The 57671-nt window shown below is 60.0% G+C and carries 44 protein-coding genes and 5 tRNA genes (1 of these 49 running past the window's edge); 20 read left to right on the top strand and 29 right to left on the bottom strand.

Features of this window, described 5'->3' with window-relative positions; translation table 11 throughout:
- Together FGA82_RS26970 and FGA82_RS26965 are read left to right on the top strand one after the other, a co-directional pair.
- Window positions 1–1781, top strand: the 3' portion of a protein-coding gene (locus FGA82_RS26970) for a sensor domain-containing protein (protein WP_141129448.1). Its footprint begins 1498 nt before the window's first position; the window shows 1781 of its 3279 coding nt (coding positions 1499–3279); its start codon lies beyond the left edge, outside the window; the stop codon is at window positions 1779–1781.
- Window positions 1782–1867: 86 nt separating this feature from the next.
- The gene (locus FGA82_RS26965) at window positions 1868–3559 is read left to right on the top strand and encodes a molecular chaperone HscC (protein ID WP_141129447.1); all 1692 of its coding nucleotides are present in this window, start codon (window positions 1868–1870) and stop codon (window positions 3557–3559) included.
- Here the strand turns inward: FGA82_RS26965 and FGA82_RS26960 are convergent.
- The 12 genes from FGA82_RS26960 to gltX all read right to left on the bottom strand — a co-directional run bounded on the left by FGA82_RS26960 (window position 3556) and on the right by gltX (window position 13108).
- Window positions 3556–6258, bottom strand: coding sequence for a DUF805 domain-containing protein (locus FGA82_RS26960; RefSeq protein ID WP_141129446.1), 2703 nt, complete (start codon window positions 6256–6258; stop codon window positions 3556–3558). The genes FGA82_RS26965 and FGA82_RS26960 overlap by 4 nt on opposite strands.
- Entirely contained in the window at window positions 6255–6950 is a 696-nt protein-coding gene (locus FGA82_RS26955; protein ID WP_141129445.1) for a DUF1266 domain-containing protein, read from the bottom strand. The genes FGA82_RS26960 and FGA82_RS26955 overlap by 4 nt, the downstream gene beginning before the upstream one ends.
- Window positions 6951–7138: 188 nt before the next feature.
- Window positions 7139–7585: an Hsp20 family protein gene (locus FGA82_RS26950; RefSeq protein WP_141129444.1), complete on the bottom strand. Its 447-nt coding sequence runs from the start codon at window positions 7583–7585 to the stop codon at window positions 7139–7141.
- Between the two features lie 121 nt (window positions 7586–7706).
- Window positions 7707–8666, bottom strand: a complete 960-nt coding sequence (locus FGA82_RS26945; RefSeq protein ID WP_116031011.1) for a tRNA dihydrouridine synthase — start codon at window positions 8664–8666, stop codon at window positions 7707–7709.
- Between the two features lie 174 nt (window positions 8667–8840).
- Complete coding sequence (locus FGA82_RS26940; RefSeq protein ID WP_141129443.1) at window positions 8841–9278, bottom strand: acyl-CoA thioesterase; 438 nt, start codon at window positions 9276–9278, stop codon at window positions 8841–8843.
- Window positions 9279–9323: 45 nt separating this feature from the next.
- Complete coding sequence (locus FGA82_RS26935) at window positions 9324–10157, bottom strand: alpha/beta fold hydrolase (RefSeq protein ID WP_141129442.1); 834 nt, start codon at window positions 10155–10157, stop codon at window positions 9324–9326.
- A gap of 30 nt (window positions 10158–10187) precedes the next feature.
- Window positions 10188–10727 (bottom strand): TetR/AcrR family transcriptional regulator, encoded by a 540-nt coding sequence (locus tag FGA82_RS26930; RefSeq protein WP_045122549.1) that lies wholly within the window; start codon window positions 10725–10727, stop codon window positions 10188–10190.
- Window positions 10728–10909: 182 nt separating this feature from the next.
- A tRNA-Glu gene (locus FGA82_RS26925) sits at window positions 10910–10985 on the bottom strand.
- Window positions 10986–11064: 79 nt separating this feature from the next.
- A tRNA-Ala gene (locus FGA82_RS26920) sits at window positions 11065–11140 on the bottom strand.
- 53 nt (window positions 11141–11193) lie between these two features.
- A tRNA-Glu gene (locus FGA82_RS26915) sits at window positions 11194–11269 on the bottom strand.
- 79 nt (window positions 11270–11348) lie between these two features.
- Window positions 11349–11424, bottom strand: a tRNA-Ala gene (locus tag FGA82_RS26910).
- Window positions 11425–11626: 202 nt separating this feature from the next.
- Window positions 11627–13108 (bottom strand): glutamate--tRNA ligase, encoded by a 1482-nt coding sequence (gltX, locus tag FGA82_RS26905; RefSeq protein WP_141129441.1) that lies wholly within the window; start codon window positions 13106–13108, stop codon window positions 11627–11629.
- Between the two features lie 228 nt (window positions 13109–13336).
- On the opposite strand from gltX, the gene FGA82_RS26900 reads away from it, so the two are divergent.
- Both FGA82_RS26900 and FGA82_RS26895 read left to right on the top strand, forming a co-directional pair.
- Window positions 13337–14386, top strand: a complete 1050-nt coding sequence (locus tag FGA82_RS26900; RefSeq protein ID WP_141129440.1) for an HlyD family secretion protein — start codon at window positions 13337–13339, stop codon at window positions 14384–14386.
- A 49-nt stretch (window positions 14387–14435) separates the two neighbouring features.
- Window positions 14436–15926: an MDR family MFS transporter gene (locus tag FGA82_RS26895; protein ID WP_171057366.1), complete on the top strand. Its 1491-nt coding sequence runs from the start codon at window positions 14436–14438 to the stop codon at window positions 15924–15926.
- Window positions 15927–16042: 116 nt separating this feature from the next.
- On the opposite strand, the gene uvrB is transcribed toward FGA82_RS26895, so the two are convergent.
- Window positions 16043–18058, bottom strand: coding sequence for an excinuclease ABC subunit UvrB (gene uvrB / locus FGA82_RS26885; RefSeq protein WP_064116827.1), 2016 nt, complete (start codon window positions 18056–18058; stop codon window positions 16043–16045).
- A gap of 337 nt (window positions 18059–18395) precedes the next feature.
- Between uvrB and FGA82_RS26880 the strand changes: the two genes are divergently transcribed.
- Window positions 18396–19592: an amino acid aminotransferase gene (locus tag FGA82_RS26880; protein ID WP_141129439.1), complete on the top strand. Its 1197-nt coding sequence runs from the start codon at window positions 18396–18398 to the stop codon at window positions 19590–19592.
- Window positions 19593–19752: 160 nt separating this feature from the next.
- Window positions 19753–19953 (top strand): hypothetical protein, encoded by a 201-nt coding sequence (locus tag FGA82_RS26875; protein WP_141129438.1) that lies wholly within the window; start codon window positions 19753–19755, stop codon window positions 19951–19953.
- Here the strand turns inward: FGA82_RS26875 and FGA82_RS26870 are convergent.
- Window positions 19950–20180 carry a hypothetical protein gene (locus FGA82_RS26870; protein ID WP_034152784.1) on the bottom strand — a complete coding sequence of 77 codons (231 nt, stop codon included), beginning with the start codon at window positions 20178–20180 and terminating at the stop codon, window positions 19950–19952. The two genes, FGA82_RS26875 and FGA82_RS26870, sit on opposite strands and share 4 nt — an antisense overlap.
- A gap of 219 nt (window positions 20181–20399) precedes the next feature.
- Between FGA82_RS26870 and FGA82_RS26865 the strand changes: the two genes are divergently transcribed.
- Window positions 20400–20475 (top strand) — tRNA-Asn (locus FGA82_RS26865).
- 201 nt (window positions 20476–20676) lie between these two features.
- On the opposite strand, the gene FGA82_RS26860 is transcribed toward FGA82_RS26865, so the two are convergent.
- On the bottom strand, window positions 20677–22200 hold the full coding sequence (locus FGA82_RS26860) for a nucleobase:cation symporter-2 family protein (protein ID WP_103304845.1): 1524 nt from the start codon (window positions 22198–22200) through the stop codon (window positions 20677–20679).
- A 254-nt stretch (window positions 22201–22454) separates the two neighbouring features.
- Between FGA82_RS26860 and FGA82_RS26855 the strand changes: the two genes are divergently transcribed.
- Window positions 22455–22739 carry a BrnT family toxin gene (locus FGA82_RS26855; RefSeq protein WP_116255282.1) on the top strand — a complete coding sequence of 95 codons (285 nt, stop codon included), beginning with the start codon at window positions 22455–22457 and terminating at the stop codon, window positions 22737–22739.
- A gap of 3 nt (window positions 22740–22742) precedes the next feature.
- Window positions 22743–23069 (top strand): BrnA antitoxin family protein, encoded by a 327-nt coding sequence (locus tag FGA82_RS26850; RefSeq protein WP_141129437.1) that lies wholly within the window; start codon window positions 22743–22745, stop codon window positions 23067–23069.
- Here FGA82_RS26850 and FGA82_RS26845 read toward each other — a convergent pair.
- Both FGA82_RS26845 and xth read right to left on the bottom strand, forming a co-directional pair.
- A complete protein-coding gene (locus tag FGA82_RS26845; protein WP_141129436.1) occupies window positions 23066–23899 on the bottom strand; it encodes an arylamine N-acetyltransferase family protein in 834 nt (277 codons plus the stop codon). The two genes, FGA82_RS26850 and FGA82_RS26845, sit on opposite strands and share 4 nt — an antisense overlap.
- Window positions 23900–24000: 101 nt before the next feature.
- Window positions 24001–24795 carry an exodeoxyribonuclease III gene (gene xth, locus FGA82_RS26840; RefSeq protein WP_141129435.1) on the bottom strand — a complete coding sequence of 265 codons (795 nt, stop codon included), beginning with the start codon at window positions 24793–24795 and terminating at the stop codon, window positions 24001–24003.
- A gap of 129 nt (window positions 24796–24924) precedes the next feature.
- Between xth and FGA82_RS26835 the strand changes: the two genes are divergently transcribed.
- Window positions 24925–25506 (top strand): GNAT family N-acetyltransferase, encoded by a 582-nt coding sequence (locus tag FGA82_RS26835; protein WP_141129434.1) that lies wholly within the window; start codon window positions 24925–24927, stop codon window positions 25504–25506.
- Between the two features lie 2 nt (window positions 25507–25508).
- Here the strand turns inward: FGA82_RS26835 and FGA82_RS26830 are convergent, their stop codons facing one another.
- The 4 genes from FGA82_RS26830 to FGA82_RS26815 form a co-directional block, all read right to left on the bottom strand.
- Window positions 25509–26951: a mechanosensitive ion channel domain-containing protein gene (locus tag FGA82_RS26830; protein WP_141129433.1), complete on the bottom strand. Its 1443-nt coding sequence runs from the start codon at window positions 26949–26951 to the stop codon at window positions 25509–25511.
- A gap of 209 nt (window positions 26952–27160) precedes the next feature.
- Window positions 27161–27787 carry an isochorismate family cysteine hydrolase YcaC gene (gene ycaC / locus FGA82_RS26825; RefSeq protein ID WP_108226668.1) on the bottom strand — a complete coding sequence of 209 codons (627 nt, stop codon included), beginning with the start codon at window positions 27785–27787 and terminating at the stop codon, window positions 27161–27163.
- Between the two features lie 55 nt (window positions 27788–27842).
- Entirely contained in the window at window positions 27843–28526 is a 684-nt protein-coding gene (locus FGA82_RS26820) for an isochorismatase family protein (protein ID WP_064116839.1), read from the bottom strand.
- 86 nt (window positions 28527–28612) lie between these two features.
- Window positions 28613–29479, bottom strand: a complete 867-nt coding sequence (locus FGA82_RS26815) for a pirin family protein (RefSeq protein WP_141129432.1) — start codon at window positions 29477–29479, stop codon at window positions 28613–28615.
- 105 nt (window positions 29480–29584) lie between these two features.
- On the opposite strand from FGA82_RS26815, the gene FGA82_RS26810 reads away from it, so the two are divergent.
- A complete protein-coding gene (locus tag FGA82_RS26810; protein ID WP_141129431.1) occupies window positions 29585–30493 on the top strand; it encodes a LysR substrate-binding domain-containing protein in 909 nt (302 codons plus the stop codon).
- A gap of 218 nt (window positions 30494–30711) precedes the next feature.
- Window positions 30712–31515, top strand: a complete 804-nt coding sequence (gene dkgB, locus FGA82_RS26805; RefSeq protein ID WP_141129430.1) for a 2,5-didehydrogluconate reductase DkgB — start codon at window positions 30712–30714, stop codon at window positions 31513–31515.
- Between the two features lie 11 nt (window positions 31516–31526).
- Here dkgB and FGA82_RS26800 read toward each other — a convergent pair whose 3' ends face one another.
- From FGA82_RS26800 to FGA82_RS26770, 7 genes are all read right to left on the bottom strand, one after another.
- Entirely contained in the window at window positions 31527–34757 is a 3231-nt protein-coding gene (locus FGA82_RS26800; protein WP_141129429.1) for a transporter substrate-binding domain-containing protein, read from the bottom strand.
- 10 nt (window positions 34758–34767) lie between these two features.
- Window positions 34768–35394, bottom strand: coding sequence for a response regulator transcription factor (locus tag FGA82_RS26795; RefSeq protein WP_141129428.1), 627 nt, complete (start codon window positions 35392–35394; stop codon window positions 34768–34770).
- Between the two features lie 135 nt (window positions 35395–35529).
- Window positions 35530–35973, bottom strand: a complete 444-nt coding sequence (locus FGA82_RS26790; protein WP_141129427.1) for a chemotaxis protein CheY — start codon at window positions 35971–35973, stop codon at window positions 35530–35532.
- Between the two features lie 186 nt (window positions 35974–36159).
- On the bottom strand, window positions 36160–36876 hold the full coding sequence (locus FGA82_RS26785) for an MgtC/SapB family protein (RefSeq protein WP_141129426.1): 717 nt from the start codon (window positions 36874–36876) through the stop codon (window positions 36160–36162).
- 135 nt (window positions 36877–37011) lie between these two features.
- Window positions 37012–39711, bottom strand: coding sequence for a magnesium-translocating P-type ATPase (mgtA, locus tag FGA82_RS26780; RefSeq protein WP_141129425.1), 2700 nt, complete (start codon window positions 39709–39711; stop codon window positions 37012–37014).
- Window positions 39712–40287: 576 nt separating this feature from the next.
- Window positions 40288–41622 carry a lysine N(6)-hydroxylase/L-ornithine N(5)-oxygenase family protein gene (locus tag FGA82_RS26775; protein WP_141129424.1) on the bottom strand — a complete coding sequence of 445 codons (1335 nt, stop codon included), beginning with the start codon at window positions 41620–41622 and terminating at the stop codon, window positions 40288–40290.
- Between the two features lie 131 nt (window positions 41623–41753).
- Window positions 41754–42236: a sigma-70 family RNA polymerase sigma factor gene (locus FGA82_RS26770; protein WP_042704912.1), complete on the bottom strand. Its 483-nt coding sequence runs from the start codon at window positions 42234–42236 to the stop codon at window positions 41754–41756.
- A gap of 321 nt (window positions 42237–42557) precedes the next feature.
- Between FGA82_RS26770 and FGA82_RS26765 the strand changes: the two genes are divergently transcribed.
- The 3 genes from FGA82_RS26765 to FGA82_RS26755 are packed head-to-tail and all read left to right on the top strand — an operon-like array spanning window position 42558 to window position 47097.
- Window positions 42558–43721, top strand: coding sequence for an efflux RND transporter periplasmic adaptor subunit (locus FGA82_RS26765; RefSeq protein WP_141129423.1), 1164 nt, complete (start codon window positions 42558–42560; stop codon window positions 43719–43721).
- A complete protein-coding gene (locus tag FGA82_RS26760; protein WP_141129422.1) occupies window positions 43722–45695 on the top strand; it encodes a MacB family efflux pump subunit in 1974 nt (657 codons plus the stop codon). It begins immediately after the preceding gene.
- 7 nt (window positions 45696–45702) lie between these two features.
- Window positions 45703–47097 (top strand): efflux transporter outer membrane subunit, encoded by a 1395-nt coding sequence (locus tag FGA82_RS26755; RefSeq protein WP_141129421.1) that lies wholly within the window; start codon window positions 45703–45705, stop codon window positions 47095–47097.
- A 180-nt stretch (window positions 47098–47277) separates the two neighbouring features.
- Here FGA82_RS26755 and FGA82_RS26750 read toward each other — a convergent pair whose 3' ends face one another.
- Entirely contained in the window at window positions 47278–48903 is a 1626-nt protein-coding gene (locus FGA82_RS26750) for a pyoverdine maturation tyrosinase PvdP (protein ID WP_141129420.1), read from the bottom strand.
- A 207-nt stretch (window positions 48904–49110) separates the two neighbouring features.
- Here FGA82_RS26750 and pvdM point away from each other — a divergent pair, with 207 nt between their 5' ends.
- From pvdM to FGA82_RS26725, 5 genes are all read left to right on the top strand, one after another.
- Complete coding sequence (gene pvdM, locus FGA82_RS26745) at window positions 49111–50481, top strand: pyoverdine-tailoring dipeptidase-like protein PvdM (protein WP_141129419.1); 1371 nt, start codon at window positions 49111–49113, stop codon at window positions 50479–50481.
- Entirely contained in the window at window positions 50478–51764 is a 1287-nt protein-coding gene (locus FGA82_RS26740) for an aminotransferase class V-fold PLP-dependent enzyme (RefSeq protein ID WP_141129418.1), read from the top strand. Before pvdM ends, FGA82_RS26740 begins: the two co-directional genes overlap by 4 nt.
- A gap of 37 nt (window positions 51765–51801) precedes the next feature.
- The gene (locus FGA82_RS26735; RefSeq protein WP_141129417.1) at window positions 51802–52689 is read left to right on the top strand and encodes a dihydropyoverdine dehydrogenase; all 888 of its coding nucleotides are present in this window, start codon (window positions 51802–51804) and stop codon (window positions 52687–52689) included.
- A gap of 109 nt (window positions 52690–52798) precedes the next feature.
- Window positions 52799–54448 carry a cyclic peptide export ABC transporter gene (locus FGA82_RS26730; protein WP_095047693.1) on the top strand — a complete coding sequence of 550 codons (1650 nt, stop codon included), beginning with the start codon at window positions 52799–52801 and terminating at the stop codon, window positions 54446–54448.
- Window positions 54449–54562: 114 nt separating this feature from the next.
- Complete coding sequence (locus FGA82_RS26725; protein ID WP_171057365.1) at window positions 54563–57043, top strand: TonB-dependent siderophore receptor; 2481 nt, start codon at window positions 54563–54565, stop codon at window positions 57041–57043.
- Window positions 57044–57671: the final 628 nt, after the last annotated feature.

The raw sequence follows: 57671 nt of genomic DNA, 5'->3' as shown, positions 1-57671 counted from the left end.
GCGTGATTTCCAGTCGGCAGATCAGCGTCGGCGATCAACCCTGCATCGTCACCACTCTGCGCGACATTACCCAGCAGCAGCGCTCGGAAGCGGCGCTGAAAGCCAGTGAAGAGAAATTCGCCAAGGCGTTCCACTCCAGCCCCGACGCGATCACCATCACCGAGCGCGACACCGGACGTTATCTTGAGGTCAACGACGGTTTCTGCCGTCTCACTGGCTACCGCGCTGAAGAGGTCGTGGGCAAAACGGTTTATCAGGTCGGTATCTGGGCCGAGGAAAAACAACGTTCGGCGCTACTGGCCGAACTGCAGATCAAGGGCCGCGTGCACCATCAGGAAATGCTCGGGCGCAACAAGCGCGGGGAGATGCTGACGGTGGAAGTCTCGGTCGAGCCGATCACGCTCAATGAAACCGCGTGCCTGCTGCTGACCGCGCGGGACGTCAGCCTGCTGAAAAACGCCGAAGCGCAGATTCGCCATCTGGCCTACCACGACCCATTGACCAACCTGCCTAACCGCGCCTTGCTGATGGATCGTCTGAGCCAGCAGATCGCCCTGCTCAAGCGCCACAATCTGCGCGGCGCCTTGCTGTTTCTCGATCTCGATCACTTCAAGCACATCAACGACTCGCTCGGGCATCCGGTCGGGGACACGGTGCTGAAGATCATCACCGCGCGGCTCGAAGCCAGCGTGCGCATGGAAGACACGGTCGCGCGCCTCGGTGGCGATGAGTTTGTGGTATTGCTCAGCGGGCTCGAAGGTTCGCGTAACGAAGTCAGCGTGCAGGTGCGCAATCTGGCCGACACCCTGCGCGAATTGCTCTCGGAACCAATGTTCCTCGACGGCCAGCGTCTGCAAGTGACCCCGAGTATTGGTGTGGCACTGATTCCCGATCACGGCTCGACCCCGACTGACCTGCTCAAGCGCGCCGACATTGCCCTGTACCGGGCCAAGGATTCCGGGCGCAACACCACGCAGATGTATCACAACACCATGCAGAAAGCCGCCAGCGAACGTTTGCGCATGGAGACCGACTTGCGCCTGGCGCTGTCGCGCGGTGAATTCAACGTGCACTTTCAGCCGCAGGTGGATGCCCGCGACAATCGCATCATCGGTGCCGAAGCGCTGGTGCGCTGGAATCACCCGGAGCTGGGCGCGCAGTCGCCTACCGAGTTCATCAAAGTGCTGGAGGACAGCGGCCTGATTCTCGAAGTCGGCACTTGGATCCTCGACGAAGCCTGCAATGCCTTCAAACAACTGATCGCGCAGAAACGGGTCGACCCGCTGAATTTCAGCCTGTGCGTGAACATCAGCCCGCGACAGTTCCGCCAGAACGATTTCGTCGAGCGCATCGAGCACAGCATGAGCAGCCATGGCCTGCCCTGCTCGCTGCTGAAACTGGAAATCACCGAAGGCATCGTGATCCAGAATCTGGAAGACACCATCAGCAAAATGCGCCGCCTGAAAAAGCTCGGCGTGAGCTTTGCAATGGATGACTTCGGCACCGGTTATTCGTCACTGACTTATCTCAAGCGGCTGCCGGTGGACACGCTGAAAATCGATCAGTCGTTTATTCGTGATGCGACGACCGACCCGAACGATGCCGAGATCATTCGCGCGATTGTCGCCATGGCGCGCAGTCTTGAGCTGGAGGTGATTGCCGAAGGTGTGGAAACCCCCGAACAACTGGCGTTCCTGCAAGGTTTGGGCTGCCATTTGTATCAGGGTTATCTGCACAGTCGACCGGTTGCGCTGGAGGATCTGAAAAAGCTCCTGCCCTAACCGCTGCACGTTGCAACAGAAGCGCAATTGCCACGGTTTGCGGCAACCTGTAGGGTCGCGGTTTTTGCGCCGTTTCGAGATCTGTCATGCAGGATGCATCCCTCCCCCGCCCGGCTCTGCTGGGCATCGACCTTGGCACCACCAACAGTCTGATCGCCGTCTGGCAGGACGGTCAGGCCCGCCTGATTCCCAACGCTCTGGGCGATGTGCTGACGCCATCGGTGATCAGCCTCGATGAAGACGACACGATTCTGGTCGGCAAAGCCGCCCGCGCCCGCCTCACTACGCACCCGGAACGCAGCGCTGCAGCGTTCAAGCGCTTCATGGGCAGCGATAAACAAGTTCAGCTCGGTGCACGTCAGTTCAGTCCGGAAGAATTGTCAGCGCTGGTGCTCGGCTCACTCAAGCAGGACGCCGAGGCCTTTCTCGGCTACCCGGTGTCGGAGGCGGTGATTTCCGTGCCGGCGTATTTCAGTGACGAACAACGCAAACGCACGCTGTTTGCCGCCGAACTGGCCGGGCTCTCGGTGACACGCCTGATCAACGAGCCGACCGCTGCCGCCATGGCTTACGGGCTGCATGAGCAGAAATTCGAACGCACGCTGATCTTCGATCTCGGCGGCGGCACCTTCGACGTTACGGTGCTGGAATACGCTTTGCCGCTGATCGAAGTGCACGCCTCCACCGGCGACAACTTTCTCGGCGGCGAAGACTTCACGGCCGCACTGTTGCACGCCTGCCTGAAGCACTGGCAACTGACCCCGGCCATGGTCGATGCGCAAAGCATGGCCAGCCTCGGCGACGCGCTGGAGCAACTGAAATGCAAACTCGCTGAAGGTGTTCAGCCTCTGAGCTGGAGCCATGGCGACAAGACGCTCGAATGGTCGCTGGACGAAACGGCTGCGGTGAAAATCTGGGAGCCGCTGCTGGCCCGTTTGCGCGCGCCGATCGAACAAGCCCTGCGCGACGCTCGCCTCAAACCTCGCGACCTCGACAGCCTGGTGCTGGTCGGCGGCGCCACGCGCATGCCGGCGGTGCAGCAGATGGTCGCGACGCTGTTCGGGCGCCTGCCTTACCGGCATCTTGATCCGGATACCATTGTTGCGCTGGGGGCGGCGACGCAAGCGGCGTGCAAAGCACGTGACGGGGCGGTTGAGGAGTTGATTCTGACGGATGTCTGCCCGTACACGCTGGGTATCGAGACCATCCGCGGCAAAGACATCGACGGAGCGTTTTCGCCGATCATCGAACGTAACACCATCATCCCGACGTCACGGGTGGAACGCTATTACACCACCCATCCTCAGCAGGCGCTGCTGCGCATCGCGGTCTATCAGGGTGAGCGGCCGTGGGTGTGCGACAACATTCTGATTGATGCTTTCGATGTCACCTTGACGCCCACCGCGCACATCCAGGCGCTGGATGTACGCTTCAGTTATGACATCAACGGTTTGCTCGAGGTGGACGTCACCCTGCTCGAAACCGGCGAGCGCCACAGTCACAGCATCGACCGCAGCCCCACGGGTTTGGATGAGCAAGCGCGCCGCGACAGCCATAACCGGCTGTCGACGCTGAAGGTCCATCCACGCGACGCACTGCCCAACCGCACATTGCTGGCTCGTCTGGAGCGGGCATGGATGCAGAGCCTCGGCACGCAACGCGAGCACATTGCCGAGTGGCTGCACAACTTCACTACCGTGCTCGCCGGCCAGCAACCCTCGGAGATTGCCAGCCATCGCTCAGAGCTGAACAAGGCGCTGGATCAACTGCGCCTCTAGCCGTTGAGTCGCCGCAATGCAGCCTGCAGGCCGCCCGACAGCATCTCGGTATCGCCGCTGTCCGGCGGCACACCATAGCGGTTGGGCAACTTGTCACCGGCAAGCCCGAACAACACCAACGGCAGGAATGGCAAAAACGGCGTCAGCGCCATGAAGATCAACAACGTCGGAATGCCTCTGCCCATGTCGTGCAATCGACGCAGAATGGCGCCGAACACCAGCAGCACGCCCAATAGCAGGATAAGAATGCCTGCGCCCGTGGTGCCACTGATCAACCCTGCCACTGGCGCAATCACCACACACCCCAAGACCTGAGCGATAAAAGCCTTGCGCCCCAACCGCGATCCCAAGCGCCAGATCGCTGTCGCCGGTACCGGCTGAACATCGCTTTTCGCCAGCAGTAATCGTTCCGACCAGGACAATAACGCGCACAAGGCCAGGCGCAGGCCGACGCTGTTCTGCAAATCGTCCTTGCCCTGTTGCAACTGCCGCAGGACCCGGGTTTTCGGCACGCCGGCAGCGCCATAACGAATCAAGCCCTTGAGCGCATCCAGCGCTTCATACGCCAGCAGTTTGTCGACGCCAAAATCCGTCAGCACTTTGCGCGGCGGCCACACCGGTTCGCCTTTGATCAAACCGTCGCGGAAGCCTTCGAACCAGTCGTCTTCACAACTGATCGCCGCGATCGATTGCAGCAATGCGCGATGCTGCTCGGCACTCAGGCTCGGGTCGTGATAGAGCACGCCCCAGAACATCATCAAACCCAGCAAATCGTCGCCACATGCCGCTCGATCACTTTCGAGGCAGGTGTAAAGCAGGGTATTGGCCGGCAACCGGACACTGTCGAGTGCCTGTTGTACGCTGAACAATTGCTGCACCAACAAGCCGTGCACCGGGTCATTGCCTTGCAGCCATCCGAGCAAACCGTTGCAATTGCCTTGCTCGCGCAACAAGCGCCGCAGCAGTGGCTGCAGTCGACTCAAAGGATGAGCCGGATTGAATGGCAGGCGTTCAAGGCACTGCACATCAATCATTTGCAGCCAGCGTTCGGGCTGGTCCAGCAACGCCAGCAAAAACAAGGTCTGAGCGTGCCACTCCCAGGTGGCCTCACCCAGCCCGACCGGTGGCAACTGAATACCGCGCCGGCTCAACTGCAGAATCAAATCGAGTTCGGACAAGTCGCAGTCGTCTTTGAGCGCAGCCAACTTGAACGCTTCGGCGATTCGTTCCAGCGCAGCGTCGTTGTAAGGCCGCAAGCGACGCAGCCACAGCCGACAGACCTTGTGCGGCTCGCCGTCGGTCAGCACCTGCGGCAATGGCCGTGCACCTGAATCCGCTTCGCTGAAAGCACTCATGGCCAGCGCAATCGGTGCCTCGCCCAGCCAGCGCAGGTGTTGCCTAGCCTGATATTTGAACCCGCTCATCACCAGGCTTTCGAGGGCATCGATCGGCAGCGGTGCATCCACAATCTGCTGCAACAACGCTGTATCACCGCGATGCAGCGCCCAGGCGTGGCGGTACAGATGCAGTAATCGGCTGTCGGCATTTTCGCCCAGCAATTGCGCAAGCAATGGCAGCTCATCACCGCTCATGCGCCAATCGACAAAGCTTTGCGCAAGACCCTCAAGCTTTAACCGCCCAACACCCAGCCAACGATTCAGCGTCTCGGGATGTTGTGACGGACGGCCATACACTTGGCAGTCATCGGCAAGATCGTCTGACCACCCAGAGATGCCCTGCAGGCGATCGAACGCCTGAATCAACAGCGGCAGAAAAGTCGGTTGGCGCTTGGCGCACAGCTCCAGCAGACGACTTTCCGCCATCGGATGGCGATGCTCGTTCCACAGCCGGATCCAGCAAGGAAATGCCTGATCGTCCCGCCCGAGCAGACTGCTCTGACAGGCCAACAGGTAAAGCCAGTCGACATCATCCGGTGCTGCAAGCTGCTGCTCGACGCAGCCCTGCAAAAATGTCGGCACGCCGATGCCTGCCTGAGTGAACTGCACCAGCAGCCGCTTGAGGAACGCGGCATCATTTGGCAATGGCAGGCACGTGTGCTGACTGGCGAAGTCGGCGAACTCATGGAGTGGACGCTGGTTGAAGATGAAGTCGAGGCTACGGGCGTACCACAGCGATTCAGTCTGGGCGGCCTCTGACCATGCGCTCATCAGATCCGTATCGAACGGATCCGGCGATTCGATTCGCTGGAGAAAGAAGCCCACCTGATGCGCATCGTCGAAACCCAGATCCAGCAACTGTTGATCCCAGGCCATACGCTTGGCCAACAGATTCGCGCAGCGGTACGACAACGGACCGGCGTCGGCCATCCGGTGGTACAGCGGCCAGCTGAGTTCATCGAGCACGTCCAGCGACAGCTCATCCAGCCCTCGAACAAAGGCCTGCCACGCGGCGAAATTGAACCGGCGCGCGGGATCATCCAGCAGCTCGCAAAAATCGCCGAACACTGGAGGGACCTCAACGACAGTCTGTTCTGAGGCTTGAAACTCGTACTCGTCCTCGGGCTCTTCTTCCTCGTCCTCACGCGCCAGACGCAGGGCGTTTTCGTACGCCGCGCGCAGCGCCTGGAAGCCTTGCGGGTCGGTCTCCGGGTGATGCGCTGGCAAACGTGCGCGGTAAGCATTGCGAATCAGGGTTTCGTCGTTAGTAGGCTCGATGCCCAGGCGGATCCAGCAACTCATGACCAGTCGAACTCCTTGAGCGATGCAGGGCGTGACGGCAAATCGATTTCCATGTGCCACGGCAAATCAGCAAGGAACTGAGGAATGTTCTCGGCAAGCCCACGGGCAATCCGCAGGTTAAGGGGGTTGGCGCCTTGTCGGTCCAGCTCACGCGCAAGCTCATCGTCGCTGGCGCTCAGGCAGGACCAGAAGGTCCGGCCCACCACAAAGCCATCGAAATACGCCATCCAGCTACCGTAGTGAAATTGCGCTCTGAGGGCCAATCGGCTGTGCAGCCAATTGCTTTCGTCCAGGTCGATCCACTGATTGCGCACCGCGCAACGCAAGAGAAAGCCCATGCGGCCATAGTCCCAGGACAATATCCCGCCCGGCCCGCAACTGCCGAACGTGCGGCAGGCAAACTCATGCAGGACCCGTTCACGGGGGGAGAGATCTTCAAGCAAGGCCTGCCATTCAGTCGGCAGACAACGTTGCCACGCCAGATAGGCCGCGCTGAGGTGTTTGGCATGGCCGTCGTCGGTCATCCGTTCGAGCATGTCGAACAATTGCCCACGATCATCGATACCCCAACTGTCCTGCAGATCGATGTAGCGATCGTTGCAGAAGGCCGGGTCGTCGTAGCTGGCGCCGGTATTGATCGCCGCCATTGGCGCAGACAGGGCGCACAGCCAGCGCTGTTGAATCTCGTCCATGAAAAAAGGCTCCAGGCCGACCGGTGAGGAATGGGGGTCGGCAAAACTGCCGCGGATTGTAGAGAAACCGCCGCCAGCGGCAAAGCCGAACAACGGTTTTCTTGCGCGCACAAAAAAGGCCCCGACGTATCGGGGCCTTCATTCAGCGGCTCATCGTCTGTTCAGACGATTGTGTTGCGGCACATGACTCAGTGCTGCAACGCCGGCTTCTGCACCCCATTGATCGGGATGCGTTTGGCTTTCGCTTCTTCCGGGATCACACGCAACAGGTCGATGCTCAGCAGACCGTTTTTCAGATCGGCGGCCTTGATCTCGATGTGATCGGCCAGACGGAAGGACAGCTTGAACGCACGCTGGGCGATGCCCTGGTGCAGGAAGGTCACGCCTTCGTTGGCATCACGCTTGCCGCCACTGATGGTCAGTACACCTTTTTCGACTTGCAGCTCCAGGTCATCTTCCTGGAAACCGGCGGCGGCAACGACGATACGGTACTGGTCATCACCGTGCTTTTCGACGTTGTAAGGTGGGTAGCTGCTGCCTGGCTCGTTGCGCAGGGCAGTTTCGAACAGGTCGTTGAAACGGTCGAAACCTACCGAGGAACGGAACAGTGGCGCGAGGGAAAATGCAGTACTCATGGTTCAAATCTCCTGAAAACAATCAGCAAGGTTTTTTAACTCCGCGACCCGAATTCGGCATCGCGTAACCCTTAGATAGGGACCGCTGAAATGATTTCAAGAGACTATTTGCAGATTTTTTTCAGGCAGCTTCGGCGACCGGCAGACCGAGCAAACGCGAGACGTGATCCGGCTCGGTCTCACGGCGCAGGACGGTAAACAGCTCGGTGGCCTCGGGATAATTGCGCGTCAGCATCGCCAGCCATTGCTTCAAACGGCCCGGCGATTGGCGCGCAGTCATTTGCGCTTTGGCTTGCAGCCAGAAGTCCTGGATCAGCGGCATCAGCTCGGCCCACGTCATCTCGACCACTTCTTCGCCAGCGCGGGCGGCAGCGATCTGCTTGGCCAGATCCGGGCGCGACACCAGACCGCGACCGAGCATGATGTCTTCGACGCCACTGATTTCGCGGCAACGCCGCCAGTCTTCAACACTCCAGATATCGCCGTTGGCGAACACAGGGACCTTGACCACGTCCTGCACGCGCGGGATCCACTCCCAGTGTGCTGGCGGTTTGTAGCCGTCCATCTTGGTTCGGGCGTGAACCACGATGTGCTCGGCGCCACCTTCAGCCAGCGCTGTGGCGCAGACCAGTGAACCGTCCGGGCTGTCGAAACCGAGGCGCATTTTTGCGGTGACAGGAATGTGTGCCGGTACTGCGCGGCGCACGTGCTCGACGATCTGGTTGAGCAGTTCCGGCTCTTTGAGCAGAACCGCACCACCACGGGATTTGTTGACGGTCTTGGCCGGGCAGCCGAAGTTGAGGTCGATCACTTCGGAGCCGAGTTCGCAGGCCAGGGCAGCGTTTTCCGCCAGGCATACCGGGTCGGAACCGAGCAATTGCACGCGCAATGGCACGCCGGACGCGGTACGGGCGCCGTTGAGCAGTTCGGGGCCGAACTTGTGGAAGTACGCCGGGGTGAGCAACTGATCGTTGACCCGAATGAATTCGGTCACGCACCAGTCGATGCCGCCAACGCGGGTCAGCACGTCGCGGAGGATGTCGTCGACCAATCCCTCCATGGGCGCCAGAGCAATTTGCATGGGAAAACACTACTTGAAGAAAAACGTGCGGCAGTTTACTGGATATCGCAAACATCCGCAGATCCCTTGTAGGAGCTGCCGAAGGCTGCGATCTTTTGATCTTGATCTTGATCTTGATCTGCAAACAGCAAAATCAAAAGATCGCAGCCTTCGGCAGTTCCTACAGGGATCGGGTTAGGCTGTGGCAAGGATCGCGGGACCATAACCTTCGATGAACTCGGCCGGCATGCGCTTCGGCTTGCCCGTGGACAGCTCAATGCAGACAAACGTGGTTTGCGCGCGCAGCAGCGTGGTGTTGTCGCTCGGGCGCTTGAGCTGGAAATGCCGGGTCATTTTCAGGCGCTGATCCCAATCAACGATCCAGGTCGCCAATTGCAGCTCGTCGCCTTCATAGGCCGCCGCCAGATAATCGATCTCGTGGCGCACTACCGCCATCGCCCGATCCAGTCGCCGATACTCGACCAGATCCAGGCCCAGACGCTGCGAGTGGCGCCAGGCGCAGCGCTCGAGCCAGGTCACGTACACCGCGTTGTTCGCGTGGCCCAACCCGTCGATGTCCTCGGCGCCTACTTGCAGATCAATGGTAAACGGCGTTGCCCGATCCCAGCCCATGCCCCACTCCCGGTCAATGATTCAACCCGGGCAGTGTAACGGAGCTCACGCCGATTGGCGCGCCTGAAGGCTGCGGCCGGCCAGCAGTGATAACACACCATCAACCACGCGCGGGTCGGCCAGCACACGCTGATGCCCGCCGCCTTCAAGGCGCAACAAGCGGCTGTCGAACCAGGATTCGTGGATCAGTTGCGATTCCTTGACCGAGACAAAGTTGTCGTCCTCGGCATGCACGATCAGGCCGGGCATATCCAGTTGATAATGGGCAACGTCGAGCGTGGCGGCGCGCATCCCGACATCTTGTTCGACCTGACGAATAAAGGCCGAACGAGCCCGGGGTGGCATGCCGACGTAGCGAGCAAAACCGCGCAGTACACCAAGAATTCGCGCAGGCGCGGCGATGCTGACAAGGGTTTCGGTGCGCAGCCCCAGTTGCACGGCGAGCATGGCGCTGGCGCCGCCCATGGAATGACCGATGACCGCTTGCAATGGTGGCAGCTCGGCGGCCGCTTCGAGCATCGCCCGAGCGAACAATACGACATTGGCTTCACGCCCGGGCGAACGCCCGTGGGCCGGACCATCGAGCGCGACAACGGTATAACCGGCATCGACCAGTCCCGTGATTAGCGCGGCGAACTGGGTTGGCCGCCCTTCCCAGCCGTGCATCAGCAGCACTGTCGGGCCTTGGCCCCAGCGCAGCGCCGAGAGACCGAAGCGCAAAGTGATGCGTTCGGAGCTGGCCAGCAGCGGCAGCTCCCAATCGCGCAGCGGCAGCGACCGTGGCGTCATGAACGCCAGACGCATTTTGCTTGCCACCCGTTGCGGTGCAATCCAGCCCAAGGTGCCATTAACGCCACGAACCCACTTCAACGTGTTCATCGCTCTCTCCTCAGGCGTGTTGCCTTCAGGTCAACGCACCGCCGACTTGGCAGCGCGCAGCAATCGATCAGATAAATCTCCCGGGCCGAGCGCTCTTGCGAGGGCCAGACCACCCACCATCAAGGCCACATCGGCTAAAGCTTTGTCGGTGTCCTCGGGGCTGGACGCCAACTGCGCAATCATCAACTCCAGGTGTTCGTTCAGCGCTATGCGGAACGATTCCGGCAAACGACCCAATTCGCCAATCGAAGCGGGAATCGGGCATGCCGCGTCACTGGAATCACGATGCTTGCGCGACAGGTAAAACGCAGCGACCAGGGCGCGGCGCTCTTCACCGGTCAGTTCGCTATCCATGTCGGCAATCAGGTCGCGGCGGCGACCGAGAAGCTGCTTGAACGCTTCGAGCATCATCGCGTCCTTGCTTTCGAAGTGTGCATAGAAGCCGCCAACCGTCAGGCCGGCTGCGCCCATCACTTCGCCCACGCTCGGGTCAGCCGGACCACGCTGGATCAGTGCGGCGCTGGCAGCCTTGAGGATGCGTTCGCGGGTTTGAGCTTTTTTATCGTTCATCGTTGCCTCCGAATATTACGACTAGAATATTATTCGCATAATAATATTCTGCAAGTCAAGGATATGACCGCTGGTCTGAAGCACAGTGTAAGGAAAAAGGAGAATTGGCCAAACGCCAGACAAACAAAAGGGCCATTCAATAATTGAATGACCCTTATAAAATCCCGCAGAGCGGGTAATCGTGGCGTCCCCTAGGGGACTCGAACCCCTGTTACCGCCGTGAAAGGGCGGTGTCCTAGGCCACTAGACGAAGGGGACACAAACCTTCTGTACAACTGATCAGTGCTGAGATCTGATCGATTCAAGGCCGGTGTGGCCAGACCTTGAACTTGTAAATTGGTGGAGCTTAGCGGGATCGAACCGCTGACCTCCTGCATGCCATGCAGGCGCTCTCCCAGCTGAGCTAAAGCCCCGGATTTTTCGCCTCTCGGCGGAGCGACATTTTGCAACATCGCTTCTGTAAAACTGGCGTCCCCTAGGGGACTCGAACCCCTGTTACCGCCGTGAAAGGGCGGTGTCCTAGGCCACTAGACGAAGGGGACGCAAACCCTTCTATACAACTGATCAACGCTGAGTGTTGATCGCTTCGGAGCCGGTGTGGCCAGGCTTCGAAGTGTAAATTGGTGGAGCTAAACGGGATCGAACCGTTGACCTCTTGCATGCCATGCAAGCGCTCTCCCAGCTGAGCTATAGCCCCTCATCGTTGATGTCATCGCTGAGGACGGGGCGAATCTTAAGGGCGTATCGAAAGCCTGTCAAACTTATTTTTGAAATTTTTCAAAGTTTTTCGTCGGCATAACAATCACTTACCGCCCTCCCCCCGTAAATTCGGGAGAAGCGCCGAAGGCAGGATCAAAAGATCGCAGCCTTCGGCAGCTCCTATAGAGAAGCAAAAGCAATCAGGCGATCGCGCCCAGCAGCTTTTCCCACTCTTTGTTTTCTTTCTTCGACACGCCGCCCAGCAGGTCGATCGCCTGACGCAGACGATAACGGGTCAGGTCCGGGCCAATGATTTCCATGGCATCGAGCACCGACACCGAACTCGCCTGCCCGGTGATCGCAGCAAACATCAGCGGCATCGCATCGCGCAGTTTCAACTCCAGCGATTCGACCACCGCCTGAATCGTCGCGGTGATGTTGTCCTTCTCCCACTGACGCAGGCTTTCCAGCTTCCACAGGATCAACTGCATCAACTGCCGAACCTGATCACCCGAAAGCTTTTTCGATTCAAACAGCTTGGCATCCGGATTGACGCCACCAGCGAAGAAGAACCCGCCCAGCGGTGCGACCTGGCTGAAGGTTTCAACGCGGCCCTGCACCAGCGGTGCAATCTTCATCATGTATTCCGGGTTCAGCGCCCAGGTCTGCAGGCGGCTGGCGAACTCTTCCACCGGCAGATCACGCAGCCACTGGCCGTTGAGCCACGACAGCTTCTCGATGTCGAAGATCGGCCCGCCCAGCGAGACACGCTTGAGGTCGAAGTTGTCGACCATTTCCTGCAGCGAGAACTTCTCGCGCTCGTCCGGCATCGACCAGCCCATGCGACCGAGGTAGTTGAGCATCGCTTCCGGCATGAAACCCATGCGCTCGTAGAACGTCACGGAGGTCGGGTTCTTGCGCTTGGACAGCTTGCTCTTGTCCGGGTTACGCAGCAGCGGCATGTAGCACAGCTCTGGTTGCTCCCAGCCGAAGTACTCGTACAGCAGAATCAGTTTCGGCGCCGATGGCAGCCATTCTTCGCCGCGCAGCACGTGGGTGATACCCATCAAATGGTCATCGACAACGTTGGCGAGGAAGTACGTCGGCAGGCCGTCGGTCTTCATCAGCACTTGCATGTCCATGCGATCCCACGGGATCTCGACATCACCACGGAGCATGTCCGGCACCACGCAAACGCCTTCGCTCGGCACTTTCATGCGGATTACGTGCGGTTCGCCGGCAGCCAGACGGGCGGCGACTTCTTCTTTCGACAACAGCAGCGCGCGGCCGTCGTAGCGTGGGGTTTCGCCGCGGGCCATTTGCTCGGCGCGCATCTGATCGAGTTCTTCAGCAGTGCAGAAGCATGGGAACGCGTGGCCCATTTCAACCAGTTGCTGGCAGTACTTCTGGTAAATGTCGCCGCGCTCGCTCTGGCGATACGGGCCGTGCGGGCCGCCAACGTCCGGGCCTTCGCTCCAGTCAATACCCAACCAGCGCAGGGCATCGAAGATCTGCTGTTCGGACTCGCGGGTCGAACGCAACTGGTCGGTGTCTTCGATCCGCAGGATGAACTCACCGCCATGCTGCTTGGCAAAGCAGTAGTTGAACAATGCGATGTAAGCGGTACCTACGTGGGGATCCCCGGTAGGCGATGGCGCGATGCGAGTGCGGACGGTGGTCATGGCATGTCTCGAAAAGAATGAAAAGCAAAACAATCAAGCGGCGAATGGTAACAGGCGACACCCGCCCCGCTCCAGCGGGCAGGGCATTTAAGCCAAGTTTGCCTCTGGAACGCCCGTAAGCCGTGGTGAATGGGCAAATATCAACGGATGGCATTTACCGTTTATCGGCTATATGCCAGATTCGCCTGCTGATAACTTTCCTTACAATTCCTCGACTACAGTTTGCCCATGCCTGCCCAACTCAAGCGTCGCCTGTTGATATTCCTGCTGCTCGTCCTGCTGATCGCCGGGGGCTTTTTCGCCCATTGGTTTTTCAAGGGGCGCTTTTATGAAAGCACCGACAACGCTTATGTCCAGGGCGAAATCACCCGTGTATCGAGCCAGTTGAGCGCGCGCATCGACGAAGTGCTGGTGCAGGACAATCAGCACGTGGAAAAAGGCCAGTTGCTGGTGCGCCTGGAACCGAATGATTTCCGCCTGGCCATCGACCGTGCCAATGCCGCCCTCGCCACCCGTGAAGCCGAACGCCTGCAAGCGCAGAGCAAACTGACTCAGCAATCGAGCTTGATCGCCGCCAGCGACGCACAAGTGGCGACCACCCAAGCGACGCTCGGCCGTTCGCAAATGGATTTGTCACGGGCAGAAACCCTGCGCAAACCCGGTTACGTTTCCGAAGAGCGGGTGACCACCCTCTCCGCCGACGCCCACATTGCTCGTTCACAAGTGGCCAAGGCGCAGGCCGACGCGCAAGGCCAGCGCCAGCAGGTCAACGCCCTGAACGCGGAAATCAAACGCCTCGACGCCCAGATCGCCAACGCCCGCGCCGATCTCGCGCAAGCCGAACTCAACCTGACCCGCAGCGAAATACACGCGCCGATCAGCGGCCTGGTCGGCCAGCGCGCTGCCCGGAGCGGCCAAGTGGTGCAAGCCGGCGCTTACTTGCTGTCGATCGTCCCGGACGAAGACATCTGGGTGCAGGCCAACTTCAAGGAAACCCAGATCGGCCGTATGCAGCCCGGCCAAAAAGCCGAGCTGACCTTCGATGCGTACGGGGACACGCCGATCGAAGCGCGAGTCGACAGTCTGTTCGCCGCGTCCGGCGCGCAGTTCAGCCTGCTGCCGCCGGACAACGCCACCGGCAACTTCACCAAAGTCGTACAGCGGATTCCGGTGAAACTGACCTTCAAGGCCGACAACCCGCTGCACGGCAAGATCCGTCCGGGCATGTCCGTCACCGCCACCGTGAACATCAAAGACGCCCCGGACAATGGCCGGTGATTCGCTGATCCGCCCGGTCGGCGAACCGACCCGGCGCGATTGGATTGCGGTGATGAGCGTGATGCTCGGCGCCTTTATGGCCGTGCTCGATATCCAGATCACCAACTCTTCTTTGAAAGATATTCAGGGCGCCTTGTCGGCGACGCTGGAAGAAGGCTCGTGGATTTCCACCTCCTATCTGGTCGCGGAAATCATCATGATCCCGCTGACCGCGTGGCTGGTGCAGCTGCTGTCGGCGCGACGTCTGGCGGTGTGGGTGTCGCTGGGCTTTCTGGTTTCCTCGCTGCTGTGCTCGATGGCCTGGAGCTTGGAGAGCATGATCGTCTTTCGTGCCATGCAGGGCTTTACCGGCGGCGCGCTGATCCCGTTGGCGTTCACCCTGACCCTGATCAAACTCCCCGAACACCACCGCGCCAAGGGCATGGCGATGTTCGCCATGACCGCCACGTTCGCCCCGTCCATCGGCCCGACGCTGGGCGGCTGGCTCACGGAAAACTGGGGTTGGGAATACATCTTCTACATCAACATCCCGCCGGGCCTGATCATGATCGCCGGGTTGATGTACGGACTGGAGAAGAAAGAAGCGCACTGGGAACTGCTGAAAAGCACCGACTACACCGGCATCCTCACGCTCGGCATTGGTCTTGGTTGCTTGCAGGTTTTTCTTGAGGAAGGCCATCGCAAGGACTGGCTGGAATCGAGCCTGATCGTGACGTTGGGCAGTATTGCTCTAGTGAGTTTGATCACCTTTGTGATCGTGCAGATCTCCAAACCGAATCCGCTGATCAACCTCGGCATCCTGCGCAACCGCAACTTTGGTTTATCGAGTATTTCCAGCCTGGGCATGGGTGTCGGGTTGTACGGCTCGATTTATCTGTTGCCGCTGTACCTGGCGCAGATCCAGAACTACAACGCCCTGCAGATCGGCGAAGTGATCATGTGGATGGGCGTGCCGCAGCTGTTTTTGATTCCGCTGGTGCCGAAACTGATGAAGTTCATTTCGCCAAAATGGCTGTGCACGCTCGGGTTTGGCTTGTTTGGTCTGGCAAGTTTTTCGTCGGGGGTGCTCAACCCGGATTTCGCCGGGCCGCAGTTCAATCAGATTCAGATCATTCGCGCGCTGGGGCAGCCGTTGATCATGGTGACCATTTCCCTGATTGCCACGGCGTACATCCTGCCGCAGGACGCGGGGTCGGCGTCGAGTCTGTTCAACATTCTGCGTAACCTTGGCGGTGCGATCGGCATTGCTCTGCTGGCAACGCTGCTGGACGCGCGCACCAAGACTTACTTCGATTATTTACGCGAGGCGGTGGTGCCGACCAATCCGCAGGTGGCCGAGCGCCTGGCATCGATGACGGACCGGTTTGGCAGTGATACGGCGGCGCTGGGCAAGCTGAGTGAGATCGTCCATCAGCAGGCGGCGATCATGGCTTACAACGATGCGTTTCACTTTGTCGGGATTGCGTTGGGGATCAGCATGTTGGCGATCTTGTTGACCAAGAAATTGCCACAAGGATTGAAGGCTGGGGAATCCCACTAACTGTAACTGATCGTTCCCATGCTCCGCGTGGGAATGACTCCGGTGACGCTCTGCGTCACAGCGGACGCGGAGCGTCCGGGGCTGCATTCCCACGCAGAGCGTGGGAACGATCCTCCTTACACAGCCAAAAGCCGCTCGCGCAGTTTGGCAATCTCGTCGCGCATCTGCGCCGCCGCTTCAAACTCCAGATCCCGCGCCAGCTGATACATCTTCTCTTCCAGCGCGCGAATGCGTTTGGTGATCTCGCTCGGCGAGCGCAGTTCGGCTTCGTACTTGGCGTTTTCTTCGGCGGCTTTGGCCATGCCTTTGCGCTTCTTGCTGCGCGAGCCCGGCACAGTGGCGCCTTCCATGATGTCGGCGACATCCTTGATCACACCGCGCGGGGTGATGCCGTTTTCCAGGTTGAACGCTATCTGCTTGTCACGACGACGCTCGGTCTCGCCAATCGCGCGCTCCATCGAACCGGTCATGCGATCGGCGTAGAGAATCGCCCGACCATTGAGGTTCCGCGCCGCCCGGCCAATGGTCTGGATCAGCGAGCGCTCGGAACGCAGGAAGCCTTCCTTGTCTGCGTCGAGAATTGCCACCAGCGACACTTCCGGCATGTCCAGACCTTCTCGCAGAAGGTTGATCCCCACCAGCACGTCAAAGGTGCCGAGGCGCAGGTCACGGATGATTTCCACGCGCTCGACGGTGTCGATGTCCGAGTGCAAATAACGTACGCGCACACCGTGGTCGGCGAGGTAATCGGTAAGGTCTTCGGCCATGCGCTTGGTCAGCGTGGTGACCAGCACCCGTTCCTCGACCGCCACACGTTTGCCGATTTCCGAGAGCAGATCGTCGACCTGAGTCAACGCCGGACGCACTTCAACCTGCGGGTCGACCAGACCAGTCGGCCGCACCACTTGCTCGACCACCCTTCCGGCGTGTTCGGCTTCGTAATTGCCCGGGGTCGCCGAGACAAAAATGGTCTGCGGGCTGACCCCTTCCCACTCGTCAAAACGCATTGGCCGATTGTCCAGCGCGGAAGGCAAACGGAAGCCGTATTCGACGAGGGTTTCCTTACGCGAACGGTCGCCCTTATACATCGCGCCGACCTGCGGCACGCTGACGTGGGATTCGTCGATCACCAGCAAGGCATCGGCCGGCAGGTAATCGTAGAGCGTCGGCGGTGCAGCGCCGGCCGGACGCCCGGACAGATAGCGCGAGTAGTTTTCGATGCCGTTGCAGTAGCCCAACTCGAGAATCATTTCCAGGTCGAAACGGGTGCGCTGCTCCAGCCGCTGGGCTTCGACCAGTTTGTTGTTGCTGCGCAGGTATTCCAGACGCTCCTGCAATTCGACCTTGATGTGTTCGATAGCGTCGAGCAGGGTTTCCCGTGGCGTCACATAGTGGCTCTTCGGGTAGAACGTGAAGCGCGGCATCTTGCGGATGACTTCGCCGGTCAGCGGGTCGAATGCGGAAATGCTTTCGACTTCGTCGTCGAACAGCTCGATGCGGATCGCTTCCAGGTCGGATTCCGCCGGGTAAATGTCAATGACATCGCCACGCACACGGAACGTCGCACGGGCAAAATCCATGTCATTGCGGGTGTATTGCAGATCGGCCAAACGCCGCAGCAGCGCACGCTGATCGAGTTTGTCGCCGCGATCGACGTGCAAGACCATCTTCAGATAGGTTTCCGGGCTACCCAGACCGTAGATGCACGACACCGTGGTAACGATGATCGCGTCTTTTCGCTCGAGCAGCGCTTTGGTCGCGGACAGGCGCATCTGCTCGATGTGGTCGTTGATCGATGCATCCTTCTCGATGAAGGTGTCGGACGACGGCACATAGGCTTCGGGCTGATAGTAGTCGTAGTAGGAAACGAAATACTCGACCGCGTTATTCGGGAAGAACGCCTTGAACTCGCCGTAAAGCTGCGCGGCGAGGGTCTTGTTCGGCGCCAGCACCAGCGTCGGGCGCTGAATCTGCGAGATGACATTGGCGATGCTGAAGGTCTTGCCCGAGCCGGTCACACCGAGCAGCGTCTGGTGCGCCAGCCCGGCTTCGATACCCTCGACCAATTGGCGAATGGCTTCCGGCTGATCGCCGGCGGGCTCGAAGCGGGTGACGAGCTGGAATTCGGACATATACACCTCTGGGATCGTGGCTTTCCGAGCAAAGCGGAGCACCACGGGGACGACCGCAAACGACCGGTGTCGCGCAAGAAAAAAGCTGGATTGTGCTCAATGTGGTGGCGATTGCCTCACCTTTCAAGGCAAACGTCCTACATCCGGTAAAGACTCTGACACGGGCAGTCGACTAACGGTCAAGAAATAATCGGAAAAACTTACCGTAAAAGCCGAATCGCCTGTCGCCATTGTTCAGTAATGGCCTCTATACTAGCTCCCCGTTTGTGCACCGCTCTAGTGCATCCGGCTGGAGCGCGACACGTCCCTCCATTCTCCATTCAGAGCCGCCGCAATAATGAGCCTGTTCTCCGCTGTCGAAATGGCACCCCGCGATCCAATCCTGGGCCTCAACGAAGCATTCAACGCCGATACCCGGACCACCAAGGTCAACCTGGGCGTGGGTGTGTATTGCAACGAAGAGGGGCGAATTCCACTTCTGCGCGCCGTGATCGAAGCCGAAACCGTTCGCGCTGCTCAACACGCGTCGCGCGGTTACCTGCCGATCGATGGCATCGCCGCCTACGACCAGGCCGTGCAAAAGCTGCTGTTCGGCAACGACTCGCCGCTGATCAGCGCCGGTCGCGTGATCACCACTCAGGCCGTCGGCGGTACTGGCGCCCTGAAAATCGGTGCCGACTTCCTCAAGCAACTGCTGCCGAACGCCGTTGTGGCGATCAGCGACCCGAGCTGGGAAAACCACCGCGCGCTGTTCGAAACCGCCGGTTTCCCGGTGCAGAACTACCGTTACTACGACGCTGCCACCCACGACGTTAACCGTGCCGGCATGCTCGAAGACCTCAACGCTCTGCCGAACGGCTCGATCATCATCCTCCACGCTTGCTGCCACAACCCGACCGGCGTCGACCTGACCCCGGCGGACTGGAACAACGTGCTGGAAGTGGTTAAAGCCAAAGGTCACGTGCCGTTCCTCGACATGGCTTACCAGGGTTTCGGCGACGGCATCGATGAAGACGCCGCTGCCGTGCGTCTGTTCGCTGAATCCGGCCTGACTTTCTTCGTGTCGAGTTCGTTCTCCAAGTCGTTCTCGCTGTACGGCGAGCGCGTTGGCGCCCTGTCGATCATCAGCGAGTCGAAAGAAGAAAGCGCGCGCGTACTGTCGCAAGTCAAACGCGTTATCCGTACCAACTACTCCAACCCGCCGACCCACGGTGCGAGCATCGTCGCCGCTGTGTTGAACAGCCCGGAACTGCGTGCGCAGTGGGAAGCCGAGCTGGCCGAAATGCGCCTGCGCATTCGCGGCATGCGCACACAGATGGTTGATATGCTGGCCGAGAAAGCCCCGGGCCGCGATTTCAGCTTCGTTGGTCGTCAGCGCGGCATGTTCTCCTACTCCGGCCTGACCACTGAGCAAGTGCATCGCCTGCGTAACGAGTTCGGCATCTACGCGTTGGACACCGGCCGCATCTGCGTGGCTGCACTGAACCAGAGCAACATCAAGGCTGTGACGGATGCGATCGTTCAGGTCATCTGATTTCGCCGCGTGATGAAAAACGGGAAGCCTTTGGGCTTCCCGTTTTTATTTGTCCGAAGGAATGCAACATTCCCTCTAAACTGCACACAGATTTAATTGTGGGAGCGAGCCTGCTCCCACATTAGTGATGAGTTAACCCAAGAATTCTGCGAGAACCCTAATGAAAAACGACAACCTGCGCGCCGACCGTGACGATCTGGATGATTTTATCCCTCGCACATCGGCCAAACGCGAAAAAAGCCTGGTGCTGCAAGTCGCCGCCGGGGTGTTCCTGGGTGGCCTGGTGCTGTGGCTGGTGCAACTGGCGGCCACTGCGGCCTACGCCAAACTGATGCTGGGCACTATCACCTTCGGCAGTTAAGCCAATTCAGTCGCGCGCTGAGTCGCGGCATCGTCATAGACGACGTACAGCGATTCGGCGATCTGGCTTTTGATTGCCTTGGTACTTTCCAGACCGAGGACAAACCCTTCGGCCTTGCCGCCGGCACGGTTCAGTTCTTCAGCGGTGCTGGCCTGGGTAATTGCGTCGAAGAGTTTTTCGGCGTGTGGGCCTACCCCTTTAGGCAGGCTGATTTGCGCGATGCTCATGCGAGCACCTCGTTGTTGCGGTTTGAATGATTCATGGCGCGTACCTTTTCGGCGAATGGCCGGTAGCGCGTGTGACCACTTCCGGGCGGCCATGGTAGACCTCTGCTACGGTTCTGGTAACCGCCAATCGCTGACAAACCACCGTCCATCCTGATGAATCGCAGTTTTTTACATCTCACGCTTGACTTCTCTTTTTGAATCAGTAACATACGCACCAATTCCGCAATAGCTCAGTTGGTAGAGCAAATGACTGTTAATCATTGGGTCCCTGGTTCGAGTCCAGGTTGTGGAGCCAAATAGCAAAGCCCCTGAATCGCAAGGTTCAGGGGCTTTTTTGTGGGCGCTTGAAAAGATCAAAAGATCGCAGCCTTCGGCAGCTCCTACAGGGATTGGTGTTCTCATGTAGGAGCTGCCGCAGGCTGCGATCTTTTGATCTACCAACGAAAAGGGCCGACCTGCGCTGACAGATCGGCCCTTTTCTATTCAGCTACAGCGGTCAGACATGCTCGCTGCTTTTCACCTGCGCTTTCGGCGCGCCATGTCCGTGATCGTGATCATCCGGCTCGATCACTGGCACTTCCTTGCCATCGCAGTCGTGCAATTTGCCGTCGCTGAAGTAATCGCCTTCACGCAGCGCCGCCAGATCGCGATAGCGCAGGGTCCGCTCTTCCGCCGCCGCAAACACCGATTGCTGATCCGAGTTACCGGCGGTGAAGTGGTTGAACGCCAGGTTGAGCAGAATCGCCATGATCGCCGACGAGCTGATGCCCGAGTGGAAAATGGTCGCGAACCAGCTAGGGAAGTGATCGTAGAAGTTCGGCGCGGCAATCGGGATCATGCCGAAACCGATCGAGGTGGCAACAATGATCAGGTTGACGTTGTTGCGGTAATCAACCTTCGACAGCGTGCGGATACCACTCGCCGCCACCGTACCGAACAGCACAATACCGGCGCCGCCGAGTACCGAAGTCGGCACTGCAGCAATGACCCGCCCCATGAACGGCAGCAGGCCAAGGATCACCAGGAAGATACCGCCAGTAGCCACCACGTAACGGCTCTTGATCCCGGTGACCGCCACCAGCCCGACGTTCTGGGCGAAGGCACTCTGGGTGAACGAACCGAAAATCGGCGCAAACATGCTCGACAGCATGTCCGCGCGCAGACCATTGCCCAGGCGCTTGGAATCGACCTTGGTGCCGATGATTTCACCGACCGCCAGAATGTCTGCCGAAGTCTCTACCAGCGTCACCATGACCACGATGCACATCGACAGGATCGCGGCGAAGTGGAAGGTCGGCATACCGAAATGGAACGGCGTCGGGAAGCCGAACATCGGCCCGGTGGTGACGCTGGAGAAATCCGCCATGCCAAGGAACACCGCCAGCACCGTGCCGATCACCATGGCCAACAGAATCGACAGACGCGAGATGGTCGAGCTGCCGACCTTGCTCAGCAGCAACACCAGCACCAGCGTGACCGCCGCCAGACCAATGTTCTGCATGCTGCCGAAGTCCGGCGCGTGGCTGTTGCCGCCCATCGCCCAGCGTGCGGCCACCGGCATCAGCGTCAGGCCGATGGTGGTGATCACGATGCCGGTGACCAGCGGCGGAAAGAACTTGGTGATACGGGAGAATACCGGTGTGATCAGCAACCCGATCAAAGAGGCGGCAATCACCGCGCCGAGCACCGACTGGAAGCCGCCCTCCCCGCCGCTGCTGACGATCGCGACCATGGTCGCCACGCCGGAGAACGACACGCCCTGAACCAGCGGCAACTGACAGCCAAAAAACGGCAGACCCAGGGTTTGCAGCAGTGTCGCCAGCCCCCCCGCAAACAATGAAGCAGCAATCAGCAAACCAATGTCCGCCGGCGACAGGCCGGCCGCCTGGCCGATGATCAGTGGCACCGCAACGATACCGCCGTACATGGTCAGAACATGTTGCAGGCCGTAAGCCATATTCGCGCCGACCCCGAGATTTTCATCCTCGGGCCGTTGGTGTGAAACATGGGGCGTTTTCATGGTGGGGGGTTCCCTGGTTTTTGTTATGCGCACACTGTATTCAATACTCGTGACAAATGTCCATAGAGTTGTATACAACTTATCAGTCACAAAATGGATAGGTAGCCACCCAAGCTTCTATCCCGCCGCTTGCATCCCCCACAAATCCGGCAACACATGCGCTTCTGTGTCTGCGCCAACGCCCACTAGGCTGAAGTGTTCATGGCGACCGACGGCGCGGTCGCACTCTTTTTTATACATATAAAGTATGCATAATTAAGTCATTCACTATTCAGTACGACAAAAGCAAGAACGCAGCCAACAAACTCAAGCACAAAGGCGTCAGCCTCGCCGAAACTGAACCGGTCTTCCACGACGAACGAGCACTGACGGTCGAGGACAACGACCATGACGAACAGCGCTGGATCACTATTGGCCTCAACGGCAAAGGGCGCTTGTTGGTCGTTGCTTACAGTTACCGGGATGCGAATGTCGTTCGAATCATTTCTGCACGTGTCGCCACACCGAGCGAACGTAGCGCTTATTTTCTGGAGGCTTGATCGATGCAAGACGAATATGACTTTTCTCAGGGCAAACGCGGTGCATTGGCTTCAAACAAGGGCAAAACCCGCATCACCATCATGCTTGATGACGCCGTCATCGAAGCGGCGCGTACGGCCGCGGAGAGCGAAGGGTTCGGTTATCAGACGGTGATCAATAACACCTTGCGTCATACGCTGCTGGATGCCGTTGCAAAACCGGAGCCTGTCGAATCAAGCGGGCAATTCAAGAAGGGCATCACCGCCGCTGACCTCAAGAGCCTCGAGAAAAAGCTGTCGGCAGCGGTTGGGGAAATCCGTCGAGTGCTGGAGCCCGACGTCAAACCCTAGACGGAGACCGGCGCGATTATCCGCGCCAAAGACTGGCGATTGTGGGGCAGATCCGGCAGATGCAGAGCAAACTCGCGCGCCAGTAATTCAATCAACTCACCGACTTCCGCCACCTCGCGCCGCTCACTGCTGGCACCCATGCGATGGATGGCGAAACTGCCGTTGTTCAGCGTCTTGCGCCAGCCCTCCCCGGTGCGCGCGACCATCAGGCGCTGACTGAACGGTGACTCAGGATGGGTCGAGACGTACCAGTTGCCAATGGTGTAATCGATGTCTTCCTGGCGTTGCAGATCGAACAGGTACATCGATCGCCATTCCCCCGCCACCTTGGCACGCAGCATGTAGCCGTCGGGCTGTTTTTCAATGCGATAAGGTTCATGAGGGGTCGCTTGCTCCGCTTCGGTGTCGAGCAGCAGCGGCGCAGTCGGCACCATGCCACCAAAGCCGACATCGGTGATGTAGCGCACATCGTCGATGGTCACCAGGCTCAAGCGGTGCGTGCGCGCCGTCCAGCTGCCTTCTGGCTGATTCATCACCACCCGCCCGCTGATAGCACGTGCGTCGAAGCCCAGTTCAAGCAACAACGCAAAAAACAGATTGTTCAGCTCATAGCAGTAGCCACCGCGACCACCGAGCAGAACCTTCTCTTCAATGGACGGCAAGTCGATCAGTACCGGCGCCCCGGTGATCGTCGCCAGGTTCTCGAAAGCAAACACGCCGGTGTGGCGCAGTTGCAACAATCGCAAGCTCTCCAGCGTGGGCGCCGGCGGGGCATCAAACCCGAGACGTTGCAGGTACAGCTTCAGATTCTTCAGGCGTGGCTCACTCATTGCTCGATCCTTATGCATGGGGCCGCAGTTCACTGCGTTGATGTTCGCCATGTATACGGGATCGGGCAGTGTTTTCGACAATTGATTTCGCCAATCGCCCGCTAGCGTTTCTTGCGTGAGCCGATACGAATCCACGTCGGCGCATGGTCGCTGGCATGCGGCTCGTTGCGCACCCAGGCGTCGACCCCGGCCTCATGCAGATACGGACTCAGCGCCGGGTTGAGCAGCAGATGATCTATGCGCAGTCCGGAGTTGGTTTGCCAGTGCTGGCGGAAGTAATCCCAGAAGGTGTAGAGACGATCCTCGGGATACAGATACCGCAGCGAATCGGTCCAGCCCTGATCGAGCAAACGCTGATAACACTCGCGGCTCTCCGGCTGCAGCAACGCGTCCTTGAGCCACGAGCGGGTGTTGTAGATGTCCATGTCGGTGGGCACAACGTTGTAGTCACCGGCCAACACCACCGGGTGATCGCTGCTTTGCAGATCCTTCGCATAGCCGATCAACCGTTCGAACCACGCCAGTTTGTAATCGAACTTCGGCCCTGGTTGCGGGTTACCGTTGGGCAGGTACAGGCATCCGACCAGCACCCCGTGCACCGCCGCTTCCAGGTAGCGACTGTGCTTGTCATCGGGATCGCCCGGCAGACCACGCCGACTTTCCAGCGGTTGCGCGTCACGGGCGAGAATCGCCACGCCGTTCCACGAAGCCTGGCCTTGCCAGATCGCGCCGTAACCGGCGGCTTCCAGCTCGGCGGCGGGGAATGCCGAATCGACCGATTTGAGTTCTTGCAGGCAGGCGATGTCCGGTTGCTCGCGTTTGAGCCAATCCAGCAAATTCGGCAACCGCGCGCGCAGGCCGTTGACGTTGTAGGTGGCGATCCGCAGGTTTTTCATCGGCTGAGGCTCCTGCCCATGGGCTGTGAAAATTGTGACCTCGAGAACATCGTCACGGTTGCATCGGATCCACCCACTGCGGCGTAATAGGCACTCGCCATTCGCCCGCTCCGCCGAGACCTGAATCCCATGCCAACCACGCTGCAAGGTCAGCGCATCCTCTTGCGCCCGCTCCAGTATTCAGATGCCGCTGCCCTGCTCCACGCTGCCGCTGATGGCGAATTGTGGAACCTCACCGTCACCGTTGTGCCCTCAGCAAGCACAGTCGACAGCTATCTGAGAAAGGCCATCGATGGCCGTGACGCCGGCACGGTGCTGCCGTTTGTCATTGTCTTGAAAGACACCGGGGAAGTGATCGGTTCAACCCGCTTCTGGAAGATCGACCCGCTCAACCGCAAGCTGGAAATCGGCAGCAGCTGGATCTCGGCGAGCTGGCAGAAATCCTTCGTCAATACCGAAGCCAAGTACCTCATGCTGCGCCACGCCTTCGACGTGCTCGATTGCGTGCGCGTGCAGTTCACCACCGACGAGAACAACCAGAAGTCGCGTAACGCGATTCTGCGCCTTGGCGCGCAACAGGAAGGCATCGTCCGCCATGAGCGGATCATGCCGGACGGGCGCAAGCGCAACTCGGTGCGTTTCAGCATCATCGACGACGAGTGGCCGCAGGTGCGCTTGCACCTGGAACAGAAACTCGCCGCCTACGCATAACTTCAAGCGCGACTGCGCAGCCATTGCAGGAAGCCTTTTTTCGCCACCACCACCGGCGCTTCCTCGGTCAGCGATTGCGCCTTGTGCAAGCGGTAATCGAGCAAGGTTTTCATGGCATCGCTGATATCGTGGCGAGCGTCCAGACACGGCTTCAGGTAAGTCTTCTCGATGCGGTACAGGGCGCAGAAGGTTTTCGCGGCAAACCTGGCCGGCACAGAAGAATCGGAAAGTATGCCGGCCTCGCCGATCACTTCGCCGGGGCCCATGCGCCCGGACTCGAACGGCGAGCCATGGCGAGTCAGGGTCACGGTAACCACGCCCGACTCGATAATGAACAAGTGATCGCTGACCTCCCCCGCCTCAAGGATCGTCTCGCCGGCACGGAAGGTTTGCAGGGTCATGTTCTGGCTGAAGGTGTCTTTTTCTTCCTGACGCAGGGTCGAAAATATTGGCGAACTGTCGAGCAACGCCCGTGGCCGCGACAGGTTGGTCGGCGCAGCACTTTCATCGCTCGACAGCAGATTGACCCCGGACGCCTGCAAGTGCCGATAGGCCAGATCGAACAATTGATTGCGCACCACGCGCTTCTCGCCCATCGAGGCGACGAAACCGCTGATCTCATATTCCGCGCCGCTGCTGCCGGAGCTTTTCAGCGCCACGCTTGGCGCTGGTGTATCGAGCAACTGACGACAGCCCTGCATCGCCCGCTCCAGCGCATCGATCACTGAGTTGGGCCGCGCGTGCGGGCTGACCTGCACGCTGACCGCGACGCCGAACATATTGCTCGGTCGACTGAAGTTGATGATCTTGGCCTTGGCCGCCAGCGAGTTGGGAATCACCGCCATGCTGCCCTGACTGGTCTGCAGGCGCGTGGCGCGCCAGTCGATGTCGGTGACCCGCCCTTCGGTGCCGTCGATGGAGATCCAGTCATCCAGTTGATACGGCTTGGTGGTGTTGAGGACGATCCCGGAGAACACGTCGCTGAGCGTGCTCTGCAAGGCCAGACCGACGATGATCGCCAACGCGCCAGACGTCGCCAGCACGCCTTTGACCGGCAGATCCAGCACGTAAGCCAGCGCGGCAATGATCGCAATAAGGAAAATCACCGCGCCGAGCAGATCCTGCAACAGCCGCCCGGTGTGGCCGACCCGCTGCATCATCACCGCACCGATCAACACCGTCAGAGTCCGCGCGCCGAACAGCCACCAGCCAATCTGCAACCCGGTCGCCGCCAGGTGCAGCGGCACGTTGTCGGCCCATGGCGCCGGTTCCATCGGGTTGAGGCCTTCGTTGAACAGCAGCACGCTGAACAAGGTGAAAATCAGCACCCGCACCAGCAGTTTCCACTCACTCCCATGGGAGCTGATCAAGCGCCATAACCCAAGATCGAGGAGGATCAGGATCAGCGCGCAAAACAACGGATGTTCGGTGAGCAGAGACAGCATCAAACAACTCCGACGAAGGCCAATCGCGAGAAGATCGCACAGATTGAGCAAGTGTAGGAGCAATTGATTTCAGAGGATGAACGCCCGCGCAAAAACACCGCAAAACCCCTGTAGGAGCTGCCGCAGGCTGCGATCTTTTGATCTTTAAAAAACAACATCAAAAGATCGCAGCCTGCGGCAGCTCCTGCACAGGTTTACGGGGTGACAGATTACTTACCGTTGGTCAGGCTGTTGTAGCTGGTGAACAGGTTGCGGTAGTCCGGGATGTGGTTGGAGAACAGCGTGCCCAGCCCTTCAATGTCGTTGCGCCAGTCGCGATGCAGCTCGCAGGCCAGACCGAACCAGGTCATCAATTGCGCGCCGGCAGTGGACATGCGGTTCCACGCCGATTCGCGAGTCAGCTCGTTGAACGTGCCTGAGGCATCGGTCACCACGAACACGTCGAAGCCCTCTTCCAGCGCCGACAGTGCCGGGAACGCCACGCAAACTTCCGTCACCACACCAGCAATGATCAACTGCTTCTTGCCAGTCGCCTTGATCGCCTTGACGAAATCTTCGTTGTCCCAGGCGTTGATCTGGCCAGGGCGGGCGATGTACGGCGCATCCGGAAACAGTGCTTTCAGCTCAGGCACCAGCGGGCCATTGGGGCCGGTTTCGAAACTGGTGGTGAGAATTGTCGGCAGTTTGAAGTACTTGGCCAGATCGGCCAGCGCCAACACGTTGTTCTTGAATTTGTCCGGCTCAATGTCGCGCACCAGCGACAGCAGCCCGGCCTGATGGTCGACCAGCAACACCGCAGCGTTGTTCTTGTCCAGACGTTTGTATTGAGTGGTCATAGCAGTAATCCTCGCGGGTGGTAGAGGCCGACGGGGTCGGCCTCAGGTGACTCGATCAGCGCTGGGAATCCAGCACTTCGTGTTCGTTCGCGACTTGCTGGGCCTTGAGGTAGCTTTCGATCAGCAATTGATAATGCGGCATGGCCTGGGCGTAAACGGCCGCCCACTGCTCGGCATCGGGACGGTTCCACGAGCCTTGCAGCTCGGAAAGCGTAGCCATGATGTCGATCGGCACCACCCCGGCCTGAGCCAAACGGGCAACTGTCAGATCAGTGGCCAGTTTCGAGTGATTACCGGACGCATCGACCACGGCAAATACCTTGTAGCCTTCGTGCACGGCGGCGATGGACGGGAACGCCAGGCAGACGCTGGTCAGGGTTCCGGCGATCACCAAGGTCTTCTTGCCGGTAGCTTTGACCGCTGCGTGAAATTCCGGATTGTCCCAGGCATTGATTTCGCCTTTGCGCGCCACGTATTGCGCATGCGGCGCTGCTTCGTGAATCTCCGGGATCAACGGCCCGTTCGGCCCTTGCGGCACGGAGGCGGTGGTGATCACCGGCATCTTCAACAGGGTCGCGGCTTTGGCCAGTGCGATGGCATTGGCGCGCAGTTGCGGCACGTCCATGTCCTTGACGATCTGGAACAGACCGCTCTGGTGGTCGATCAGCAGCATCGCTGCGTCGCTGGCATCGATGGTCGGTTTCTGGCCGTCGAAGTTCGCTGCATTGACAGTGTTCATGTGCGTTTCCTCTTTTCTATAGGCAACAGCCATCCCTGGCCTGCGAACCGGCCTACGCGTCCTATGTAGAGCGGAGTGGTGGTGCGTTAAGCGTGCATCTGGCCGAAACGGCCGGACTGGAAGTCGGCGAAGGCCTGGTGGATTTCCTGCTCGGTGTTCATCACGAACGGGCCGTGACCGACGATAGGTTCGTCGATCGGCTCGCCGCTGAGCAGCAACACCACCGCGTCCTGGCTGGCTTCGAGCGTCATCTGATGGCCGTCACGTTCGAACAGCGCCAACTGCCCTTCGCGCACCGACTCCAGACCGTTGACCTGCACCGAGCCTTTCAACACCACCAGTGCGGTGTTGCGGCCTTCGTGCAGATCCAGCGTCAGCAACTTGCCGGCGTTCAGGCGCAAGTCCCACACGTCGATCGGTGTGAAAGTGCGCGACGGGCCGGTATGGCCATCGAACTCACCGGCGATCAGACGCAGGTTGCCGGCATTGTCCTTGAGCGCGATGCTCGGGATATCGCGGTCGAGAATGGTCTGGTAGCCCGGCGCGGCCATTTTGTCCTTGGCCGGCAGGTTGACCCACAACTGGACCATTTCCAGTTTGCCGCCGGTTTTGGCGAAGTTTTCCGAGTGAAACTCCTCGTGGAGAATCCCGGACGCGGCCGTCATCCATTGCACATCGCCCGGGCCGATCACGCCGCCGCTACCGGTCGAGTCGCGGTGCTGAACCTCGCCTTCATAAACGATAGTCACGGTTTCGAACCCGCGGTGCGGATGCTGACCAACGCCACGCTGTTCGGTGGTTGGGGTGAATTCGGCGGGACCGGCATGATCGAGCAGCAGGAACGGGCTGATGTGTTTGCCCAGGTTGTCGTAGGAAAACAGCGTGCGCACCGGGAAACCATCGCCGACCCAATGGCCGCGCGGGCTGGTGTAGATACCGATGATGTTTTTCATGGTTGTCTCCAATTGGGGTGAGTGATGCGATGGATTAAGCTTAAATCCATGACCATTAATGCACTAGACTGCAAAAATCAGCCTTAGCGTTCTATATGGAGAACGATGGTGGAAGACCTCAACACCCTCTACTACTTCACTCAAGTGGTCGAACATCATGGTTTCGCTGCCGCCGGGCGCGCACTGGACATGCCGAAATCGAAGCTCAGCCGACGTATTTCCGAACTGGAAGAACGCCTCGGTGTGCGCTTGCTGCACCGCACCAGCCGCCATTGCTCGCTGACCGAAATCGGTCAGGCCTATTACCAGCGCTGCCTGGCCATGCGCGTCGAAGCCGAAAGCGCCGCCGAGCTGATCGAGCGCAACCGCTCGGAACCGCAAGGCCTGGTTCGCCTGAGTTGCCCGACGGCGCTGCTCAACTCTTGGGTCGGGCCGATGCTCACCCGCTACATGCTCAAATATCCGTTGGTGGAGTTGTTTATCGAGAGCACCAATCGCCGCGTCGACCTGATTCACGAGGGTTTCGACATCGCGCTGCGAGTGCGTTTTCCGCCGCTGGAAAACACCGACATGGTCATGAAGGTGCTCGGCAACAGCATGCAATCAGTGGTCGGCAGCCCGGTATTTGTCGAACGTCTGTCGTCACCGCCCTCGCCCGCTGACCTCAATGGCTTGCCGAGTCTGCATTGGGGGGCGGCGCAGCGCGAATATCAGTGGGAACTGCTCGGGCCGAATGACAACACGGCGCTGATTCGGCATACGCCGCGCATGGTCACCGATGACTTGATTGCCTTGCGTCAGGCGGTGATTGCCGGCGTTGGCGTGGCGCATTTGCCGAGTGTGGTGGTGCGTGAGGACATTGCCGCCGGACGCGTCGTGGAATTGATTCCGGGCTGGGCGCCGAAGTGCGGAGTGGTGCATGCGATCTTTCCGTCGCGACGCGGGTTGTTGCCGTCGGTGCGCACGCTGATTGATTTTCTCGGAGAGGAGTTTGCGCAGAGCGATATAGCCTGAGACCGAGTCGCGGCCATCGCGAGCAGGCTCACTCCTACAGGAGACCGCGTTCCAATGTAGGAGTGAGCCTGCTCGCGATAGGGCCAGCCCAGGCAACAAAAATCACTGAGTGGATTCATGACTTCTGATCAACAGTGCTTTGCCCCACCAGCGGTTTTTCTCAACGATGCAGACGCGGATACTCCTGCGCATTACCACTGCAACCCTTGGAGTCCTGCATGTCTGTTCCCGCTTTCGGCCTTGGCACGTTTCGCCTGCAAGGCCAGGTCGTCATTGACTCAGTGAGCACTGCCCTCGAACTCGGCTACCGGGTCATCGACACCGCGCAAATCTACGAAAACGAAGCCGATGTCGGCCAAGCCATCGCAGCCAGCGGCATCCCGCGTGAAGAGCTGTTCATCACCAGCAAGATCTGGGTCGCCAACTTCGCCAAAGATCGCTTGATCGGCAGCCTCAAGGAAAGCCTGCAGAAATTGCAGACCGACTACCTTGACCTGACCCTGATTCACTGGCCATCGCCGGAAAACCAGGTCCCGGTCGAAGAATTCATGGGCGCCCTGCTGGAGGCGAAGCGCCTGGGCCTGACCCGGCAGATCGGTGTGTCCAACTTCACCATCGATTTGATGAAGCAGGCGATTGCTGCGGTCGGTGCAGAAAACATCGCGACCAACCAGATCGAACTGCACCCGTATCTGCAAAACCGCAAAGTCGTCGAGTTTGCCCAGCGCCAGGGCATCCACATCACTTCGTACATGACTCTCGCCTACGGTGAAGTGCTGAAAGATCCGCTGATCCAGCAGATCGCCGAACGCCTGCAAGCCACCCCGGCGCAAGTCACCCTCGCCTGGGCGATGCAGTCGGGCTACGCGGTGATCCCGTCGTCGACCAAACGCGCCAACCTGCAAAGCAACCTTGCCGCCACGGCGCTGACCTTGAGCGATGCCGACATGGCGCTGATTGCCACACTCGATCGCGACCATCGCCTGACCAGCCCGAAAGGCATCGCGCCTGACTGGGACTGACCCGACACGCGTCAGCTTTGCAGACGTTGCGCGAGGCCGGCCATGGCCTCGCGCAACGTATCGCTTGCCATGCCCAACGGCGCCGCGTGCGCTTCGCGACACGCCTGTTCAAGCTCGATACACGCCGCCACCACCCGCGCGGCCCCGACCATCTGCGCCCCACCCTTGATGTGATGAGCCAGTTCGCGAAGCCCCGCGCGATCCTGCTTTTGCTGCAACATATCCAGACGTTGCAGATCGAGGTGCAAGCTGTTCAGCACCTCCTTGCGTAAATGCTCGATCAAGCCACGATCATTCCCGGCCATTTGCTCCAGGGTGCTCAGATCGATCTCCGCCAATGCTGGCATCGCGCTGGAGGCCGCCGCGATGTCGCAATGACTGGCCGCCGTCAATGCCTGCGCCAGATCGTGCAAGCGGATCGGTTTGAACAGGCACTCGTCCATGCCGGCCTTCAGGCACCGCGTCCTTTCCTCGGCCTGCGCGTTGGCGGTAAAGCCAAGAATCAGGCAAGGCTTGCGCCCGGCAATCGCTTCTTCTTCACGAATGGCCTGCGCCAGCTGATAACCGTTGCGCCTCGGCATATTGCAATCGGTGATCACCACATCGAACGCTTGCGTGCGCCAGCGCTCCAGGCCTTCATCTCCGTTCTCGGTGTCGACCGTACGATGGCCGAGTTCACTCAACTGCCAGCACAACAGCAAACGGTTCACCGGGTGATCATCCACCACCAGAACACTCAGTGAACACGTAGCGGCGGTCAGTGTGTCGGAGGGCGCCGGGGGCGGAGCGAGGGCATCCAGCAGCGGCAGTTCGAGGCTGACTTCGACCTGCGTTCCTTCACCCGGAGTACTGTCGAGTCGCAGCGTGCCGCCCATCATTTCGCAGAGGCTGCGACTGATCACCAGACCCAGTCCGGAGCCGCTGCGGGCCGCTTGCGAATCAGCGCCCGCCTGCACGAACGGGCTGAACAGCCGTCGCCGATCGTCGTCGCTGATCCCCACCCCACTGTCTTCAATCAGTACTTTCACCGCCAGGTGTTCGGCGGCCATTGCGGTCACCACAAGCCGCAGACTGACCTCGCCCTCCTCGGTGAACTTGATCGCATTGCTCAGCAGATTCGACAGCACCTGTTTGAAGCGCGTCGGATCAATCAGCACGTCAACATCGCTGCGGGGATCCAGTTCGATGTGCCACAGCAAGCGCTTCTGCCGCGCCAGCCCTTCAAACACCCGACACACTGACACCACCAGTTCGCGCAGGTTGGCGCGTTCGGGCGCGAGGGACAAATGCCCGGTCTCGATCCGCGCGATGTCGAGAATGTCGCCGATCAGCGCCAGCAATTGTTGCCCGGCATTGGACGCTACCTGAATGGCCAAACGATCGGTCACGCCCTCTTCTGCGCGCTTGAGGGCCAGTTCGAGCATACCGATCAAGGCATTCATCGGTGTGCGGATTTCGTGGCTCATGGTCGCCAGAAACGTGGTTTTCGCCCGATTGGCATCGTCTGCTGCGTCCTTGGCTTCCTGCAATTGCTGCAACCATTGCTGGCGCCGGCGAATCTGTTGGCGCTGAAAAACGATCCAGGCCAGTGCAAGTGCCAGCAACACCGCCGCGCCGGCAAAACCGAGGAGAATTTCGCGACGATGCTGTAACCAATAACTGCCTTCCACCACCACATCGTGGCTCCAGCGCTCAACCAGTTCGTCCATCTGTTGCGGGGCAATGCTCAACAGCGCCTTGTTCAGGATCGAGTGCAGGGCCGGCATCTGCGGGGCCGTCGCCAACGCAATGCGCGCCGGTTGATCGCCGATAGTGCCGGTAACGCGCAGGCGCTCGCGGTAGTGACGTGCGATCAGAAAGCGCGCCACCAGCAACGAACTCACCGTGGCGTCGACTTGGCCTTTGGTAATCAACGCCATGCCTTCGGCGGGGCTTTTGACTTCGATCAGACGGATGCCCGGCACCCGTTCCAATAGATATCCGCGCAACGGGTGGCCGCGATAAATCGCCAGCCGTTTACCGGCCAGGTCATCAAGGTGGAGCGGCCCCTGCGTGGTGATTGCACTGACCAGCACAAATGGATTGTTCAGATAGGCGCGGGTAAATTGCAGTTCGATTTCACGCTCGCTACTCGGCGTCACCACTGGCAACACATCCAGTTCCCCGGCCTTGAGCTGTTCGATCTGACGATCCAGCGACGCCCCGCGCACAATCTCGAAGCTCAACCCGCTGCGCTGGCTGATCAAACTCAGCAATTGCGCCGTCAACCCACTGAAACGGCCATCGGCATCGAAAAACGTCAGCGGTGCGAAATCTTCGATGGCACCTACGCGGACCACGGGATGCTGGTCAAGCCACGCCTGCTCACTGGCACTGAGCTGCACCCGCGACTGCTCAGCCATCTCGGCAAGGCCAGCGCTCCAGCGCTGTTCGATCCGTTGGCGACGCTCCATGGGAATGGCCGCCAACGCCTGGTCGACGATGCGTTTGAGGCGCACATCGCTGCGCAGCAGGGCGAACGCGAACGCGTTGGCATCCAGCCCCGCCGGGCCGGACATTTGCAGATCGTTACGATAATTGGTGTTGATCAAGTAGTTGGCACTGATGAAGTCGCCCAGATACACATCATCCGCGCCGAACGCTACTGCCCCGAGCGCATCCATTGCCGAGGGATAACGCCGCACGCTGGCCTGGGGATAGAACGCTTGTACGCTCGCCAGTGGCAGATAGTCCTCGACCATGGCCAGGCGCTTGCCCGCCAGATCGGTCGGCAACGGCTCTTCGAGTCGAGTCACCAGCATCGGTTGGTCTTCGGCGTAGGCACGGGACAGGATAAAGTCCGGGTCGGCGGCTTCAAAACTGTTGGAGGTCCCCAGCAGATCGAGATCGCCGTGCTTGAGTGCCGCCATCACCGCATCGCGGTTGGCAAAACGCTGCACTTCGATGCGCACGCCGAGCAACTGCGCCAGCAGATCGGCGTAATCCGCGGTGAGCCCTTCAAGTTCATGCTGATTGCGAGTGATCTCGAACGGTGGGTAATCCGGACCGGAAACGCCCATGCGCAACACCGGGTGCTGACGCAGCCATTGCCGGTCCTGTTCGTCCAGGCGCAACCGGGCGTTTTCCGGCCCGCTGCGGGTCAGCACCTGCAGCACCTGCGGTGCGTCACTCGCCCAGCAGGTGGCGATCAGACTCAGCCACAGCCACAGCCACAGCCAGAAAACCTGCCATCCCTGCTTCATGTGCGGTCGCTCAGATCACATGATTGCGCTTGGCGAAATCGCGCAAGTGCACCGCTGAACCGACCCCGAGTTTTTTCATCAGCCGGGTTTTATAGGTGCTGACGGTTTTGTGGCTCAGGTGCATGTCCGCTGCAATCGCCTTGTTGGAATTGCCCTGCCCCAATTGCTGGAAAATGCTCAACTCACGGTCGGAAAGCTGATCGATCATCTGTTTTTCGGTGGTTTGCACGGCATTCAGCGTGCTGAAACTTTCCGGGAGCGAGGAAAAATAGGTATGGCCCGACATCACCGCCCGAATGGCGTTGCGCAGTTGCTCCAGTTGATTGGTTTTGGTTACGTAAGCCATGGCCCCGGCACGCACGCAGCGATCTTGATAGAACATCGGTTCGTGTGTACTGAACACCAGCACGCGGCAAGCAAAACCATTGGCCTTGATCCGGGCAAGAGCCTCCAGCCCGCCGAGTGCCGGTAAATTGAGATCGAGTATCACCAATCGAGGCTGGTGTTCCCGAATGAGCGACACCACCTCGTTGCCTTGGGACGCCTCGTGGATCTGCTTGAATCCCAAGGCTTGCAACACGATCCGGATGGCGGCGCGCACCACTGGATGATCGTCGACGATCAGCGCTGACTTCATGGCCACTCCCGGTGCAAAGTCTGACGAACAGGCCACCGATGGGGGCTGTTCCAGACTCAGTGGCTGCGCAGGGACTGTTACATGGAACGGCGGGCAAATCACCTGTCAGACCTGACAGTTGCAGCCAGTGTTTTTTTATGCATGAGCAGCGAATTTTACCGTTGAGTGTGGCAGGCAGGCTGACAAAAGTTGCCGCCTCGCGGGTGTATCGACCAACGCCATCAACTGACTGATCGATTGTTTTGAGGGCAGTGTCAAATGGCTGACTTGCACATTTTCCTGGGCGAAACCCGAGGCCTGTTGTAACGGCGCCGTGGATTCGTTGTAGACCAGCGCCTGACGAACCTGCGGGTTATCCAGGAAAAAACCCAGCAGATCCAGCGAGCCTGCGGCCAGTTCGGCATTGATGACCACCGCATCGAACGGCTCGCAACCGTAGTCCACCAGCGTCAGCAATTCGGTGAGGCTCTGTGCCGGAGCCACGCGGTAGTAATCGAGGCTGTTGAACAGGCGCTCGATTTTCATTCGGTGGAAATGCTGCGTGTCGGCGATCAGGATGCGCAGGGCTTTATTGATCATGGTCAGTCTCCCGGGGTCACGGCTTCTGGGTGCGGCAAGACTACGCAAGCTCCATGGTGGGTTCTGTAGGAATATTCCGAAAAACACTGTTATTGATCGCAGGCCCACCGAGCCTGACCATCACTCGACGCTTTAATAACCGTCTGAACCCCTGGAAGATGAAGCGCGGTTTATTCAGTAGTACTTTTATTCAGTAGTGCTAGGACTCCAGAACGCCTGCACTACCAGCGCTGATGTGGAAATCCGCGCCACCAGTGCGTCGAGTTCATCACCATCGACCGAGGTTGTGGCCAGCGTCGCTTCGATTTCGATTTCATCGGCGCCGAAAGCGTGCACATCGACATCGCTGGCCGGGTAGTTGCTGCGCTCCAGCTCGGCTTCGAGCAAGGCAAACACGGCGGTTTGCTGTGAGCGCCGGGCGATGACGTAGACGATGTTGGTGACTTCCGCAGAGACCACGTCCAGTGGCTGGCGGTTGATGTTGTTGACGATCGGCCGCAGCAAGGTATTGGCGGCGAGAATGAACAGCGTACCAAGTACCGCTTCGGCGAGCAGATCGGCGCCGGCACAGGCGCCGACCGCTGCAGACGTCCACAGGGTCGCGGCGGTGTTGAGACCGCGCACATTGCCTTCTTCGCGCATGATCACCCCGGCGCCGAGAAAACCGATGCCGGAGACCACATAGGCGACCACGCGTACCGCACCTTCTGCGCCCGCGAGACGGTTGGCCATGTCGACAAAAATCGCCGCACCGACGGCGACCAGCACGTTGGTGCGCAGGCCCGCAGTGCGTTGCCGGTACTGGCGCTCGAAGCCGATCAGACCGCCGAGGATGAACGCGGCGCTGAGGCTGACGAGGGTGTCGAGCAGTGAATCGAGTTTGAGGTTGTTGATGGCTTGCATAGTAATTTCCCTGAATACACACAAATCCCCCTGCAGGAGCTGCCGCAGGCTGCGATCTTTTGATTTTGTTTTTAAAAGACAAGATCAAAAGATCGCAGCCTGCGGCAGCTCCTACAGGGGAGAGCAATCCTGCGGTTATTGCCAGCCGAACCGGCGGATGTAGAAACCTTTGACTGCCTGGGTCAGCGCCATGTACGCCAGCAGAATCACCGGCAGGAACACGAAATACAGCGACGGCAGCGCCTGCAATTTGAAGTAGTGCGCCAGCGGCCCCATTGGCAGGAAGATGCCGACCGCCATGATGATCCCGGTCATCACCAGCAGCGGCATGGCTGCGCGGCTTTGCAGGAAGGGAATTTTCGGCGTGCGGATCATGTGCACGATCAGCGTCTGGGTCAGCAACCCGACCACGAACCAGCCGGACTGAAACAGCGTCTGGTGATCCGGGGTGTTGGCATCGAATACGTACCACATCAAGGCGAACGTGGTGATGTCGAAGATCGAACTGATCGGGCCAAAGAACAGCATGAAGCGCCCGACGTCACCCGGCTGCCAGCGTTGTGGTTTTTTCAGCATTTCCTCATCGACGTTATCGAATGGAATCGCAATCTGCGAAATGTCGTAGAGCAGGTTCTGCACCAGCAGATGCATGGGCAGCATCGGCAGGAACGGAATGAACGCGCTCGCCACCAGCACCGAGAACACGTTGCCGAAGTTGGAGCTGGCGGTCATCTTGATGTACTTGAGCATGTTGGCGAAGGTGCGCCGCCCTTCGAGCACGCCCTCCTCCAGCACCATCAGGCTCTTTTCCAGGAGGATGATGTCGGCCGCTTCCTTGGCGATGTCCACCGCACTGTCCACGGAAATACCGATGTCGGCGGTGCGCAGCGCGGGTGCGTCGTTGATGCCGTCACCCATGAAACCGACCACGTGACCGTTGCCCTTAAGAATGCGCACGATGCGCTCCTTGTGCGACGGCGTCAGTTTGGCGAAGACATTGGTGGTCTCTACGGCCACCGCCAGTTCGGCATCGCTCATGCGCTCGACGTCGTTGCCCAGCAGCAAACCTTGTTGCGCGAGGCCGACTTCACGGCAGATCTTCGCGGTCACCAGTTCGTTGTCGCCGGTCAGCACCTTCACTGCCACACCGTGTTCGGCCAAGGCTTTCAGCGCGGGCGCAGTGCTTTCTTTCGGTGGATCGAGGAACGCCACGTAACCAATCAGCGTCAGTTCCTGTTCATCGGCCAGGCTGTAAATTTCGCGACCTTCGGGCATCGAGCGAGCGGCCACGGCCACCACGCGCAAGCCTTCAGCGTTGAATGCTGCGGTGACCTGACGAATCCGGGTCAGCAATTCATCGCTCAAGGCTTCATCGACCTCACCGTGACGCACGCGGCTGCACACTGCCAACACTTCTTCGACCGCACCTTTGCAGATCAACTGATGTGGCTGGCCACGCCCTTCGACCACCACCGACATGCGCCGACGGTTGAAGTCGAACGGGATCTCATCGACCTTGCGAAACGCCGTGCCGACTTTCAGTTCACGGTGGATTTCCACGTGTTCCAGCACCGCGACATCCAGCAGGTTTTTCAGCCCGGTCTGGTAGTAGCTGTTGAGGTAAGCCATTTCCAGCACGTCATCGGAATCTGCGCCCCAGACATCGACATTGCGCGCGAGGAAGATCTTGTCCTGGGTCAACGTGCCGGTCTTGTCGGTGCACAGCACGTCCATGGCGCCGAAATTCTGGATCGCATCAAGACGTTTAACGATGACTTTTTTGCGCGACAGAAACACCGCGCCTTTGGCCAGCGTCGAGGTGACGATCATCGGCAGCATTTCCGGGGTCAGGCCGACGGCAATCGACAGTGCAAACAGCAGTGCTTCAGTCCAGTCGCCCTTGGTGAAACCGTTGATGAACAGCACCAGCGGCGCCATGACGAACATGAAACGGATCAACAGCCAGCTGACTTTGTTCACGCCCTGCTGGAACGACGTCACCGCGCGATCGGTTGCGCCAACACGCTGGGCCAGCGCACCGAAATAGGTGCTGTTGCCGGTGGTGAGAATCACTGCCACCGCTGTGCCGGAGACGACGTTGGTGCCCATGAACAGGATGTTGTCCAGCTCCAGCGGATTGCGTGTATCGCGATCAGCCTGACGTGGAAACTTTTCTACCGGCATAGATTCACCGGTCATCGCCGCTTGGCTGACGAACAGATCCTTGGCGCTGAGTACCCGGCAATCGGCGGGAATCATGTCGCCGGCCGAGAGCACGATCAGATCGCCCGGCACCAGTTGCTTGATCGGCAATTCGCTGCGTGGCGCATCACGGCGCATCACCGTGGCGGTGTTGCTGACCATGGCTTTCAGCGCGTCGGCGGCCTGGTTGGATTTACTTTCCTGCCAGAAACGCAGCAGCGTCGACAGCACCACCATGGAGAAAATCACCACGGCGGCTTTGAGGTCTTCGGTCAGCCACGAGATCACCGCCAACAACGTCAGCAGCAGGTTGAACGGGTTTTTGTAGCAGTGCCACAGGTGAATCCACCAGGGCAGCGGCTGCTCGTGTTCGACCTCGTTGAGGCCGTATTGCGCACGCAGCGCATCGACTTCGAAATCGGTCAGGCCATCGGAGTGCGTGCCGAGTGAAGACAGCAATACGCCGCTGTCGCAATGCGCGGCATCGACCAGGGTGTTGGCCAGCGTGGGTGGGACTTCACGGCTGACCGTGGTGTCGTTGATTGATTCCAGCAGCGCCAGGCGACGGAAGTGCCGGGCGATGTGGCGGGTCCGCAGAAAACCTGCGAAGAATTCCTTGAGCGTAAGTTTCATGGCTGTTGCCCCTATGGTCAGCCGGGAAACCGTCAAGCAGGTACGGCCGCGCCTCGTCCGCCGGAAAAACCGGCACGGCAAGGCTTGGCGCGCCGGTCAGAAAAGACAGGCGTGTCGATAGGGCTGCGATCACGACTGTGCAGTCGAAATCACGCTCTGTTCAGCGTCGATGAGAAGGACGTCTAGACATGACCACGGACGGGCCATGCACGGGATGCCGCTGCTCGCTTTTACGGCGAGACAACGACAGAGAAAGTCTGCGCGTTATCTTGCCGAGAATCTGCCGGTTACCGAGACCGGCCGACAACTGTCACTCGAACAAGTACCCACTGTGGGTCTCCGCTATTGATGAAAACGCGCGAAGCTTACGCCCCGATGTCTGGAGAGTAAACCGGCAAAAGGAAGTGTGTCGGGGAATGTGGGGGATGTTCAGGAAGGGTTCAGGATGATCGTTCCCACGCTCTGCGTGGGAATGCCTCAACGGACGCTCCGCGTTCGGCCTTCGATAGGGACGCGGAGCGTCCCGGGCTGCATTCCCACGCAGAGCGTGGGAACGATCTGGCCTGGAAATCGGCGTTAGCTGGCAGTTGCTAACAACAGATCTGCCATCGAACGATGCCCGCGGTTCTTGCCATGCTCATACAGCGAGCCGGCAATCTCGTCCGCACGAATCGGCAACACCGACAGCAGTGTATCGCTCAGACCATGGCTGGCCTGGCAGAAGCCCTGCATGTAGATACCGGCCTTGCAGCGTTCGTCGGTGATCAATTTGTAGTTACGATCAACCTCGAAGTCACCCAGGTACTCTTCCAGCGGTGCCAGCAGTTTGCGGTGCATCTGCCGTTCGTAACCGGTGGCCAAAACAACAGCGTCGTAATTGCGCACGGTGACTTCGCCGGTGGCGTTGTTGCGCACGGCCAGTTCAATTCCGTTTTCGGTCGCGGTAGCGCTCTCGACAGTGGTCAACGTACGGAACGCATGACGGGCAACCCCGGACACCTTTTGACGATAGAAGATGCCGTAGATGCGCTCGATCAGGTCGATGTCGACTACCGAATAGTTGGTGTTGTGGTACTCGTTGACCAGACGCTCACGCTCGGCGCTGTTCTGCTGGAACACCAGGTCGGTGAACTCCGGCGAGAACACTTCGTTGACAAACGGGCTGTCGTCCGCAGGTTTCAGGGCCGAACCGCGCAGGATCATGTCGACCTGTACCGACGGGAACGAATCATTCAGGTCAATGAACGCTTCCGCCGCGCTCTGCCCGCCACCGATGATCGCGATGCTCATCGGCTGATTGTTCACGCATGGCTGCTTGGCCATTTGCGACAAATACTGCGAATGGTGGAACACGCGGGTGTCGCCCTTCAGCGCCTTGAACGCCTCCGGAATGCGCGGCGTGCCGCCGGCGCTGACCACCACCGAACGGGTGGTCCGCACATGCTGCTGGCCATCGCTGCCACGGGAAATCACCCGCAGTGCTTCAACCTGATGGTTGTGCAGCACCGGCTCGATGGTCAGCACTTCTTCGCCGTAACGGCTCTGCTCGGTGAACTGTCCGGCGACCCAGCGCAGGTAGTCGTTGTACTCCATGCGGCACGGGTAAAAGGTGCCGAGGTTGATGAAGTCGACCAGACGACCGTGATACTTGAGGTAATTGACGAAGGAGTACGGGCTGGTCGGATTGCGCAGGGTCACCAGATCCTTGAGGAAGGAAATCTGCAACTCGCTTTGCGTCGACAGGGTGTTGCCGTGCCAGCTGTAGTTGGCCTGCTTGTCGAGGAACAGCACATCCAGCTCGCCGTGGGTCGGGCCACGCTCTTGCAGAGCGATGGCCAGCGCCAGGTTCGAAGGGCCGAAACCGACGCCGATCAGGTCGTGAACGATGGGCGATGCAATTGCCTGTGTCATTTCCAGTGTCCTCTGGATGAACCCCTCAACGCGGGGATAAAGCCTGGGTGGCCTGACCGGCCTGAATCAGGTCAGCAGGTCGTCTGTTGAGTAGGAACGAGGACGATGAACAGAAATTTAACCAGCAAGGATCAATGTGCGTCCCATTGTTTGATCCGCAAGCGGCAATGTTTCATGGCGTTGACGATGTGTTTTTCTACCAACGCCTTGGAAATTCCGAGGTGCTCGGCAATTTCCGGGTGGGACAGGCCTTCGATCTTGCGCAGCAGAAAACTTTCCCGGCAACGCGGCGGCAACTCGGCCAGTGCGCGCTGGAGCATTTCCAGGCGTTGACCATGATCGAGAGTGCCATGGGGCGACGGGGTGAAATAGCGTTCTTCGCTGTCCAGCACATCAAGCGATTCGACCTGGCGCAGGGCGTTGCGCCGATGATCGTCGATGACCAGATTCAATGCGGTGCGATAAAGGAAAGCTCGCGGTTGCTCGATCGGCGTGTCGCTGGAACGCTCCAGCACCCGCACATAAGCGTCATGCACCACATCTTCGGCCACCTGACGGTTGCCCAGCTTGGCGTTCAGGAAACACACCAGCTCGCGATAGTAGTTTTCCAACATGACTCCCGACCGCATCGATGCAGTTCCTGTCCTTGAGCACACTGAACCGGCCACGGAATACGCAGTAGCAAGATAGTGGCAACTTGAGGTGCGTAATTTATAGTAATTCTCATATAGATTTAAAGAGCTGATTCCACATCCCGACCAAATAGTCCTGTCCGGACACCTGTTACATGATGTGTGAGCGCTTAAATTCCCTTGTGCATTCATCGTTTACAGGACAGCTCCCCGTATCTGTCGTGCCATGCGACAGCGTTCAGCGCCCCTGCACGCCTGTGCAATAGCCGAATGACGGGCCGAACCCACTGGCCGGAACCCTGCATGAAACGTCCCCGCCCCGCCCGACGCGCCCTGTTCGCCGCCCTTTGTCTGATTCCCGTGATCGCCGTTGCCGCGTGGCAAGTCCTGCCGCCCGGGCGAGATACCCTCGCCACCGTGCAAGTGACCCGCAGCAGTATCGAAAACAGCGTGACCGCACTGGGCACGTTGCAGCCACGTCGTTATGTGGATGTCGGTGCGCAGGCATCCGGGCAGATTCAGAAGATTCATGTCGAGGCTGGCGACACAGTCAAGGAAGGCCAGTTACTGGTAGAGATCGATCCGTCCACGCAAAAAGCCAAACTGGATGCCGGGCGATTTTCCATCGAAAACCTCAAGGCGCAGTTGCAGGAGCAAAGCGCCCAGCACGACCTCGCGCAACAGAAATATCAGCGCCAGCAGAAGCTCGCGGCCGGTGGCGCCACCCGCGAGGAAGACGTGCAGACGGCCCGCGCCGAAGTCCGCGCGACACAGGCACGCATCGACATGTTCCAGGCGCAGATCCGTCAGGCTCAGGCCAGCCTGCGCAGTGACGAAGCGGAGCTCGGCTACACGCGCATTTATGCACCGATGAGCGGCACGGTTGTCGCCGTCGGCGCCCGCGAAGGCCAGACGCTCAATGCGCAACAGCAAACCCCGCTGATCCTGCGCATCGCCCGGCTCTCGCCAATGACCGTATGGGCCGAGGTTTCCGAAGCGGATATCGGCCACGTCAAACCCGGCATGACCGCCTACTTCACCACACTCAGCGGCGGCAGCCGGCGCTGGAGTAGCACCGTACGGCAGATTCTGCCGGTGCCGCCGCGCCCGCTTGAACAGAATCAGGGTGGCAGCCCCACCAGCGGTCGCAGCGGCAGCGAACGCGTGGTGCTCTACACCGTGTTGCTCGACGTCGACAACGCCGACAACAGCCTGATGACCGACATGACCGCGCAGGTGTTTTTTGTTGCGCAACAAGCGCAGGACACCCTCACCGTACCCACCGCCGCCCTGCAACCCGGCTCACGGCCGCAATGGCAACGGGCGCAGATCGTCGCCGCCAACGGCGAAATCCAGGCGCGTGAAGTGCGCACCGGCATCAGCGACCGCTTGCGCACACAAGTGCTTGAAGGCCTGGTCGAAGGCGATCACATCCTCAGCGCGCCGGCCACCGGCAGCGGAGGCTGAATGCAAACCCCACTGATTGACCTGCGGCAGATCCGCAAATCCTACGGCGGCAATGACAGCCCGCTGGTAGAAGTGTTGCGCGGCATTGATCTGTCGATTCATGCCGGCGAGTTCGTTGCCATCGTCGGCGCGTCCGGCTCCGGCAAGTCGACATTGATGAATATCCTCGGCTGCCTCGACCGCCCTACCAGCGGCGAATACCGTTTTGCCGGTGAAGACGTCGCCCAGCTCGACACGGATGAACTGGCCTGGCTGCGCCGCGAAGCGTTCGGGTTTGTGTTCCAGGGTTATCACCTGATTCCGTCCGGCTCTGCCCAGGAAAACGTCGAGATGCCGGCCATCTACGCCGGTACTCCGGCCGCCGAACGGCACGCCCGGGCCAGCGCCTTGCTAGAGCGGCTCGGCCTGGGCAGCCGCACCGGCAACCGCCCGCATCAGCTTTCCGGCGGTCAGCAACAGCGGGTGTCGATTGCCCGGGCCTTGATGAACGGCGGCCACATCATTCTCGCCGACGAACCCACCGGCGCCCTCGACAGCCACAGCGGCGCCGAGGTCATGACCCTGCTCGACGAACTCGCCAGTCAGGGCCATGTGGTGATTCTCATCACCCACGACCGCGAAGTCGCGCAGCGCGCCAAACGCATCATCGAGATTCGTGACGGGCTGATCATCAGCGACACCGCCGAACACCCATCAGCCCCGCCCCGCAGCGCCAACCCCGGCGCACTGCAAGCGGTGGATCTGCGCCAGCGCCTGAGCACTGGCAGCACCCAGACCGGCGCATGGAAAGGTGAGCTGGTCGACGCCGTGCAAGCGGCGTGGCGGGTCATGTGGATCAACCGTTTTCGTACTGCGCTGACGCTGCTCGGGATCGTCATCGGCGTGGCCTCGGTGATGGTGATGCTGGCGGTGGGCGAAGGCAGCAAGCGCCAGGTCATGGCACAAATGGGCGCGTTCGGCTCCAACATCATTTACCTCAGCGGCGCCGCTCCCAACCCGCGCACGCCACCGGGCATCATCACCCTCGACGACGTCGCCGAGCTGGCCGTCCTGCCCCAGGTGGAACGCATCATGCCGGTCAACGGCTCGACCGCTGGCGTGCGTTTCGGCAATGCCGACCACAGCAGTTACGTGGGTGGCAACGACACCAATTTTCCGACCATTTTCAACTGGCCGGTGGTTCAGGGCAGCTACTTCACCCAGGCCGATGAAGACAGCGCCGCCGCCGTCGCCGTGATCGGCACCAAGGTGCGCGACAAGCTGCTCAAGGATGTCGCCGAGCCGATCGGCCAGTACATCCTCATCGAAAACGTGCCGTTTCAAGTGCTCGGTGTTCTGGCGGAAAAGGGCTCGAGCTCCGGCGATTCCGACAGCGACAATCGCATTGCCGTGCCCTACTCGGCAGCCAGCACGCGCCTGTTCGGCAGCCGTAATCCTGAGTACGTGGTGATCGCCGCCAAGGATGCACGCAAAGTCAAAGACGCCGAGCAGGCGATCGAACAGGCAATGCTGCGCCGGCACAACGGTAAAAAGGATTTCGAACTGACCAACAATGCCGCGATGATTCAGGCCGAAGCGCGCACGCAAGGCACGCTGTCGCTGATGCTCGGTGCCATTGCCGCCATCTCCTTGCTGGTCGGCGGCATCGGTGTGATGAATATCATGCTCATGACGGTGCGCGAACGCACTCGGGAAATCGGTATCCGCATGGCCACGGGGGCGCGCCAGCGCGACATCCTGCGCCAGTTTCTCACCGAAGCGGTGATGCTCTCGGTGGTCGGCGGCATTGCCGGCATCAGCCTGGCGATGTTGGTCGGCGGCGTTCTGTGGTTCAGCGGCGTGGCGATCGCGTTTCAATGGCTGGCCGTGATCGGCGCCTTTGGCTGCGCGCTGGTCACCGGCGTCCTCTTCGGCTTCATGCCTGCCCGCAAGGCTGCCCGGCTCGACCCGGTCACGGCCCTTACCAGTGAATGATCGATCTATGAAAGCGCCATTGACAATCCTTGCCGCCAGCCTGTTGCTGGCGGCCTGCAACAGCCCTGCGCCGCGCCCCGACAGCGGCGTGCAGCCACCGGCCGCGTGGCAATCGCCTGACCTGCCCGGCGCCGTGCAGAGCAACCGCCAATGGTGGACGCAGTTCGGCAGCCCCGAGCTTGATCGACTGGTCGAACAGGCGCGACTGGGTAGCCATGACCTCGGTGCCGCCGTCGCTCGGGTCAGACAGGCTCAGGCCAGTGCGACGATTGCAGGCGCCCCGCTGCTGCCGGAAATCAAGGCTGGACTCAATGCCAATCGACAGAAACTGTTGCACGGCAAAGGCTATAGCCAACTGGACGTCAGCCCGGATAATCGCTCGCTGGATTATTACGATGCCGAGTTGAGCGCCAGTTACGAAATCGACTTCTGGGGCGGTAAACGCGCGGCCCGCGACAGCGCCGTATTCGGGGTGCAGGCCAGCGAGTTCGACCGTGCCACCGTCGAATTGACCCTGCAAAGCGGCGTGGCCAGCAGCTACACCCAAGCCTTGGCGTTGCGCGAACAGGCGCGGATTGCCGAACTCAATCTGGCCAATGCGCAAAACGTCCTGCATCTGGTGCAAACCCGCTTCGACGCCGGCAGCGCCACCGCGCTGGAACTGGCCCAGCAAAAAAGCCTGGTGGCCGAACAGCAGCGCAAATTGCCGCTGGTGCAGCAACAGGCCCGCGAAGCCTTGATCACCCTCGCCGCCCTGCTCGGCCAACCGGTGCAGGCACTGGCTTCACCGCAACAGTCGTTCGAACAGTTGCAGTGGCCGAATATCGCCAGTGGCGTGCCGAGCGATCTGCTGAGCCGGCGTCCGGACATCGCCAGCGCCGAAGCCAAACTGGCAGCGGCTCAGGCTGACGTCAGCGTAGCGCGCGCGGCCATGCTGCCGAAAATCACCCTGACCGCCAGCCTTGGCACCGGCGCCGATCTGGCGGCGGACCTGATGCGCACCACGTTCTACAACCTGTCCTCCGGATTGACCGCGCCGATCTTCAACAACGGTCGCCTGAGCGCCGAGCGCGACAAGGCCAAGGCGCGGCAGGACGAACTGCTGGAGTCTTATCGCGGGGCGATCATCAACGGCTTTGCTGATGTGGAAAAAGCCCTCAGCAGCATTCGCGGCCTCGACGAACAACGTCAGTGGCAAAGCGAAGAGTTGAGTCAGGCGCAGACCGCGTTCGACATTGCGCAAAGCCGTTATCAGGCTGGCGCTGAAGACTTGCTTACAGTGCTGCAAACCCAGCGTACCTTGTATGCGGCGCAGGACATGAATGTGCAACTGCGCCTCTCGCGCTTGCAGGCCAGCATTGCCCTGTACAAGGCGCTGGGCGGGGGTTGGCAGGTTATCTGACAGCAACATCTCCTGTAGGAGCTGTCGAGTGCAACGAGGCTGCGATCTTTTGATCTTGCTTTTAAGAGTCAAGATCAAAAGATCGCAGCCTTCGGCAGCTCCTACATGGGGATCGCGTCGTGACTGATTGAATTCTCGGGGCAAAAAAAATCGCAGCACCGGGCTGCGATTTTTTTGCGCTTAAAGTTGCCGGCCTTTCACTTTCAAATGTCGCGCGTACCACGGCCGCTGCGGCACTTTGCGGAACAGGTCGGCCATATTGTCTTCGTCGCCAAAGGTGATGCGCAACGCCAGCTTCATGGTCTCCGGATCCATCTCCACCGAACGGCCGATTTGCAACCCTGGGACGGTGCTGCAGCCATGGGTGTCCGGCCCCAGCCAAGGGTCCTCGACCTCAACCCAGCGCCCCGGCGCAAACCACGGCACGCCGTTGACCTCCAGCCGGCTGACTTCGCCCGGGTGAAAGCGCTCGTGGGCGCGGAACCAGTCTTCGATGCGGTCATCGATCCAGCCGTGGAAACGCCAGAACACCGGGTTCACATGGGAGGAAAACGGGTCGCCGAGGAAGTCGTTTTCCGGCGCATACCAGCGCGCCGAAAAGTCCGCCTGATCCCGCGCCATCGGCACCGGAATGTCGTTGGACGGATCCCGTGCCACCGCTGCCCAGCGCATGTGCAACCAGTCGTGCAGGCCCAGTTCGACTTCCGAGCCGAACTGGCCGAGGCTGAGTTTCGCCAGGTAGCGTGGGTCGCGATATTGCGACTCCCAGACCTGGAAATTGCTGTGGTAAGTTTCGGCGGCTTTGATGTCGCTGACCCACTTGGTGTACTCGTCGTCACCTTCGGTCAGCCAGGTGGGTGGCAGTGCATCGCCGTCGTGGTTGTCGAAGTAACGGGCGAAGCCCTGGCGGTCACGCTCCAGCTCCGGCTGCGGCATCGGGAAGGCCTGCCACGACGGCAGATCCTGCATCGAACGGGCCTTGCCGAGCATGTGCCGGTGCATGAAGAAAAAGTCGATGCCTGAACCATTGCGATCCTTGCTTGGCCCACGGGCATCGCGTTCCTTGTCACGGGGGCCGGGTTGCCAGCCAATACCGCGCAGGGCGTCGCGTTTTTTCTCCGAGAGCTTGTGCCACTTGTCGCGGCTGGCGTGCCAGAGCTGGTGGAACAGGCGATGTTCCGGCGCCACCAGCCACGCCAACAATGTCGGGTTCAAACCGGTGCGCTCGCGGGCTTCGGGGAAACGCCGCTTGATGGCGATGAAATGGTTGTCCAGCTCAGGCAGAGCCAACGGCCGATCGAGGCGCAACACTTGTCCGGTGAACGTGCCGCTGCCGGCATTGCCGAATGCCGCCCAGACTTCGTCGAGTTTGACTTTGAATTCGTAGACCGGCGGCGCGTGCGGCGCATCGGTGCGCGTCAGCCGCCAGTACAATTCGGCGCCGTTGCCCGGCGCCAGATCGCCAATCACTTGATAACGCGCAGGTTCTGCTGAACGCAGATTGGCACCGGTATCGAGAAACCCGCGCAAGCCGCGACCCCGGTGGGCAATGTCGAGAAACAGCTCCAGGCCTTCGCGTGGCAAGCCATCGAGCCCCGCCGCAGCGCCGCTGAAACGGATATCCCAAACGCCGCGCAGGTTGTCCGCTAACTGTTGACCGGCGGTATCGGCCAGATCGACCGTGGCCTCGCCCGGGGTGATCGGAAACTCCTCGCGGGTCAGCTCACGATGTGCATAAAAAGCGGCAGGCAGCGCGGCGCCCGTGAGTGCCATGCCTGCCATGAACCAGCGTCGAGAGATCGTCATTGCCCTACCTGTGTCAGCCATGAAGCAGGCTTTATCCAAGCTAGAACGTTTGCTCGCCGGGGAAATTTACGGCCCCGGCAGAAGATCGCTACGCGTCGTCAGCGCTTTTCCTGCGCGCGACTAAATTACCCGTCCGGCCACTCGTTCCTCCCAGATAGCAAAGGCCCCTGCGCCTGCACCTCGACGGCGAACCTGAATGAGATGGCAATGACAAAACCGCGTTCGAAAAAGGCTCTATTTATCGGCCTGCCGCTGGCCTTGGCGATCAGCGCCGGCGCAGGGTTTCTGGCCTGGGATTACTGGTTTCGGGACAACCCCGGTTATCCGGTAAAAGTGATGAAACAGGCGACCGAATTGCAGGATCGCATTCTCTCCTTCGACAGCCACATCACCGTACCCCTGAGTTTCGGCGCCCACGGCAACGAAGCCGACAAGGACGGCTCCGGCCAGTTCGACCTGATCAAGGCCAATCGCGGGCGCTTGTCGGGCGCTGCGCTGACGGTGTTCGGCTGGCCGGAAATGTGGAACGGCCCGAATGCCCCGCATCGCCCCACCGAAGGTTTCGTCGAAGAAGCCCGCAACCAGCAGGAAGTGCGCTACAAGATCATCACCGGCATGGTTCGCGACTTCCCCAATCAGGTCGGCATCGCCTACACCCCGGATGATTTCCGCCGCCTGCACGGCGAAGGCAAGTTTGCGATTTTCATCAGCATGCTCAACGCCTACCCCTTGGGCAACGACCTGAGCAAACTGGACCTGTGGGCCGGGCGCGGCATGCGCATGTTCGGCTTCAGCTACATCGGCAACAACAGCTGGGCGGACTCGTCGCGCCCGCTGCCGTTCTTCAATGACTCGCCGGACGCCCTCGACGGCCTCTCCGATATCGGCAAGCAAGCGGTGCACCGTTTGAATGATCTGGGCGTGATCATCGACGTTTCGCAGATGTCGACCAAAGGCCTGGAACAGGTCGCGCAATTAAGCCGCACACCGTTGGTAGCCTCGCACTCGGCGCCGCGTGCGGCAGTGGATATTCCGCGCAACCTCAGCGACAAGGAATTGCAGCTGATCAAGAACAGCGGCGGCGTGGTTCAGGTGGTCGGCTTCTCGCAGTACCTCAAACCACTGACTCAGGGCACGCAAGACAAACTCAATGCCCTGCGCGCACGCTTCGATCTGCCGCCATTGCCAAACCTTGCCATGGCGCTGATGCCGGGTGACCCGATCATCACGGCCTGGTCGGAACAGAAACTCGGCCAGTACGCCAGCGGCCTCTACGGCATCCTTGAAGAAGAACCAAAAGCGACCCTCAAGGATCTCGGCGATGCCATCGATTACACCGTGCGCAAAATCGGTATCGACCATGTCGGCATCTCGTCCGACTTCAACGACGGCGGCGGCATCAAGGGTTGGGAAAACGTTGGCGAAATCCGCAACGTCACCGCCGAGCTGATCCAGCGCGGCTACTCCGAAGCGGACATCGCCAAACTGTGGGGCGGCAACTTCATGCGCGTCTGGGATCAGGTACAGAAAGCCGCGAAACCGGCGCTGATTTCCCGTCAGGACACTGCCAAGCCATGACAGACCGCCGGACCTTTCTGAAACAGGCCGGCGTGGTCGCGGCCGCCCTGCCGTTCGGCGCCAGCCTCGCGGCGCCGGCAATGGCGGCGACCGCGCCCGTGGCTTCTGCGAACAAATGGACGCAATTGCGCCAGCTGTTCGATCAGGACCCGCAGGCGATTCACTTCGCCAACTTCCTGATCACCTCCCATCCCAAACCCGTGCGCGAAGCCATCGAACGCCATCGCGCCACGCTCGACCGGAATCCGGGACTGGCGATGGATTGGGATCTGGGGACAAACGAACAATTGCAGCAGAACGTGCGGGTCTGGGCTGGTAAATACCTGCTGGCCAAACCCGGTCAGATCGCTCTCACCGGCAGCACCACCGAAGGCCTGGCGATGATTTATGGCAGCGTGCAGGTGCGCGCGGATCAGGAAATCCTCACCACCGAGCACGAGCACTATTCCACGCGCAACATTCTCGATTTCCGCAGCCGCCGCGATGGCACGCGGGTGCGCAAACTCAGGCTGTTCGACAACCCGCAAAGCATTTCCCTGGATCAGGTGCTCGACACGATCAACCGCAACATTCGCCCTGAGACCCGCGTACTCGGCATGACCTGGGTGCATTCGGGCAGCGGTGTGAAACTGCCGATCAGCGATATCTCGCGGCTGGTCGATGAACACAACCGTCAACGTGACGACAAGGATCGCCTGATTTACGTGGTCGACGGCGTGCACGGTTTCGGTGTCGACGACCTGAGTTTCCCGCAGATGAACTGCGACTTCTTCATCGCCGGTACCCACAAGTGGATGTTCGGTCCGCGCGGCACCGGCATTGTTTGCAGCCGCAGCGAAGAACTGAAGTACGTCAGCCCGAGTGTGCCGACATTCTCCGAAGCCACTTCTTTCGCCACGATCATGACCCCGGGCGGTTATCACGCCTTCGAGCATCGCTGGGCGGTGGACGAAGCGTTCAAATTGCACCTGCAACTTGGCAAGGCCGACGTTCAGGCGCGCATCCATCAGCTCAACAGCTACCTGAAGCATCGTTTGCAGGAACAGTCGAACATCGAGCTGGTGACCCCGCTCGATCCGCAGTTTTCTGCCGGCTTCACTTTTTTCCGGGTCAAGGGTCAGGACTGCGATGAAGTGGCCGCCTACCTGATGCAAAACCGGGTGATCTGCGATGCAGTCAGCCGCGACGTCGGCCCGGTGATTCGCACGGCGCCCGGCCTGCTCAACAACGAAGCCGAAGTGGACCGGTTCATGGCCATCCTCGGTCAAAAACGGCGCGCCTGATCCCTCGACTCCAGTTTTCCTTTCACAGAGACGACTCATGAAAAAGCCTCACGCCTCTTTCACCTTCAAGGCGCTACCCGCGCTGGCCCTGACCGTGCTGTGCGCCGGTCTGTTGCCCGGCGCCGCTCAAGCGGCCACGCCACCGGCGCCGGGCAAAGTGTTCAAGGACTGCAAGGACTGCCCGGAAATGGTCGTTTTGCCGACCGGCACCTTCACCATGGGCACCGCGGATGACGAAGTCGGTCGCGAACCGGACGAAGGCCCGCGCCACGCAGTGACCTTCAGCAAACCCTTCGCCATCAGCCGCTTCCAGGTGCTGGTCGGCGAGTGGGACGCGTATGTGCGCGAAACCGGCAACAAGCCTTACGACTTCGATGATCGTCCGGGCCGCCGCTGCACTGCCGGCAAGCCGGAATTCAAACAGACTGCCCGCGACCCGGCGGTGTGCATGAACGTCGCCGAAGCCCAGGGCTACATCGACTGGTTGTCGAAAAAAACCGGTCATGCCTATCGCCTGCAAAGCGAATCGATCCGCGAGTACGCCGCACGTGGCGGCAGCAGCGGGCCCTTCCCTTTCCCGTTCGATGAAGGCAACAACTACCAGATCTCCAAACACGCCAACACCTATGGCGCCGCCGACGGTTACAACTTCACCTCCCCTGCTGGCACCTTCCCGGCGAATGCCTTCGGCGTTTACGACGCTCACGGCAACGTCTACGAATGGACCGCCGACTGCTATCACAAGGATTACTCCGGCGTACCCAACGACGGTCGCCCATGGACCCAGGAAAACTGCGAGCGCCAGGTCATGCGTGGCAACGACTGGGGCGAGGCGCCAGTGTTCTCGCGTTCCGGTAACCGCAACAGCAGTTGGCCGACCAGCAAGGGCGACTGGCTCGGGTTTCGCGTAGTGCGCGACCTCTGATCCTGCCCGCCACGACCGCAGCCCCACCTGCGGTCGTTTAAAGAAAGTCCGTGACCATTCGTTTTCCTTAAGTACCGGCACTCCCTCCGCACCGAAGCAGGAATCCTCCATGACCAAGCCTACGCGTGGGGCGATCAACGAATTGTTCGCCTTGCTCAAGCCCTTCCGCCTGATCGTCTCTGTGTCCATCGTGCTCGGCATGATCGGCGGCCTGAGCGTCACCGTGCTGCTGGCGACCATCAACAACGCCCTGCACTCCGACGACGGCCTGACCCGCACCGTGGTAATGATTTTCGCCGGTTTGTGCGCACTGGCGTTGCTGACGACGATCTTGTCCGACATCGGCACCAACTACGTCGGCCAGCACATCATCGCCAAATTGCGCAAAGAGCTGGGGGAGAAAGTCCTGTCGGCGCCGATCGACCAGATCGAACGCTATCGCAGCCACCGCTTGATCCCGGTGCTGACCCATGACGTCGACACCATCAGCGACTTCGCCTTCGCGTTTGCCCCGCTGGCGATCTCCATGACCGTCACCCTCGGCTGCCTCGGCTATCTGGCGCTGCTGTCCTGGCCGATGTTCCTGATGATGCTGGTGGCGATTGCAATCGGCACGACCATTCAGGCGATTGCCCGGGCCAAGGGCATGCGCGGTTTCTACGCTGCACGCGACTCCGAAGACGAACTGCAAAAGCATTACAACGCGATTGCCGAGGGTGCCAAGGAACTGCGTATTCATCGCCCGCGCCGTCAGCGTATGTTTGTCGCCGGGATTCAGAAAACCGCCGAGAAGATCTGCGACACCCAGATCAAATCCATCAACACCTTCGTCATCGCCAAGTCCTTCGGTTCGATGCTGTTCTTCGTGGTCATCGGCATGGCCCTGGCCCTGCAATCCTTCTGGCCCAGCGGCGACAAAGCGGTGATGAGCGGATTCGTCCTGGTGCTGCTGTACATGAAGGGGCCGCTGGAGCACCTGGTCAGCACCTTGCCGATCATCAGCCGTGCGCAGATTGCCTTCCGCCGCATCGCCGAACTGAGCGAACAGTTCTCCTCGCCGGAACCGCACCTGCTGCTGGAGGATCAGGGCAAGAAACCCGGTGCCGTCAACAGCCTGGAACTGCACAATGTGCGCTACGCCTTTCCGCCTGTGGAAGGCAGTGAACCGTTCCGCCTGGGGCCGGTGAACCTGCGCATCGAACAGGGCGACATCGTCTTTATCGTTGGTGAAAACGGTTGCGGCAAGACCACTTTGATCAAACTGCTGCTGGGTTTGTACGCGCCAACCGAAGGCGAAATCCGCGTCAACGATCAGCCGATCACCGCGCTGAACCGCGATGACTACCGGCAGAATTTCACCACAATCTTTGCCGACTACTACCTGTTCGACGATCTGATTCAGGGCGACCGCGAAGTTCCGCAGGATGCGACCCGCTACCTCGAACGTCTGGAAATCGCGCACAAGGTCAGCGTGCGTGACGGCGCGTTCAGCACCACCGACCTGTCGACCGGCCAGCGCAAGCGACTCGCACTGGTCAATGCCTGGCTCGAAGAGCGCCCGGTGCTGGTGTTCGATGAATGGGCGGCCGATCAGGACCCGACCTTCCGGCGTATTTTCTACACCGAGCTGCTGCCTGACCTCAAACGTCTGGGCAAGACCATCATCGTGATCTCCCACGATGACCGTTACTTCGACGTCGCCGATCAACTGGTGCGCATGGAGGCCGGCAAGGTCAAGAGCGAACTGCAAACCGCTTGATCGACGAGGCCGCGGCCAGACCGGAAAAATAATTTTCCGGTTTGCCGCGGCTTCCTCGTCTTAATGAGATGAATAAGAACCATTAACAACTATACCTGCCAAGGTCTTAACCTCATGTCCGCATCCCGTTTCATGCTTCGCCCTCTGACTCGAGCCCTGCTGATGCACGGCGCGACACGCACTCGACTGGCCGGCACTGGCCTTGGTCTGGCTCTGACTCTTACAGCAGCGCCGTATGTCCAGGCCCAGGAATGGACCCTGAACATCCCGTCGCAGCCACTGGCCCAAGCGCTGCAAACCCTTGGCCAGCAGACCAGCCTGCAAATCATCTACAGCCCGGAAAGCCTGCAAGGTTTGCGCTCCAGCGCAATCAACGGCCGCTACCAGGATGATGAGTCGCTCAAGGCGATGCTTAACGGCACCGGCATCCGCTACCAGCGTGACGGCAACACTGTGACGGTCCTCGGCCCTGCCACCGGCAGCGCGATGGAACTGGCACCGACCAACGTCAACGCCAACCGCCTGAGCGCCACCACTGAAGGCAGCAATTCCTACACCACCGGTGGCGTGACCATTGGCAAGGGCGTGCACTCGCTGAAGGACACCCCGCAGTCAGTCACGGTAATGACCCGCAAGATGCTCGATGACCAGAACCTCAACACCATCGAGCAGGTGATGGAGAAGACTCCGGGCATCACCGTGTATGACTCGCCCATGGGCGGCAAGTATTTCTACTCCCGTGGCTTCCGCATGTCTGGCCAGTACCAGTACGACGGCGTGCCGCTGGATATCGGCAGCAGCTACGTACAGGCCGACAGCTTCAACAGCGACATGGCCATTTATGACCGCGTGGAAGTACTGCGTGGCGCAGCCGGCATGATGAAAGGCGCGGGCGGCACCGCCGGTGGCGTCAACTTCGTGCGCAAGCGCGGCCAGGACACTGCGCACACGCAACTGTCGCTGTCGGCTGGGACGTGGGACAACTATCGCGGCCAGGTCGACACCGGCGGCCCATTGAACGACTCCGGCACCATCCGTGGTCGCGCCGTGGTCACCGAACAGACCCGTCAATATTTCTATGACGTGGCCAGCCGCAAGGACCAGATCTACTACGGCGCTCTGGACTTCGACCTCAGCCCCGACACCACCCTGGGTCTGGGCTTCGCCTGGGAAGACGTCGACGCCACGCCGTGCTGGGGCGGCCTGCCGCGTTACGCAGACGGCTCCGACCTGCACCTCAAGCGCTCGACGTGCCTGAACACCGCGTGGAACAACCAGCGCAGCAAACGCGCCACCTACTTCGCCGACCTGAAACACCAGTTCAATGACGACTGGTCGCTGAAGGTCGCCGGGGTGTACTCGCGTAACACCCAGGACATGGAATACGCCTTCCCGAGCGGCGCGGTACCTGTCGGTGCCACGTCTTCGAATACGCTGATGCTGGGTAGCATTTACGACTACGACCAGCGCGACTACGGCTTCGATGCCTATGTCGATGGCAAATTCGACGCCTTCGGCCAGCAACACGAACTGACCATCGGCGCCAACGCCAGCCGTTCGCACAAGGATGACTTCTACGCCGTCGCCGCGCTGCCACAACGGCAGAACGTGCTGGACCCCAACCACCACATCCCGCAACCGGACGAAAGCTACTACCTGGCCAACGCCTCCCGTGGCGGCCCGGTGGACATGCACATCAAGCAATACGGCGCCTACTCGATCGCCCGTCTGAAACTGGCTGATCCGCTGACCCTGGTACTGGGCAGCCGTGTCAGTTGGTACAAGTCCGACACGGACTCTGTGCAGTACTTCCGTGGCGAAGGCACCCAGGTCGACACAAAGTCCACCGAAACCGGCCAGGTCACGCCGTTCGCCGGTGTGCTGTTCGACCTCAACGACAACCTGACCGCCTACGCCAGCTACACCGACATCTTCACCCCGCAAGGCGCTTACAAGACCATCGATGGCAGCACCCTCAAGCCATTGGTTGGCCAGAGCTACGAGCTGGGGATCAAGGGTGAGTGGTTCGACGGTCGTCTGAACAGCTCCTTCAACCTGTTCCGCACCATTCAGAAAGACGCGGCTCAGGATGACCCGCGTTGCGAAGACAGTTCCTGCTCGATCAACTCCGGCAAGGTTCGCGCTCAAGGCTTCGAAGCTGAAGTCAGCGGTGAAGTGATCGATCGCCTGCAATTGCTGGCCGGTTACACCTACACCCAGACCAAGGTGCTGGAAGATGCCGACGCGACTCAGGATGGCGTGGTTTACAACTCCTACGTGCCGCGTCACTTGCTGCGTGTCTGGGGTGACTACAGCCTGAGCGGGCCGCTGGATCGCGTGACGATCGGTGCGGGTGTCAACGCGCAGACTGGCAACTACCGTACTTCGCCTTTGGGCGGTGACAACATTGATGGTGCCGGTTATGCGGTCTGGAACGGTCGCATTGGTTATCGTATCGACGACACCTGGTCGGTGGCGCTTAACGGGAATAACCTGTTTGACAAGCGTTACTACTCGACCATTGGTACCGAAGGGTTTGGTAACTTCTATGGTGATCCGCGTAACTTCGTGATGTCGGTCAAGGCTGACTTCTGATTGGATGTTTTGTGAGAAAGCCCCGCTTTGGCGGGGCTTTTTTTTGCCTGTTGGTCTTGGCGGCCTTGGCGGCCTTGGGGCCGACCATGCTCCTTGGGTTTTGGGGACATATCCGTTGCTTCGGGTGCTGCCGCTGGAGGTTTCGCTCTTACAGCGAGTCACCTTTTCCAAACGCCGAAAAGGTAACCCAAAAGGCTTTGCCCCGGCGTACGGCACTTCGCTGAGGCTCAGTGTTCCCTCGCTACGGTGTCCATCCGGGGGCATCGCCTACGGTTTGCTTCGCTGCACCTCCTCTCGATGTATGCGGCTTCGCCGCACGGCGCTACGCGCCTAACCCCCGGATGAACACCTCCGCTCGGCCTGCCGAAGGGGCAAAAAATCAAAAGCCGAAGCCAGAGCAAGATCAAAAGCCAGATCAAAAGCCCCTCACCCTAGCCCTCTCCCGGAGGGAGAGGGGACTGATCGAGGTGATTGGGCGAACTCTGCCGACTTGCGATACCGCTTTGAACTGATCGGCTGAGCGGCGAGCAGAGCAGGACCGTACCCACCAGTGTAGATCTCGGTGGGCGCCGTGTCATTGAAAGAACAACGCCCACCTGCGATAGCGCGTAGAACTCAGGCTCTAAAA

Source organism: Pseudomonas fluorescens (assembly GCF_005938625.1).
GTDB classification, from domain to species: Bacteria; Pseudomonadota; Gammaproteobacteria; order Pseudomonadales; family Pseudomonadaceae; genus Aquipseudomonas; species Aquipseudomonas fluorescens_BD.
This window is presented reverse-complemented; position numbering and strand designations above follow the sequence as displayed.

Excerpts from the sequence above, each read along its gene's own strand:
- FGA82_RS26965 (WP_141129447.1), top strand. The coding sequence starts at position 1,868 with ATGCAGGATGCATCCCTCCCCCGCCCGGCTCTGCTGGGCATCGACCTT.
- FGA82_RS26960 (WP_141129446.1), bottom strand. The coding sequence starts at position 6,258 with ATGAGTTGCTGGATCCGCCTGGGCATCGAGCCTACTAACGACGAAACC.
- FGA82_RS26955 (WP_141129445.1), bottom strand. The coding sequence starts at position 6,950 with ATGGACGAGATTCAACAGCGCTGGCTGTGCGCCCTGTCTGCGCCAATG.
- FGA82_RS26950 (WP_141129444.1), bottom strand. The coding sequence starts at position 7,585 with ATGAGTACTGCATTTTCCCTCGCGCCACTGTTCCGTTCCTCGGTAGGT.
- FGA82_RS26945 (WP_116031011.1), bottom strand. The coding sequence starts at position 8,666 with ATGCAAATTGCTCTGGCGCCCATGGAGGGATTGGTCGACGACATCCTC.
- FGA82_RS26940 (WP_141129443.1), bottom strand. The coding sequence starts at position 9,278 with ATGGGCTGGGATCGGGCAACGCCGTTTACCATTGATCTGCAAGTAGGC.
- FGA82_RS26935 (WP_141129442.1), bottom strand. The coding sequence starts at position 10,157 with ATGAACACGTTGAAGTGGGTTCGTGGCGTTAATGGCACCTTGGGCTGG.
- FGA82_RS26930 (WP_045122549.1), bottom strand. The coding sequence starts at position 10,727 with ATGAACGATAAAAAAGCTCAAACCCGCGAACGCATCCTCAAGGCTGCC.
- gltX (WP_141129441.1), bottom strand. The coding sequence starts at position 13,108 with ATGACCACCGTCCGCACTCGCATCGCGCCATCGCCTACCGGGGATCCC.
- FGA82_RS26900 (WP_141129440.1), top strand. The coding sequence starts at position 13,337 with ATGCCTGCCCAACTCAAGCGTCGCCTGTTGATATTCCTGCTGCTCGTC.
- uvrB (WP_064116827.1), bottom strand. The coding sequence starts at position 18,058 with ATGTCCGAATTCCAGCTCGTCACCCGCTTCGAGCCCGCCGGCGATCAG.
- FGA82_RS26880 (WP_141129439.1), top strand. The coding sequence starts at position 18,396 with ATGAGCCTGTTCTCCGCTGTCGAAATGGCACCCCGCGATCCAATCCTG.
- FGA82_RS26875 (WP_141129438.1), top strand. The coding sequence starts at position 19,753 with ATGAAAAACGACAACCTGCGCGCCGACCGTGACGATCTGGATGATTTT.
- FGA82_RS26870 (WP_034152784.1), bottom strand. The coding sequence starts at position 20,180 with ATGAGCATCGCGCAAATCAGCCTGCCTAAAGGGGTAGGCCCACACGCC.
- FGA82_RS26860 (WP_103304845.1), bottom strand. The coding sequence starts at position 22,200 with ATGAAAACGCCCCATGTTTCACACCAACGGCCCGAGGATGAAAATCTC.
- FGA82_RS26850 (WP_141129437.1), top strand. The coding sequence starts at position 22,743 with ATGCAAGACGAATATGACTTTTCTCAGGGCAAACGCGGTGCATTGGCT.
- FGA82_RS26845 (WP_141129436.1), bottom strand. The coding sequence starts at position 23,899 with ATGAGTGAGCCACGCCTGAAGAATCTGAAGCTGTACCTGCAACGTCTC.
- xth (WP_141129435.1), bottom strand. The coding sequence starts at position 24,795 with ATGAAAAACCTGCGGATCGCCACCTACAACGTCAACGGCCTGCGCGCG.
- FGA82_RS26835 (WP_141129434.1), top strand. The coding sequence starts at position 24,925 with ATGCCAACCACGCTGCAAGGTCAGCGCATCCTCTTGCGCCCGCTCCAG.
- FGA82_RS26830 (WP_141129433.1), bottom strand. The coding sequence starts at position 26,951 with ATGCTGTCTCTGCTCACCGAACATCCGTTGTTTTGCGCGCTGATCCTG.
- ycaC (WP_108226668.1), bottom strand. The coding sequence starts at position 27,787 with ATGACCACTCAATACAAACGTCTGGACAAGAACAACGCTGCGGTGTTG.
- FGA82_RS26820 (WP_064116839.1), bottom strand. The coding sequence starts at position 28,526 with ATGAACACTGTCAATGCAGCGAACTTCGACGGCCAGAAACCGACCATC.
- FGA82_RS26815 (WP_141129432.1), bottom strand. The coding sequence starts at position 29,479 with ATGAAAAACATCATCGGTATCTACACCAGCCCGCGCGGCCATTGGGTC.
- FGA82_RS26810 (WP_141129431.1), top strand. The coding sequence starts at position 29,585 with ATGGTGGAAGACCTCAACACCCTCTACTACTTCACTCAAGTGGTCGAA.
- dkgB (WP_141129430.1), top strand. The coding sequence starts at position 30,712 with ATGTCTGTTCCCGCTTTCGGCCTTGGCACGTTTCGCCTGCAAGGCCAG.
- FGA82_RS26800 (WP_141129429.1), bottom strand. The coding sequence starts at position 34,757 with ATGAAGCAGGGATGGCAGGTTTTCTGGCTGTGGCTGTGGCTGTGGCTG.
- FGA82_RS26795 (WP_141129428.1), bottom strand. The coding sequence starts at position 35,394 with ATGAAGTCAGCGCTGATCGTCGACGATCATCCAGTGGTGCGCGCCGCC.
- FGA82_RS26790 (WP_141129427.1), bottom strand. The coding sequence starts at position 35,973 with ATGATCAATAAAGCCCTGCGCATCCTGATCGCCGACACGCAGCATTTC.
- FGA82_RS26785 (WP_141129426.1), bottom strand. The coding sequence starts at position 36,876 with ATGCAAGCCATCAACAACCTCAAACTCGATTCACTGCTCGACACCCTC.
- mgtA (WP_141129425.1), bottom strand. The coding sequence starts at position 39,711 with ATGAAACTTACGCTCAAGGAATTCTTCGCAGGTTTTCTGCGGACCCGC.
- FGA82_RS26775 (WP_141129424.1), bottom strand. The coding sequence starts at position 41,622 with ATGACACAGGCAATTGCATCGCCCATCGTTCACGACCTGATCGGCGTC.
- FGA82_RS26770 (WP_042704912.1), bottom strand. The coding sequence starts at position 42,236 with ATGTTGGAAAACTACTATCGCGAGCTGGTGTGTTTCCTGAACGCCAAG.
- FGA82_RS26765 (WP_141129423.1), top strand. The coding sequence starts at position 42,558 with ATGAAACGTCCCCGCCCCGCCCGACGCGCCCTGTTCGCCGCCCTTTGT.
- FGA82_RS26760 (WP_141129422.1), top strand. The coding sequence starts at position 43,722 with ATGCAAACCCCACTGATTGACCTGCGGCAGATCCGCAAATCCTACGGC.
- FGA82_RS26755 (WP_141129421.1), top strand. The coding sequence starts at position 45,703 with ATGAAAGCGCCATTGACAATCCTTGCCGCCAGCCTGTTGCTGGCGGCC.
- FGA82_RS26750 (WP_141129420.1), bottom strand. The coding sequence starts at position 48,903 with ATGACGATCTCTCGACGCTGGTTCATGGCAGGCATGGCACTCACGGGC.
- pvdM (WP_141129419.1), top strand. The coding sequence starts at position 49,111 with ATGACAAAACCGCGTTCGAAAAAGGCTCTATTTATCGGCCTGCCGCTG.
- FGA82_RS26740 (WP_141129418.1), top strand. The coding sequence starts at position 50,478 with ATGACAGACCGCCGGACCTTTCTGAAACAGGCCGGCGTGGTCGCGGCC.
- FGA82_RS26735 (WP_141129417.1), top strand. The coding sequence starts at position 51,802 with ATGAAAAAGCCTCACGCCTCTTTCACCTTCAAGGCGCTACCCGCGCTG.
- FGA82_RS26730 (WP_095047693.1), top strand. The coding sequence starts at position 52,799 with ATGACCAAGCCTACGCGTGGGGCGATCAACGAATTGTTCGCCTTGCTC.
- FGA82_RS26725 (WP_171057365.1), top strand. The coding sequence starts at position 54,563 with ATGTCCGCATCCCGTTTCATGCTTCGCCCTCTGACTCGAGCCCTGCTG.